General features: G+C 65.2%; 56 protein-coding genes and 1 riboswitch (1 of these 57 only partly in view). Of the genes, 25 read left to right on the top strand and 31 right to left on the bottom strand.

Translation table 11 applies throughout. The features are described 5' to 3' along the window. The first annotated feature begins 812 nt into the window (after positions 1-812). Positions 813-2,876, top strand: coding sequence for a M23 family metallopeptidase (locus ACVIYL_RS13985; protein ID WP_456778862.1), 2,064 nt, complete (start codon positions 813-815; stop codon positions 2,874-2,876). Positions 2,877-2,970: 94 nt separating this feature from the next. Beyond that, positions 2,971-3,228: a hypothetical protein gene (locus tag ACVIYL_RS13980; RefSeq protein ID WP_225645335.1), complete on the top strand. Its 258-nt coding sequence runs from the start codon at positions 2,971-2,973 to the stop codon at positions 3,226-3,228. Between the two features lie 14 nt (positions 3,229-3,242). Here ACVIYL_RS13980 and ACVIYL_RS13975 read toward each other — a convergent pair whose 3' ends face one another. The 3 genes from ACVIYL_RS13975 to ACVIYL_RS13965 all read right to left on the bottom strand — a co-directional run bounded on the left by ACVIYL_RS13975 (position 3,243) and on the right by ACVIYL_RS13965 (position 7,352). Then, positions 3,243-3,653 (bottom strand): hypothetical protein, encoded by a 411-nt coding sequence (locus ACVIYL_RS13975; protein ID WP_092080634.1) that lies wholly within the window; start codon positions 3,651-3,653, stop codon positions 3,243-3,245. Between the two features lie 291 nt (positions 3,654-3,944). Further along, positions 3,945-6,596: an ATP-dependent chaperone ClpB gene (gene clpB / locus ACVIYL_RS13970; protein WP_456778861.1), complete on the bottom strand. Its 2,652-nt coding sequence runs from the start codon at positions 6,594-6,596 to the stop codon at positions 3,945-3,947. A 192-nt stretch (positions 6,597-6,788) separates the two neighbouring features. Continuing rightward, positions 6,789-7,352 (bottom strand): helix-turn-helix domain-containing protein, encoded by a 564-nt coding sequence (locus ACVIYL_RS13965; protein WP_168858416.1) that lies wholly within the window; start codon positions 7,350-7,352, stop codon positions 6,789-6,791. A gap of 57 nt (positions 7,353-7,409) precedes the next feature. Here ACVIYL_RS13965 and ACVIYL_RS13960 point away from each other — a divergent pair, with 57 nt between their 5' ends. Together ACVIYL_RS13960 and ACVIYL_RS13955 are read left to right on the top strand one after the other, a co-directional pair. Further along, complete coding sequence (locus ACVIYL_RS13960) at positions 7,410-7,925, top strand: N-acetyltransferase family protein (protein ID WP_456778860.1); 516 nt, start codon at positions 7,410-7,412, stop codon at positions 7,923-7,925. A gap of 55 nt (positions 7,926-7,980) precedes the next feature. Beyond that, positions 7,981-8,772, top strand: a complete 792-nt coding sequence (locus tag ACVIYL_RS13955) for an MOSC domain-containing protein (protein WP_253606691.1) — start codon at positions 7,981-7,983, stop codon at positions 8,770-8,772. A 42-nt stretch (positions 8,773-8,814) separates the two neighbouring features. Here the strand turns inward: ACVIYL_RS13955 and ACVIYL_RS13950 are convergent, their stop codons facing one another. Then, a complete protein-coding gene (locus ACVIYL_RS13950; RefSeq protein WP_456778859.1) occupies positions 8,815-9,480 on the bottom strand; it encodes a TIGR02594 family protein in 666 nt (221 codons plus the stop codon). 243 nt (positions 9,481-9,723) lie between these two features. Here ACVIYL_RS13950 and ACVIYL_RS13945 point away from each other — a divergent pair, with 243 nt between their 5' ends. After that, positions 9,724-10,596 (top strand): alpha/beta fold hydrolase, encoded by an 873-nt coding sequence (locus tag ACVIYL_RS13945; protein WP_456778858.1) that lies wholly within the window; start codon positions 9,724-9,726, stop codon positions 10,594-10,596. Between the two features lie 91 nt (positions 10,597-10,687). Here the strand turns inward: ACVIYL_RS13945 and metW are convergent, their stop codons facing one another. Together metW and metX are read right to left on the bottom strand one after the other, a co-directional pair. Next, positions 10,688-11,353 carry a methionine biosynthesis protein MetW gene (gene metW, locus ACVIYL_RS13940; protein WP_057017864.1) on the bottom strand — a complete coding sequence of 222 codons (666 nt, stop codon included), beginning with the start codon at positions 11,351-11,353 and terminating at the stop codon, positions 10,688-10,690. Then, positions 11,350-12,555 (bottom strand): homoserine O-acetyltransferase MetX, encoded by a 1,206-nt coding sequence (metX, locus tag ACVIYL_RS13935; RefSeq protein WP_456778857.1) that lies wholly within the window; start codon positions 12,553-12,555, stop codon positions 11,350-11,352. Before metX ends, metW begins: the two co-directional genes overlap by 4 nt. A gap of 85 nt (positions 12,556-12,640) precedes the next feature. Further along, positions 12,641-12,720, bottom strand: a riboswitch (SAM riboswitch). Positions 12,721-12,894: 174 nt separating this feature from the next. Here metX and ACVIYL_RS13930 point away from each other — a divergent pair. From ACVIYL_RS13930 to ACVIYL_RS13910, 5 genes are all read left to right on the top strand, one after another. Continuing rightward, a complete protein-coding gene (locus ACVIYL_RS13930) occupies positions 12,895-13,743 on the top strand; it encodes a chorismate mutase (protein ID WP_225645326.1) in 849 nt (282 codons plus the stop codon). A gap of 99 nt (positions 13,744-13,842) precedes the next feature. After that, positions 13,843-14,940: a histidinol-phosphate transaminase gene (gene hisC / locus ACVIYL_RS13925; RefSeq protein ID WP_456778856.1), complete on the top strand. Its 1,098-nt coding sequence runs from the start codon at positions 13,843-13,845 to the stop codon at positions 14,938-14,940. 4 nt (positions 14,941-14,944) lie between these two features. Next, positions 14,945-15,877 carry a prephenate/arogenate dehydrogenase family protein gene (locus ACVIYL_RS13920; protein ID WP_310881274.1) on the top strand — a complete coding sequence of 311 codons (933 nt, stop codon included), beginning with the start codon at positions 14,945-14,947 and terminating at the stop codon, positions 15,875-15,877. Between the two features lie 298 nt (positions 15,878-16,175). Continuing rightward, entirely contained in the window at positions 16,176-16,628 is a 453-nt protein-coding gene (locus ACVIYL_RS13915) for a VOC family protein (protein WP_456781823.1), read from the top strand. A 246-nt stretch (positions 16,629-16,874) separates the two neighbouring features. Beyond that, positions 16,875-17,726 carry a hypothetical protein gene (locus tag ACVIYL_RS13910; protein WP_456778855.1) on the top strand — a complete coding sequence of 284 codons (852 nt, stop codon included), beginning with the start codon at positions 16,875-16,877 and terminating at the stop codon, positions 17,724-17,726. Between the two features lie 35 nt (positions 17,727-17,761). Here the strand turns inward: ACVIYL_RS13910 and ACVIYL_RS13905 are convergent, their stop codons facing one another. The 3 genes from ACVIYL_RS13905 to ACVIYL_RS13895 form a co-directional block, all read right to left on the bottom strand. Then, positions 17,762-18,751, bottom strand: a complete 990-nt coding sequence (locus ACVIYL_RS13905) for a Bug family tripartite tricarboxylate transporter substrate binding protein (protein ID WP_456778854.1) — start codon at positions 18,749-18,751, stop codon at positions 17,762-17,764. A 299-nt stretch (positions 18,752-19,050) separates the two neighbouring features. After that, positions 19,051-19,560 (bottom strand): hypothetical protein, encoded by a 510-nt coding sequence (locus tag ACVIYL_RS13900; RefSeq protein ID WP_310881271.1) that lies wholly within the window; start codon positions 19,558-19,560, stop codon positions 19,051-19,053. A gap of 127 nt (positions 19,561-19,687) precedes the next feature. Beyond that, positions 19,688-21,256, bottom strand: a complete 1,569-nt coding sequence (locus tag ACVIYL_RS13895) for a hypothetical protein (RefSeq protein ID WP_456778853.1) — start codon at positions 21,254-21,256, stop codon at positions 19,688-19,690. Between the two features lie 254 nt (positions 21,257-21,510). Between ACVIYL_RS13895 and ACVIYL_RS13890 the strand changes: the two genes are divergently transcribed. Beyond that, entirely contained in the window at positions 21,511-21,828 is a 318-nt protein-coding gene (locus ACVIYL_RS13890) for an antibiotic biosynthesis monooxygenase family protein (protein WP_456778852.1), read from the top strand. A 41-nt stretch (positions 21,829-21,869) separates the two neighbouring features. Here the strand turns inward: ACVIYL_RS13890 and ACVIYL_RS13885 are convergent, their stop codons facing one another. Then, a complete protein-coding gene (locus ACVIYL_RS13885) occupies positions 21,870-23,057 on the bottom strand; it encodes a DUF2125 domain-containing protein (protein ID WP_456778851.1) in 1,188 nt (395 codons plus the stop codon). Between the two features lie 153 nt (positions 23,058-23,210). Between ACVIYL_RS13885 and ACVIYL_RS13880 the strand changes: the two genes are divergently transcribed. Continuing rightward, entirely contained in the window at positions 23,211-23,807 is a 597-nt protein-coding gene (locus ACVIYL_RS13880) for a gamma-glutamylcyclotransferase (RefSeq protein WP_057017872.1), read from the top strand. 17 nt (positions 23,808-23,824) lie between these two features. On the opposite strand, the gene ACVIYL_RS13875 is transcribed toward ACVIYL_RS13880, so the two are convergent. Then, on the bottom strand, positions 23,825-24,118 hold the full coding sequence (locus ACVIYL_RS13875) for a hypothetical protein (protein ID WP_168857839.1): 294 nt from the start codon (positions 24,116-24,118) through the stop codon (positions 23,825-23,827). Between the two features lie 5 nt (positions 24,119-24,123). Between ACVIYL_RS13875 and ACVIYL_RS13870 the strand changes: the two genes are divergently transcribed. The 4 genes from ACVIYL_RS13870 to ACVIYL_RS13855 all read left to right on the top strand — a co-directional run bounded on the left by ACVIYL_RS13870 (position 24,124) and on the right by ACVIYL_RS13855 (position 30,928). Continuing rightward, positions 24,124-27,426, top strand: a complete 3,303-nt coding sequence (locus ACVIYL_RS13870; RefSeq protein WP_456778850.1) for an efflux RND transporter permease subunit — start codon at positions 24,124-24,126, stop codon at positions 27,424-27,426. Positions 27,427-27,483: 57 nt separating this feature from the next. Then, positions 27,484-27,954, top strand: coding sequence for a peroxiredoxin family protein (locus tag ACVIYL_RS13865; protein ID WP_456778849.1), 471 nt, complete (start codon positions 27,484-27,486; stop codon positions 27,952-27,954). 107 nt (positions 27,955-28,061) lie between these two features. Further along, positions 28,062-29,543: an aldehyde dehydrogenase gene (locus ACVIYL_RS13860; protein WP_456778848.1), complete on the top strand. Its 1,482-nt coding sequence runs from the start codon at positions 28,062-28,064 to the stop codon at positions 29,541-29,543. 161 nt (positions 29,544-29,704) lie between these two features. Next, positions 29,705-30,928 (top strand): ABC transporter substrate-binding protein, encoded by a 1,224-nt coding sequence (locus ACVIYL_RS13855; protein ID WP_456778847.1) that lies wholly within the window; start codon positions 29,705-29,707, stop codon positions 30,926-30,928. Positions 30,929-31,161: 233 nt separating this feature from the next. On the opposite strand, the gene ACVIYL_RS13850 is transcribed toward ACVIYL_RS13855, so the two are convergent. The 4 genes from ACVIYL_RS13850 to ftsE all read right to left on the bottom strand — a co-directional run bounded on the left by ACVIYL_RS13850 (position 31,162) and on the right by ftsE (position 34,545). Beyond that, a complete protein-coding gene (locus ACVIYL_RS13850; RefSeq protein WP_456778846.1) occupies positions 31,162-31,929 on the bottom strand; it encodes a lysophospholipid acyltransferase family protein in 768 nt (255 codons plus the stop codon). Between the two features lie 118 nt (positions 31,930-32,047). Further along, positions 32,048-32,758 (bottom strand): YdcF family protein, encoded by a 711-nt coding sequence (locus ACVIYL_RS13845; RefSeq protein ID WP_456778845.1) that lies wholly within the window; start codon positions 32,756-32,758, stop codon positions 32,048-32,050. Between the two features lie 163 nt (positions 32,759-32,921). Continuing rightward, complete coding sequence (locus ACVIYL_RS13840) at positions 32,922-33,893, bottom strand: cell division protein FtsX (protein WP_456778844.1); 972 nt, start codon at positions 33,891-33,893, stop codon at positions 32,922-32,924. Beyond that, the gene (gene ftsE, locus ACVIYL_RS13835) at positions 33,886-34,545 is read right to left on the bottom strand and encodes a cell division ATP-binding protein FtsE (protein ID WP_076865300.1); all 660 of its coding nucleotides are present in this window, start codon (positions 34,543-34,545) and stop codon (positions 33,886-33,888) included. Before ftsE ends, ACVIYL_RS13840 begins: the two co-directional genes overlap by 8 nt. Positions 34,546-34,726: 181 nt before the next feature. Here ftsE and ACVIYL_RS13830 point away from each other — a divergent pair, with 181 nt between their 5' ends. Together ACVIYL_RS13830 and ACVIYL_RS13825 are read left to right on the top strand one after the other, a co-directional pair. Beyond that, positions 34,727-35,593 (top strand): MJ0042-type zinc finger domain-containing protein, encoded by an 867-nt coding sequence (locus ACVIYL_RS13830; protein WP_456778843.1) that lies wholly within the window; start codon positions 34,727-34,729, stop codon positions 35,591-35,593. 37 nt (positions 35,594-35,630) lie between these two features. Next, positions 35,631-36,008, top strand: a complete 378-nt coding sequence (locus tag ACVIYL_RS13825; RefSeq protein ID WP_016845302.1) for a response regulator — start codon at positions 35,631-35,633, stop codon at positions 36,006-36,008. A gap of 171 nt (positions 36,009-36,179) precedes the next feature. Here the strand turns inward: ACVIYL_RS13825 and ACVIYL_RS13820 are convergent, their stop codons facing one another. The 4 genes from ACVIYL_RS13820 to ACVIYL_RS13805 all read right to left on the bottom strand — a co-directional run bounded on the left by ACVIYL_RS13820 (position 36,180) and on the right by ACVIYL_RS13805 (position 41,320). After that, entirely contained in the window at positions 36,180-36,557 is a 378-nt protein-coding gene (locus tag ACVIYL_RS13820) for a TadE/TadG family type IV pilus assembly protein (protein ID WP_225164603.1), read from the bottom strand. Next, entirely contained in the window at positions 36,554-37,003 is a 450-nt protein-coding gene (locus ACVIYL_RS13815) for a TadE/TadG family type IV pilus assembly protein (RefSeq protein ID WP_456778842.1), read from the bottom strand. Before ACVIYL_RS13815 ends, ACVIYL_RS13820 begins: the two co-directional genes overlap by 4 nt. Positions 37,004-37,068: 65 nt before the next feature. Next, positions 37,069-38,382, bottom strand: coding sequence for a pilus assembly protein TadG-related protein (locus ACVIYL_RS13810; protein WP_456778841.1), 1,314 nt, complete (start codon positions 38,380-38,382; stop codon positions 37,069-37,071). 319 nt (positions 38,383-38,701) lie between these two features. Beyond that, positions 38,702-41,320, bottom strand: coding sequence for a TIGR02302 family protein (locus tag ACVIYL_RS13805; RefSeq protein ID WP_168857835.1), 2,619 nt, complete (start codon positions 41,318-41,320; stop codon positions 38,702-38,704). Between the two features lie 172 nt (positions 41,321-41,492). Here ACVIYL_RS13805 and ACVIYL_RS13800 point away from each other — a divergent pair, with 172 nt between their 5' ends. Both ACVIYL_RS13800 and ACVIYL_RS13795 read left to right on the top strand, forming a co-directional pair. Then, positions 41,493-41,876 carry a carboxymuconolactone decarboxylase family protein gene (locus ACVIYL_RS13800; protein WP_018268955.1) on the top strand — a complete coding sequence of 128 codons (384 nt, stop codon included), beginning with the start codon at positions 41,493-41,495 and terminating at the stop codon, positions 41,874-41,876. Between the two features lie 197 nt (positions 41,877-42,073). Further along, on the top strand, positions 42,074-42,985 hold the full coding sequence (locus ACVIYL_RS13795; RefSeq protein ID WP_456778840.1) for an NAD(P)-dependent oxidoreductase: 912 nt from the start codon (positions 42,074-42,076) through the stop codon (positions 42,983-42,985). A 236-nt stretch (positions 42,986-43,221) separates the two neighbouring features. Here ACVIYL_RS13795 and lysA read toward each other — a convergent pair whose 3' ends face one another. The 3 genes from lysA to argH form a co-directional block, all read right to left on the bottom strand. Next, positions 43,222-44,487 carry a diaminopimelate decarboxylase gene (gene lysA / locus ACVIYL_RS13790; RefSeq protein ID WP_253606645.1) on the bottom strand — a complete coding sequence of 422 codons (1,266 nt, stop codon included), beginning with the start codon at positions 44,485-44,487 and terminating at the stop codon, positions 43,222-43,224. A 16-nt stretch (positions 44,488-44,503) separates the two neighbouring features. Beyond that, the gene (gene lptM / locus ACVIYL_RS13785; protein WP_057017758.1) at positions 44,504-44,773 is read right to left on the bottom strand and encodes an LPS translocon maturation chaperone LptM; all 270 of its coding nucleotides are present in this window, start codon (positions 44,771-44,773) and stop codon (positions 44,504-44,506) included. 92 nt (positions 44,774-44,865) lie between these two features. After that, positions 44,866-46,263 carry an argininosuccinate lyase gene (gene argH / locus ACVIYL_RS13780; RefSeq protein WP_456778839.1) on the bottom strand — a complete coding sequence of 466 codons (1,398 nt, stop codon included), beginning with the start codon at positions 46,261-46,263 and terminating at the stop codon, positions 44,866-44,868. 126 nt (positions 46,264-46,389) lie between these two features. On the opposite strand from argH, the gene tlpA reads away from it, so the two are divergent. Continuing rightward, entirely contained in the window at positions 46,390-47,070 is a 681-nt protein-coding gene (gene tlpA / locus ACVIYL_RS13775; protein ID WP_225162776.1) for a thiol:disulfide interchange protein TlpA, read from the top strand. Here tlpA and ACVIYL_RS13770 read toward each other — a convergent pair whose 3' ends face one another. The 3 genes from ACVIYL_RS13770 to ACVIYL_RS13760 form a co-directional block, all read right to left on the bottom strand. Continuing rightward, the gene (locus ACVIYL_RS13770; RefSeq protein WP_069280209.1) at positions 47,071-47,259 is read right to left on the bottom strand and encodes a putative motility protein; all 189 of its coding nucleotides are present in this window, start codon (positions 47,257-47,259) and stop codon (positions 47,071-47,073) included. A 70-nt stretch (positions 47,260-47,329) separates the two neighbouring features. Further along, a complete protein-coding gene (locus tag ACVIYL_RS13765; protein WP_057017783.1) occupies positions 47,330-47,548 on the bottom strand; it encodes a helix-turn-helix domain-containing protein in 219 nt (72 codons plus the stop codon). A 10-nt stretch (positions 47,549-47,558) separates the two neighbouring features. Then, the gene (locus tag ACVIYL_RS13760; RefSeq protein WP_456778838.1) at positions 47,559-48,134 is read right to left on the bottom strand and encodes a DUF2975 domain-containing protein; all 576 of its coding nucleotides are present in this window, start codon (positions 48,132-48,134) and stop codon (positions 47,559-47,561) included. Between the two features lie 196 nt (positions 48,135-48,330). Here ACVIYL_RS13760 and ACVIYL_RS13755 point away from each other — a divergent pair, with 196 nt between their 5' ends. Continuing rightward, positions 48,331-48,588, top strand: coding sequence for a hypothetical protein (locus ACVIYL_RS13755; RefSeq protein ID WP_456778837.1), 258 nt, complete (start codon positions 48,331-48,333; stop codon positions 48,586-48,588). An 8-nt stretch (positions 48,589-48,596) separates the two neighbouring features. Here the strand turns inward: ACVIYL_RS13755 and ACVIYL_RS13750 are convergent, their stop codons facing one another. Continuing rightward, positions 48,597-49,448 (bottom strand): LysR substrate-binding domain-containing protein, encoded by an 852-nt coding sequence (locus tag ACVIYL_RS13750; protein WP_456778836.1) that lies wholly within the window; start codon positions 49,446-49,448, stop codon positions 48,597-48,599. A 110-nt stretch (positions 49,449-49,558) separates the two neighbouring features. Here ACVIYL_RS13750 and ACVIYL_RS13745 point away from each other — a divergent pair, with 110 nt between their 5' ends. Together ACVIYL_RS13745 and ACVIYL_RS13740 are read left to right on the top strand one after the other, a co-directional pair. After that, positions 49,559-49,942 (top strand): tautomerase family protein, encoded by a 384-nt coding sequence (locus tag ACVIYL_RS13745; RefSeq protein WP_438075198.1) that lies wholly within the window; start codon positions 49,559-49,561, stop codon positions 49,940-49,942. After that, on the top strand, positions 49,939-51,150 hold the full coding sequence (locus ACVIYL_RS13740) for an aminotransferase class I/II-fold pyridoxal phosphate-dependent enzyme (protein WP_456778835.1): 1,212 nt from the start codon (positions 49,939-49,941) through the stop codon (positions 51,148-51,150). Before ACVIYL_RS13745 ends, ACVIYL_RS13740 begins: the two co-directional genes overlap by 4 nt. Before the next feature lie 133 nt (positions 51,151-51,283). Here the strand turns inward: ACVIYL_RS13740 and ACVIYL_RS13735 are convergent, their stop codons facing one another. The 5 genes from ACVIYL_RS13735 to ACVIYL_RS13715 all read right to left on the bottom strand — a co-directional run bounded on the left by ACVIYL_RS13735 (position 51,284) and on the right by ACVIYL_RS13715 (position 55,083). After that, on the bottom strand, positions 51,284-52,165 hold the full coding sequence (locus ACVIYL_RS13735; RefSeq protein WP_076827506.1) for a 3-hydroxybutyryl-CoA dehydrogenase: 882 nt from the start codon (positions 52,163-52,165) through the stop codon (positions 51,284-51,286). A gap of 247 nt (positions 52,166-52,412) precedes the next feature. Then, entirely contained in the window at positions 52,413-53,363 is a 951-nt protein-coding gene (locus ACVIYL_RS13730; protein WP_057017750.1) for an electron transfer flavoprotein subunit alpha/FixB family protein, read from the bottom strand. Further along, a complete protein-coding gene (locus tag ACVIYL_RS13725) occupies positions 53,363-54,112 on the bottom strand; it encodes an electron transfer flavoprotein subunit beta/FixA family protein (RefSeq protein ID WP_016845285.1) in 750 nt (249 codons plus the stop codon). Before ACVIYL_RS13725 ends, ACVIYL_RS13730 begins: the two co-directional genes overlap by 1 nt. Positions 54,113-54,229: 117 nt before the next feature. After that, positions 54,230-54,802, bottom strand: coding sequence for a cob(I)yrinic acid a,c-diamide adenosyltransferase (locus ACVIYL_RS13720; protein WP_456778834.1), 573 nt, complete (start codon positions 54,800-54,802; stop codon positions 54,230-54,232). 86 nt (positions 54,803-54,888) lie between these two features. Further along, positions 54,889-55,083, bottom strand: a complete 195-nt coding sequence (locus tag ACVIYL_RS13715) for a twin transmembrane helix small protein (RefSeq protein WP_456778833.1) — start codon at positions 55,081-55,083, stop codon at positions 54,889-54,891. A gap of 166 nt (positions 55,084-55,249) precedes the next feature. On the opposite strand from ACVIYL_RS13715, the gene ACVIYL_RS13710 reads away from it, so the two are divergent. Further along, positions 55,250-55,475: the 5' end (the start) of a YihY/virulence factor BrkB family protein gene (locus ACVIYL_RS13710; protein WP_456781822.1), read on the top strand. The gene runs 635 nt beyond the window's last position; the window shows 226 of its 861 coding nt (coding positions 1-226); its start codon is at positions 55,250-55,252; the stop codon falls past the right edge of the window.

Here is a 55,475-nt window from a genome sequence, read left to right as displayed (position 1 = left end):
GACTCCGCCGTCCACGTTTCTCTTTCTTCATCTTCACTTGTCAAACAGCCCGGGATCCGATGACCCCACACCCTTAGAGGGTGGCTCTACCCTTCACCGGCCGACGGTGAACTTCAACCGATTTATGTCGGCTGTTGTGTCACTCATCGAAGTGAGGAGCATCAGTGGCGCGTTTGCTCGCCTTGGTCAGTGACCCGGCGGCGCCGCGCTCAGTGGTTGGTTTATAGTCCGCACCCCTCGGGATTGTCAACGGCCATTGTCAACAAATCGTCGCACGCCCAAATCGCTTGGGCAGTGCGAAGAAATTCTCGTGCTTTCCGTGGCTTAGGTCGGAGGTAAAAATTCGCCACCCAGCCCTCGCGGCAAAAAACTTTAAAAAAAGTTCGTCGCCGGGGAGCCCGTGAGGCCCTCCAAAACGGGTTCCGACCGCCCCGGGGCCGGGCGGCGGGCATCGACCTGCTTTCAGGGAAGCTTTTCCACCTCAAATGCCGCACTTGAGCCACAATCCTGCGACGTTCTGGCTATAACGAATGCATTGAACCGCTCGTAACCTGTGGGGGCTGGGGCGGTTTTTCTGGGGGACCAGGCGATTTTCTCCAAGAATCCGTCGCCTCTTCCCTTCGCGGCCGAGCAACATCGAGAGATCTGCACACCATTGACGTTCGAGAGTGCGGCTAGCTAATGGCCATCGGCTTCTCGAATTCGATGCGTGTGGCTCGCCACACTGCCGAGATTCCTCTTCGGGGGATCAAGGTGGGGACGAGGACGAGCTGAGGTCGATCGCAGTTGCTGGAATTTGGGGGGATATCGGGTTGAGCCAACGGGCGTCACGCGGAAGCGGCATTGGGCGCGAGACCGGGATGATCGATCTCGGTCACGAACCGCCGCTTTCAGTCGACGGCACCGAGGCCGCGGTGATCGACCGCCGCCGTGTCTCCGTTCAATGGTTTAGCGGCACCATTCTGACTGGACTATGTGGCGCGGCCCTGATCGGCGGCGCCGTTTTTGCGTCGCTCGACGGCGAGATGACCTTCGCCAAGGTGCCGGAGCGCGTTGAAGGCGCGCTCCGCGGCGCGTTCACCGGCAACGATCGCGTCGTCAGCCTGCACAAGGGCGACCGCCTGCCGCCGCCCAGCGAATCCTCCGCCTCCCGCAGTCTGGTGCGCGTGTCGACCGTGACCCGCGTCGGCAATCGCGACGTGATGCGGGTGCGGCCCTTCATCCGAATTTCCGGCAATCTCTCGATGACCACGAGCGATCTGTCGGCAAAAATCCCTGCGTTCAATGCGCAGCGTCTGCTGACCGATGTCGGCTCCGACACGCCGGCGGCGGCCGAGGATCCGAATGCCGCGGCCGAGCCCGACGCCGAGGTCTCGTTCGTCACCAAGGATCTCGGCTCAGTGCTGCCGAAGGCCAAGCTCGCCGCCGTCGTCGCGCTCGACGACGTGCTGATGCGGGTCCGCGACGCAGCCAACTGGCGCGGCTCCGGCGGCTCGGTGCGCTACGCTTCACTCGCCAATGCCGCGGCTGACGCGAGCGGCGCCGGCCCCGACATGAGGATGGCCTACGCCACCGAGGGCAACACCTCCGATCCCTATGCCGGCTTCGAGACGCGCGTAGTGCCTGAGAACGTCACCCTGCTGCCGAAGACCAAAGAGCAGGTCACCGGCGGCAATCCGGTCGGCGAACGGGTTCATGTCGTCAGGAAGGGCGACAGCATCACCTCGATCCTGCGCGATCAGGGCGCGACACCCGACGAGGCGAAGGCGATCGCCGCAACGCTCGGCCCGCGCGGCCGCGACGGCGGCCTGAAGGAGGGCCAGAAGGTACGAATCCTGATGGCGCCGGCGGCGCCCGGACCGAATGTCAGGCTGCAGCCCTATCGCGTGATCGTCGCCAACGAATCCGTCATCGAAGCCGTCGCCGCGCTGTCCGATCTCGGCAAATACGTCGCCGTCGACGTGCAGAGCATGAACACTGTCACCGAGACCGCCGACAATTCCAGCGACGATGATGAGGATGATGGCAGCGGCGTGCGGCTCTACCAGAGCATTTACGAGACCGCGCTGCGCAACAAGGTGCCGCCGACCGTCATCGAAGACATGGTCAAGATCTACTCCTACGACGTCGATTTCCAGCGCAAGGTCCAGCCGGGCGACTCGTTCGACGTGTTCTTTGCCGGCGAGGACGAGGGCGTCACCAGCACCGAAAAGACCGAAGTGCTCTACGCCGCGCTGACCGTGGGCGGCGAAACCAAGAAATACTACCGATTCCAGAGCTCGGACGACGGCCTCGTCGACTACTATGACGAGACCGGCAAGAGCGCGAAGAAGTTCCTGGTGCGCAAGCCGGTCAACAACGCGATCATGCGTTCGGGCTTCGGCGGCCGCCGCCACCCGATCCTCGGCTATGTGAAGATGCACACCGGCGTCGACTGGGCCACCGCCTACGGCACGCCGATCTTCGCTTCCGGCAACGGCGTGCTCGAGAAGGTCGGATACGAGGGCGGTTACGGCAAATATATCCGCATGAAGCATGCCAATGGCTACGAGACCGCCTACGGCCACATGTCGGCCTTCGCCAAGGGCATGGAGATCGGCAAGAAGGTGCGGCAGGGCCAGGTGATCGGCTTCGTCGGCTCGACCGGCCAGTCGACCGGCCCGCACGTCCACTACGAAATCCTGGTCAACGGCCGATTCGTCGACCCGATGCGCGTGAAGCTGCCGCGCGGCCGTTCGCTCGAGGGCCCGATGCTGGCGAACTTCGAGAAGGAGCGCGACCGGATCGAGGCCCAGATGTCCAGCCGCGGCAGCTCGCGAATCGTCTCGGACGCCACCAGTTCCACGTCGCAGACGCGCTCCACCACCAACCGCTGACGGCGGAAACCTCGCTCAGGAAGCCGTTCCATCCGGAACCATCCGCACCGGTCAAGCTTTGTCCGCTTGGGCAAACCTTGCAGAGGAGGCGCGCATGGCAAGCCTCACCCGCGACGACGTGCTGAAAGCCGTCGGCTCCGCCGACGACGTCACGATCGCGAGGATTATCGCGTCCGGGGCGACGATCACCGAGCTTGCCGAGGCGCAGGCCTGGCTCGCCAATGACGAGCCGCTGATCAATGCCGGCAAGCCGCTGGCCACCGGCCGCGCCCGCGAGCTGGTCGATATCCTGTCCGAACTCGAGCCCGGCGAGGACGACGAGCCGTCACCGCCCATCGCCCCGCAGGAATGACGGGTCGGCAAGATTTACGGCGCGAGGCTGGCGCAGATCAGGAACACGATTCCGATCGCGGTCAGCCCGAATGCCACGGACGCGAGCGGGAGCAGCATGTCGATGGTGGCATGGGTGCTGTTGATCGTGCTGCCCCAGACCGCGAATTCGCCGGTCCGCCACTCCCGGAAGGGAATCGACCGCTGATGCAGGTCGTGCCGATCGTCGTATTTCCGCCAGATCAGCGATAGCACCCACGGCAACAGCACCGCGACGAACAGCAATACGCTGACGAACATCAGCGACAGCTCGACGTCGTCCTGGCGGTCGAACAATATCCATGCCGCCACCGCGAACCACGCGACGAGGCCGGCGGCTACGCCGTAGACGCGGGGATGAAGATCGTCATAGACGGGCCGGTTATGGGCAATGAGGTCTCTACTCATACAATTCGCCTTCTGCTGAGGGCGACCGGCGGCGTGGCTTTTGCAGGATGATGCGAGGCGGCGCGCGAATCAGCGATGTGATTCGAGCCGAATACTTCCCTTTGGAGCTGCGCGGGACGTTTGCCACGCCAGCCGATCATTCAGGATGAAAACGAACGCCGTCCCGAGGCGGTTTCATTAATTCGGGCCCACAAAACGGGCCGCCAGACAGGAACTCCGTCACGGGCGGCCCGTCGATTGTCGCGGATGCGGCCTGTCGCCAGGCCGCATCCAGTTTCGCTATCGAAACGCTCAGTTCAGCTTGCGCTTCGAGACCGGGGCCTCGAACTGCACGATCTCGGCGGTTTTGGGCACCTGACCGTTGAAGGTCAGCACGTTGCCCTTCTCCGAGATCACCACGTGATCGCCGTCCTTGACCTCGCCGGCGAGGATCATCTCGGCCAGCGGATCCTGCACGCTGCGCTGGATCACCCGCTTCAGCGGGCGGGCGCCGTAAGCCGGATCCCAGCCCTTCTCGGCGAGCCAGTCCCGCGCCTTGGCGTCCAGCGTGAGCTCGATCTTGCGATCCTCGAGCAGCTTGGTCAGCCGCGCGAACTGGATCTCGACGATGCGGCCCATCTCGCTCTTCTGCAGGCGGTGGAACAGGATGATCTCGTCGATGCGGTTCAGGAATTCCGGCCTGAAATGCGCCCGCACGACGCCCATCACCTGATCGCGGACCGCCGCGGTGTCCTCGCCCTCCGGCTGATTCACCAGGGATTCCGAACCGAGGTTCGAGGTCATGATGATCAACGTGTTGCGGAAGTCGACGGTGCGGCCCTGACCATCGGTCAGGCGGCCGTCGTCGAGCACCTGCAACAGCACGTTGAAGACGTCGGGATGCGCCTTCTCGATCTCGTCGAACAGCACCACTTGATAAGGCCGGCGCCGCACGGCTTCGGTCAGGGCACCGCCCTCGTCGTAGCCGACATAGCCGGGAGGCGCGCCGATCAGCCGCGAGACCGAGTGCTTCTCCATGAATTCGGACATGTCGAGGCGGACCATCGCGGTCTCGTCGTTGAACAGGTCAGCGGCGAGCGCCTTGGTCAGCTCGGTCTTGCCGACGCCGGTGGGGCCCAAGAACATGAACGAGCCGGTCGGCCGGTTCGGATCCTGCAGGCCCGCGCGGGCACGGCGCACGGCGGTTGCCACCGCACGCACGGCTTCAGCCTGGCCGACGACGCGCTTGGCGAGACTGTCCTCCATTTTCAGGAGCTTGTCCTTTTCGCCCTCGAGCATCTTGTCGACCGGCACGCCGGTCCAGCGCGAGACGACCTGCGCGATGTGGTTGGCGGTGACCGCCTCCTCCATCATCTCGCCGCCGTTCGGCCTGCTGTTCGCTTGCGCCTCTATGTCGGCGAGCTTCTTTTCCAGCTCGGGAATCCGGCCATAGGCCAGTTCGCCCGCCTTCTGGAATTCGCCGCGACGCTGCGCATTGGCCAACTCGACGCGGAGCGCATCGAGCTCGCTCTTCAGCTTCTGGGCATTGGAGAGCTTGTTCTTCTCCGCGCTCCAGCGTGCCGTCAGCGCCGTCGATCGCTCCTCCAGCCCTGCGAGCTCCTTCTCCAGGGTCTGCAAGCGGCTCTTGGAGCCGGCATCGTTCTCCTTCTTCAGCGCCTCCTGCTCGATCTTCAGCCGGATGATGTCGCGATCCAGCGAATCGAGCTCTTCCGGCTTCGAATCGACCTGCATCTTCAGCCGCGCCGCCGCCTCGTCCATCAGGTCGATGGCCTTGTCCGGCAGGAAGCGGTCGGTGATATAGCGGTTCGACAGCGTGGTCGCGGCCACCAGCGCGGAATCGGTGATGCGCACGCCGTGATGCTGCTCGTACTTGTCCTTCAGGCCGCGCAGGATCGAGATGGTGTCCTCGACCGTCGGCTCGCTGACATAGATCGGCTGGAACCGGCGGGCCAGCGCCGCATCCTTCTCGACATGCTTGCGGTACTCGTCGAGCGTGGTCGCGCCGATACAGTGCAGCTCGCCGCGCGCGAGCGCAGGCTTCAACAGGTTGGACGCGTCCATCGCGCCGTCGGTCTTGCCGGCGCCGATCAGCGTGTGCATCTCGTCGATGAACAGGATGATGCCGCTCTCGGCGGTCGAGACCTCCTGCAGGACCGACTTCAGCCGCTCCTCGAACTCGCCGCGATATTTCGCGCCGGCGATCAGGGCGCCCATGTCGAGCGACAGCAGCTTCTTGTCCTTCAGGCTCTCCGGCACGTCGCCGTTGAGGATGCGCAGCGCCAGGCCCTCGACGATGGCGGTCTTGCCGACGCCGGGTTCACCGATCAGGACGGGATTGTTCTTGGTCCGCCGCGACAGAACTTGAATCGTGCGGCGGATCTCCTCGTCGCGGCCGATCACCGGGTCGAGCTTGCCGTCGCGCGCAGCCTGGGTCAGGTCGCGGGCATATTTCTTCAGCGCGTCGTAAGCGTTCTCGGCGGTCGCACTGTCGGCGGTGCGGCCCTTGCGCAGCGCTTCGATCGCCGCATTCAGGTTCTGCGCCGTCACGCCGCCCTTGTTCAGGATGGAGGCCGCCTCGCTGCCCTTCTCGAGCGTGAGCCCGAGCAGCAGCCGCTCGACGGTGACAAAACTGTCGCCGGCCTTGTCGGCGGCCTTTTCCGCCGCATCGAAGGCGCGCGCCAGCTCCGGCGACAGGTAGACCTGCCCGGCACCATTGCCCGAGACCTTCGGCAGCTTGTTCAGCGCCTCTTCGGTCGCTTTCAGGATTGCTCTGGAATTGCCGCCCGCACGGTCGATCAGACCGCCCGCGAGTCCCTCATTGTCGTCCAGCAGCACCTTCAACAGATGCAACGGCGAGAACTGCTGGTGACCGTCGCGCATTGCGAGCGACTGGGCAGACTGGATGAATCCGCGCGAGCGCTCGGTGTACTTCTCAATGTTCATTCGTTTTCCCTCGGCCTGCCATCGTCACCCATTCAGGCATGACAACGGCATCTTCATTGGGTTTTCCGCGGGCCGCGTTGACGTTCCTCAACCAGCCTCTGGTCGTCGCCATCATTTTTCAGGCTTGCCGCAGATGTGGGCACTTGGTTCCAAAACGGAAGAGCCACGGTCTGCGATTTCGCCCGATGAAGCTCAGCGCCGCACGATGGCGACAAGGTAGCGGCAGGGCTGAGCCGTTTCGTTACGGAAGACGATGTCCGACGGCGGACCGAGCTCGACGCGGTCGCCCGCAGCGAGCTCATGGCGCTCCGCCCCTTCCATCAAGGTGAGGCGGCCGCTGATCACCCAGACCACCTGGCGGACCAGGTGATAGGCGCTGGCGGGGAAGCCGGCTTCCTGCCTCGCAGGCAGCTCGATCTCCACCAGCTCCAGCGGATTGGCCGGATGCAGGAACACCTGCCGCCGCAGATAGGCCGCCTTCGGATCGCGCCACACCGGCTGATCCTTGGCCCGCTGCAGGCGGGAATTGTGTGAGGCAACCTCGAACAACGCGGCCATGGTCAGACCGTAGGCCGTGGCGATCCGCGACAGCGTCGCCGCCGTCGGGCTTGCCTCCGCCCGCTCGATCTTGCTCAGCATGGCCTTGGACACGCCGGCCCGCCCGGCGAGGTCCGCCAGCGACCAGCCGCGGCCCTCCCGTTCGGCGCGAACCCGCCGCCCGAGAGCCTCATCGGCCTTGTCCTCTATAATTGACATATTGTCTTATATAGTAGACGATGGGGTCCATTCAAGAGGCGCGTCAAGGAACCAGCGATGATTATCCGCCCCGCCACCGAGCAGGACATCCCTGCGATTACCGCGATCTTCAACGAGGCGGTCGCCAACTCGAACGCGATCTGGACGGAGAAGCAGGATTCCGAGGCCGAGAGGCTGGCCTGGATGACGGCCCGGCAGGCTCTGGGCTATCCCGTGCTAGTAGCCGTCGAGGGAGCGACGGTGCTCGGCTATGGCACATTCGGCGACTTCCGGGCCTTCCCGGGTTACCGCTACAGCGTCGAGCACAGCGTCTATATGCATGCCGATCATCGCGGCCGCGGCCTCGGCCGGATCGTCGTCGACGAGCTGATCGCCGCGGCCACCGCGCTCGGCAAGCACGTCATGATCGCCGGCATCGACGGCGGCAATCCCGCCTCGCTCCGGCTGCACGCGCAGGCCGGCTTCGTCGAGGTCGCCCGGATGCCGGAGGTCGGACGCAAGTTCGGCCGCTGGCTCGATCTCGTGTTCATGCAGCGCCTGCTGGACGCTCCTGGAGCGGCGCGCGCCGACTAGTACCTTCCCGCGGGTGGCAGTTCTCCTCGCACGCCAAACAGGCTAGAGCGGGCGAATGGACAACACGCACGCTTCCTCTGCCCGGATCGCCGGCATCTATCGCTATCCCGTCAAGGGTCTCACGCCCGAGCCGCTGCCGCACGCAGAGCTCAAGGCCGGCGAGACGCTCCGCTCCGATCGCCGCTATGCGATCGAGAACGGCCCGAGCGGTTTCGATCCCTCGGTGCCGAAATGGCTGCCGAAGCCGCATTTCCTGATGCTGCAGCGGGACGAGTGGCTGGCGCCGCTGCGCGCCCATTTCGACGATGACAGCCACGTGCTGACGCTGCGTCGGGATGGCGCGATGGTGGCCCAGGGCGACCTCGAGACCGCGGAAGGCCGCGCGGCGATCGAACGCTATTTCGCTGACCGTCATACCGGCCAGATCAAGGGCCCGCCCAAGGTGCTGGTCAGCCCCGGGCACAGCTTCTCCGACGTGCCGCGCAAGGTGGTCTCGATCATCAATCTGGCCAGCCTGCGGGCGATCGAGCAGATGGTGCAGGCGCCGGTCCATCCGCTGCGCTTCCGCGCCAACCTCTATGTCGAAGGCTGGCCGGCCTGGCATGAAGCCAGCCTGCTCGACCAGACCATCGCGATCGGCAGCGCCCGGGCCAGGGTGGTGAAGCGCATCACCCGCTGCGCCGCGGTCAATGTCGATCCCGATACCGGCGCGCGCGACCTCTCGGTGCCGAACACGCTGATGCAGCGTTTCGGCAACAATGAGTGCGGCATCTATGCCGAGATCATCAGCGATGGCGGCGCCGCCGTCGGCGACACGATTGCCGCTGAGGGACCTGTAGCGTCGTAGGCCGGGCAAGGCGCGTGCGCGCCCTGCCCCGCTTTCGAGCGATCAGTTGGTCGGCATCACATAGGCGTAGATGCGGCCGCGCGAGACCCGCGTCTCGCGGACGCGGTGGCCGCTGTTGCCCGAGATCATGATCGGATTGCCCTTGGCATCGACGCCGGTGATGATGCCGACATGGCCGCCGCCGCGGCGGCTCATCACGGCGATGGCGCCGACCTGCGGTCCCGAAACGCGCGTGCCGTATTTGGCGAACGAGCTCGCCATGTCGGAGCCGGTGCCGCGATGGCCGGTGTGCTGCAGCACCATGTTCATGAAGCGGGCGCACCACAGGCTGGAGCGGCCGGTCGGATTGCCGCCGAGATAGCGGCGCGCCTCGGCCACGATGCCGGACGAGCCGAAGCCGTTTGCCGCAATCACGCCGCCCGTGTTGGGCACGGGGTCAGCGCTGCCGGGCAACGGCGCTGCGTTGGTTTCGATGATCCCGCCCGGCTGCGCGAGTGCGCGGCGCTCGGCGCGCGACAGCCGCGCTGCGGGCCGATAGTGATGACGGGCATAATGACGCGCGTGATGGCCGGCATGGGCCGAATGCGCGTGACGTGAATGATGCGGACGGGCGGATGCCGGTGCGGCGGAGATCACGGCGAGAGTGAGCGAACACAGAGCCAGCGCCAAAACACGAAGCGACCGGCGACACGCAAGCAACTGAACCATACTTCACTAGATCCTCTGTAACACCCCCCAATTCCCCGTCGCGTTCCCAAGGAAACACTCAAGGGAACACGGCGGTGGTTTTGAAAATCGGGATGGCGCGAGGAAGATTTCATGCGGCACTGCGGGAACAATTTCTGGGTCATTCCGCGATGATTCGATGACGAGAAAGGAACCGGAACTGCCGCATTGCGGCCTTGAAAATTAACTGCAAATCTGGGGGCGGCCAACGAGAGGAGAATTTCAATGCCCTACGCCACGACGAAAGATCATGTCCGCCTCCATTTCGAAGAGGCCGGCAGCGGAACCCCGATCATCTTCCTGCACGAGTTCGCCGCGGATCACACCAATTGGGAGCCGCAGATGCGCTATTTCGCGCGCGGCCACCGCTGCATCGCCTATTCGGCGCGCGGCTACACGCCGTCCGACGTGCCTGCGAGTGCCGACGTCTACACCTACCAGCACTTCTATACCGACGCGCTCGCCGTGCTCGACCATCTCGGCATCGCCAGGGCGCATTTCGTCGGACTCTCGATGGGCTCCTATTCGTCGCTGCAGGTCGCCCTCAACGCGCCGGAGCGCGCGCTGTCGATGACGCTGGCCGCGGTCGGCTCCGGCTCGAGCCTCGAGAATCTCGATGCCTTCCGCGCGCAGTGCCGCGCCAATGCCGCGCAATACGAGAGCATCGGCGCGGTTGAGGTCGCCAAGGTGACGCGCGAAGCGCCGAGCCGGATTCCGTTCCTGGTCAAGGATCCGCGCGGCCACGCCGATTTCTACGCCGCGCTCGCCCGCCACGACGCCAGAGGCTCAGCCAACACGATGCGCAGCTTCCAGGGCGGTCGGCCCTCGATCTACACCATGACCGACGCCATCAAGCGCGCCGCGACGCCGGCGCTGATTCTGTGCGGCGACGAGGACGACAATTGCATTGCGCCCAGCATGTTTCTGAAGCAGCATCTGCCGGCGGCCGGCCTCTCGTTCTTCCCGAAGTCGGGTCACGTGCTCAACCTCGAGGAGCCGGCGCTGTTCAACGAGATGGTCGGGCGCTTCATCGCGCTGGTCGAGGCCGGCCGCTGGCCGGTGCGCGATCCGAGGTCGCTGGTGGCGGCGCCGGTGTAGTCCTGTCATTCCGGGGCGATGCGCAGCATCGAACCCGGAATCTCGAGATTCCGGGTTCACGCTTCGCGTGCCCCGGAATGACGCCATGACGTCACTTCCCCTGCCCACCCCTGCTGAGCAGGAACACACCCTGCTCGCCGAACATGTTCCACACCCACCACGGCAGGTTGAGCGGCACCGGACGGCCGTAGAGATCGAGCGCCACCGCGCGCTCCATCTTGACGTTGATCTCCTCGCAGAGCTGCACGAAATCCTTGATGGTGCAGAAGTGGATGTTCGAGGTGTCGTACCAGCTCGCCGGCAAATTCTCGGTGCGCGGCATGTGGCCCCCGATCAACAGCTGCAGCCGCATCTTCCAGAACCCGAAATTCGGGAACGAGACGATGGCGCGCTGGCCGATGCGCAGCAGATTTTCCAGCACCACCTTGGGCTGTCGCGTCGCCTGCAAGGTCTGCGACAGGATCACGTAGTCGAACGCATCGTCGGGATAGTTGACGAGATCGGTGTCGGCATCGCCCTGCACCACGGCGAGCCCCTTGGCGACGCAGCCATTGACGCCCTCGCGTGACAGCTCGATGCCGCGGCCGTCGATGCCGCGGCTTTCCAGCAGCTGCAACAACTCGCCGTCGCCGCAGCCGACATCGAGCACGCGCGAGCCCGGCCGCACCATGTCGGCGACCAGCAGATGATCGGTGCGATAGCCGCCGGTCCGCTCCGGCGCGATACCCGGCAAGGGCAATGTCTGCTGCATGCTCATGACCGGCCGCCGTCCTTCAGGCCGCGCGCCTTGCCTGCGGCCAGCAGGAAGGCACGGGAGATCTCGAGGAATTCCGGCACATCGAGCAGGAAGGCGTCGTGGCCCTTGTCGGTCTCGATCTCGGCGAACGACACCCGTGCGCTCGACGCGTTCAGCGCATGCACCAGCGCGCGCGATTCCGAGGTCGGAAACAGCCAGTCGCTGGTGAAGGACACCACGCAGAACCGGGTCTGGATGCCAGCGAACGCCTTCGCCAGCACACCGTTGTGGTCGGCGGCGATGTCGAAATAGTCCATCGCGCGGGTCAAATAGAGATAGGAGTTGGCGTCGAAGCGCTCGACAAAGGACGAGCCCTGATAGCGCAGGTAGCTCTCGACCTGGAAGTCCGCATCGAACGAGAAGGTCGGCAGCTCGCGGTCCTGCATCCGCCGTCCGAACTTGCGGTGCAGCGCGGCGTCCGAGAGATAGGTGATGTGCGCGGCCATCCGCGCCACCGCCAATCCACGGTGCGGATGGGTGTCCTCGTCGACATAGCGGCCGCCGCGCCAGTCCGGATCAGCCATCACGGCCTGGCGGCCGAGCTCGTGGAACGCGATGTTCTGCGCCGAGTGGCGCGTCGAGCAGGCGATCGCGAGCGTCGAGAATACGCGCTCCGGATAGGCCGCGGTCCATTGCAGCACCTGCATGCCGCCCATCGAACCGCCGACCACGCAGAACAGCGTATTGATGCCGAGGCGATCGATCAGCATCGCCTGCGCGCGCACCATGTCGGGGATGGTGATGATCGGGAAATCGAGTCCCCACACCTTGCCGGTCGCGGGGTTCAACGACGCGGGGCCGGTCGAGCCCATGCAGCCGCCGATCACATTGGAGCAAATGATGAAGTATTTTTCGGGATCGATCGGCCGACCGGCGCCGACCATGGTCTCCCACCAGCCGGGCTTGCCGGTGACGGGATGGATGTTGTTGACATGCTGATCGCCGGTCAGCGCGTGGCAGACCAGGATCGCGTTGGAGCGGTCGGCATTGAGCTCGCCATAGGTCTGGTAGGCGATCTGGAATGGTGCGAGATCGACGCCGCAATCGAGCTTGAGCGGCTGGTCCATCCCGAACTTCGCCACCAATGACGACGGATGGTCGGCCTCATGGGCGCGATCATCGCTCGGGGTTTGTGGGCTCGGTATCGGACGCACGTTGCTCATCTAGGCGACCCTGCCTCCGCGCGGGAGGGCTCGACGGACCTCAGGCCAATAAAAAACCCGGCCTGAACAAAGGTTCGGCCGGGAGCTGATAAGGTCCCCGGCCTGTTTAGCGAGTTGTTTAACGTGGCTGCAAGCCGGCCGGCTCAAATGACCACGGGACGCAGGGAACGTAGTCCCCACGCCCCCCGCCGTCAAGACAGCCCTGCCCACGGCCAATTGGTTAACCGAATGCGCAAGGCACGCCTGCGACGTTTCTCTTTGCTTTCGCTGCCCGTCTTTCCTAATCAGGGACCCTGTCCGACGCGGCACCGGGCCGCCCCGACGACAAGGTTTGAGAGCATGTCCAACCCACCCCCGTCGCCGCCCTCGCTGCAGGATCTGCGCAAGGAGATCGATGCGATCGACGAGCAGGTTCACCGCCTGTTGATGGCGCGCGGCGACATCATCGACCGCCTGATCCAGGTCAAGAAGACCCAGGAGGTCGGCTCGGCATTCCGCCCGGCGCGCGAGGCCAGCATGATGCGCGAGCTGGTGCGGCGTCATCGCGGCATCCTGCCGCTCGACACCATCGAGAGCATCTGGCGCGTCATCATCTCGACCTTCACCTATGTGCAGGCGCCATTCGCGGTGCATGCCGATGTTTCCGTCGGCGAATCGGCCATGCGCGACTCGGCGCGGTTTCACTTCGGCTTCGTGGTGCCCTACGTGTCGCATTTCAGCGCGCAGGCCGCGGTCGAGGCGGTGGCGAAATCGAAGGGCGACCTCGCGCTGGTCTCCGCGATCGCGAGCCGCACGCCGTGGTGGAATGCGCTCGAGGCCGATGGCGCGCCGAAGATCATCGCGCGGCTGCCGTTCCTCGAACGCGCCGACCATCCCGCCGCGCTGCCGGTGTTCGTGATCTCGCGGGTCGCCGACGACGCCATGGTCACCGAAGTGCAGACCTGGAGCGTGCGCGTCTCCGGCTGGAACGCCGATGTCGCCCGGGCGCTTGCGCCGCTCGCCGAGATCGTCGCGGTCCCCGACACCGCTTTCGACGGCGCGGCGCTCCTGATCTCGGTCACCGGCCACGATTTCGAGGCCATCAAGCTCGCCCTGATCAAGGCCGGCGCCTCGGTTCGCTCGTCGGCCCTCGTCGGCAGCCACGCAACGCGCTATACGGTGCCCTCTAACGGATCGGCCAGGACCTGAAGCAAGAGCCAGCCGCCCGTCCAGACTTTTGTTTTGACGCGTTTTCTTCACGCGAACCGGTATCCACTTCGCTCGAAAACGCTCTGTTCGGAGTTGATGATGTCCCGCCCCGTGCCGAACCCCGGCATCCTCGATATTGCGCCCTACACGCCCGGCAAGAGCCCGGTGCCGGAACCGGGCCGCAAGGTGTTCAAGCTGTCCGCCAACGAGACGCCGTTCGGGCCATCTCCGAAGGCGATCGCGGCCTACAAGGCCGCGGCTGACCATCTCGAGGACTATCCGGAGGGCACCTCGCGCGTGCTGCGCGAGGCGATCGGCCGCGCCTACGGGCTTGATCCCGACCGCATCATCTGCGGCGCCGGCTCCGACGAAATCCTCAACCTGCTGGCGCACACCTATCTCGCCCCCGGCGACGAGGCGATCTCGACCACCCACGGCTTCCTGGTCTACCCGATCGCCACCATGGCGAACGGCGCCAGGAACGTGATCGCGGCCGAGACCAACTTTACCGCCGACGTCGACGCCATTCTCAAGGTGGTGACGCCGAAGACCAAGCTGGTGTGGCTCGCCAACCCGAACAATCCGACCGGCACCTATATCCCGTTCGACGAGGTCAAGCGGCTGCGCGCCGCGCTGCCCTCGCATGTGCTGCTGGTGCTCGATGCCGCCTATGCCGACTATGTCTCGCGCAACGACTACGAGCTCGGCATCGAGCTGGTCGCGACCACAGACAACACGGTGGTGACGCACACCTTCTCGAAGATCCACGGCCTTGCGGCGCTGCGGATCGGCTGGATGTTCGGGCCGGCGCATATCGTCGATGCCTGCAACCGCATCCGCGGTCCGTTCAACGTCACGACGCCGGCGATGCTGGCGGCGGTGGCGGCGATCGAGGACACCGCGCATGTGCAGAAGTCGCGGACCCACACCGAACAATGGCGCAACTGGCTGACCGAGGAGATCGGCAAGCTCGGGCTGAAGGTGACGCCGAGCGTCGCCAATTTCGTGCTCATCCATTTCCCGACCGACACGGGCAAGACCGCGGCGGAAGCCGACGCCTATCTCACGCGGCGCGGCCTCGTGCTGCGCGCACTCAACAATTACAAGCTGCCGCATGCGCTGCGCATGACCATTGGCACCGAGGAGGCCAACCGCCTCGTGGTCGAGGGGCTGCGCGACTTCCTGGCCGGAAAGTGACATCGTGACCACCGCTCCGCTCTTCAAACGCATCGCGCTGATCGGCTTCGGTCTGATCGGCGGCTCGATCGCGCGCGGCGCGCGCGCGCAGGGGCTGGTCGGCGAGATCGTGACCACCGCGCGCTCGGAGAAGACGCGTGCGCGCGTCGCCGAGCTCGGGATCGTCGATCGCGTCGTCGAGACCAACATCGAGGCGGTGAAGGACGCCGACCTCGTCATCCTTTGCATCCCGGTCGGCGCCTGCGGTCCGGTCGCCGCCGAGATCGCCCCGCATCTGAAGCCCGGCGCCATCATCTCCGACGTCGGCTCGGTGAAGGGCGCCGTCGTCAAGGACATGGCGCCGCATCTGCCTGACGGCGTCCACTTCGTCCCGGCGCATCCGGTGGCCGGCACCGAGCATTCGGGGCCGGATTCCGGCTTCGCCGAGCTGTTCATCAACCGCTGGTGCATCCTCACCCCGCCCGAAGGCACCGATCCCGCGGCGACCGACCGATTGCGCACGTTCTGGGCCGCGCTCGGCGCCAAGGTCGAGATCATGACGCCCGACCATCATGACCTCGTGCTCGCGATCACCAGCCATCTGCCGCATCTGATCGCCTACACCATCGTCGGCACCGCCGACGAGCTGGCGCAGGTGACGGAATCCGAGGTCATCAAATTCTCCGCCGGCGGCTTCCGCGACTTCACCCGCATCGCTGCCTCGGACCCGACGATGTGGCGCGACGTGTTCCTCGCCAACAAGGACGCCGTGCTCGAGATGCTCGGCACCTTCAACGAGGATCTGTCGAAGCTGACCCGCGCGATCCGGCGCGGCGACGGCGAAGCGCTGTTCGACCACTTCACCCGCACCCGGGCCATCCGCCGCGGCATCGTCGAGACCGGCCAGGACTCCGCCGCACCCGACTTCGGCCGGCCGCATGCGAATTTGAAGACGTAAGCGGGACGACTTCTCTCCATTCGTCGTCCCGGCGAAAGCCGGGACCCATACTCCGCGGCGGGTGTGGTTGACGGGACTCGTCGTCCCAGCATCGCGCAACAATGACCAGCTGTGGTTATGGGTCCCGGCTTTCGCCGGGACGACACCGAGTGTGTTGCGCTGCTTGTGGGTCACACGTCCGCATTCTCGCGACATGAATCGCTGATTGCCCGTCGGATTGTGTCGCCGCAGGGCCGACCCACCTACCGGCGGACGGAGCGAGCTGATAGCCTCCAGCAGGAAAGCCGGCGCGGCGCTGATGACAGGGAGCGATCAGATGATACTCAGTCCGGATCATGTGACTATCGCAGTGGCAGATGCCGGCCCGGCGATCGAATTCTTCGCACTGCTCGGCTTCAAGAAGACTCACGTCGCGACCATCGACGGCGGCGTTCCCGCCCGGTACATGGGCATGCCGGCCATGAAGGCGCAGCACATCACCCTCGCACTCGAGGGAGCGGATTTCGAAATCCAGCTGCTTCAGTTCGACCCGCCCCCGGGGACCGATCCGGGGGTGCACTCGACCAATCTGCGAAAGCTGGGCTTCAATCACCTCGCCTTCCGCGTCGACGACATCGAGGCAGCCACCGCGCACCTGGCGGCCAACGGTGTCACCATGCTAAGCGAGGAGATGGACTACATCAGCCGGAAGCTCCGGCTGTTCGAGGGCCCAGAGGGCATCACCTTCGAGTTGGTCCAGCGGGACGCCTGAGAATACGCTGGCCAGGGCCGTTTGCATTGCCCCAAGCGGCGCGGAATGATGTCGGCTTTTGACCCGAGCGGACCCGATCTTCGGCTAGCCCGGGCCAATATCCCGCCCCATTATCACGAGACCTCGGGCGCGCTATCATCCGGCCATTCTTTAGACAAGACTGAAGGGAGTGCTGGAGGCTGATCGCCCCTGACGGATAGCCGAGTCGGCACTCTTGGGTGACATTGGACGGAAAGGGAAACGTCAATGAACTCCACGCCCACTCCGAACCCAGTTGGATCGAACGATAGCCCGAGCGCGCGCGCCGACGAAAGACTCGCGGAAGCCCAAAAGCAGATTGCGCGCGCCGATGAAGAACTCACGCGCTTGAGTGAACAGCTCGCGAGAATGGAGCGCGATGCCGCGTCTCCCCCTTCGGCGCAGCCAAACCCGCCCTCGGTCGGACCTAACCCTGCTTCTTCCGGGCCGAGCCCTGCTTCTTCCGTACCTGGCTCGCAATCGCCGCCCGGAAGACCGGTATTCCGAGCGCTCACCGCCTTGTCGGTGGCAGCATGTATCGTGGTCGCTGCCCTGGCTTTGCAATCGTCATATGGCGGGGAAGCCAAGCTGCTTGTCGCTCGTTGGGCGCCGCAGCTCGTTTCAACTCCATCATCGCCGCCCGATGATCCGCAGCTTCCGGCGCAGTCCGCTCCACCTGCCGTTCAGGTCGCCGCGGCAGACGCCGCTCCGCCCCAAGCGACGCCGTCGGCTCAGACCGCACCACCGCAGGACGCCGCGCCGACAGCCAACACAGCCCTGCCCGATCAGACGCAGCTGTTGCAAACGATCGCGCGCGACCTCGCGAATGTTGAGCGAAATATTGAGCAACTAAAGGCGAACCAGCAACAGATGGCCCGCGAGAGCTCCAAGGCCATTGAGGAACTCAAGGCGAGCCAGGAAGAAATGAAACGGGCGCTCGCGAAGGTTTCCGAGCCGAAGGCGTCACCGCCTCCGGCACAGCCGGCTCCGGCCGCGCGCAAGCCCGAGCGGACGTCTATCCCGCCCTACGCAAGAGCGCGGCCTCGAATTCCGAGGGAGTGGTTCTACGACGAATGGTGACCGCCGATCCAGCCATCCTTCAGTTCCGGATCGCTTCAAGCCGGCGGCAGGCCGAGTGACTGCGCGGCCTCCATCCAGACCGGCAATTCGCGCTGATACAGCGCATTGCTGTCCTTGAAGCCGATCGCGGGCTCCAGCACGAAGGTCGCGAGCACCTCCTTCACCTTCGGATCGCTATTGGCGGCGACGCAAATCTCCGACAGCCGATCGACGATCGGCTGCGGCGTCGCCTTCGGCAGCGCCCAGCCCGAGAAGCCGCTCACGGTGAAGAACTTCGACGTCGCGCCCTGCTCGGGCAGCGTCGTGATCTCGGGAATCGCGTCGACCTTCTTCGAATGCACGGCGAACGCGACACCCCGGTTGCTCTGCAGGACGGTTTGCGCGGCGGTGTAGCTGCCCATCGCGACATCGAGCGTGCCTTCCGCGAGCCCGGTCCACATCGGTGCCTCGCCGCGATAGTGGATCGGCTCGATGGTGAGGCCATACTGCTTGTTGAGCTCGTTGATCGTCATGTGCGGCGCGGAGCCCGCGCTGTAGGTGCCGAAATTCACCTTGCCGCTACTGCGCGCATAGGCGACGAATTCCGCCAGTGTCTTGACGCCCAATTTCGGGCTCGCGACCAGCAGCAGCCCGGCGCCCGGGATCACGCTGACCAGCGTCAGATCCTTGTCCATGTCGTAGCCGGGGTTCTTCATCATCGCGCGGTTCATCACGTAAGTGGTCGAGATCGAGCACAGGATGGTGTGACCGTCAGGCGCGGCGCGCGCCACCTCGGCGGCGCCGATCGAGCCCGAGGCACCCGCCTTGTTCTCGATGACGACGGTTTGCCCGACTTGCCTTGCGATGAATTCGCCGAAGGCCCGCGCCAAAAGATCGGTCTGCCCGCCGGCGGGATAGCTGCAGATCATGCGGATTTGCCGCGAGGGCCAGGCGGCTTGCGCCGAGGCGCCGCGCGGCAGGAAGGGCATCGCGGCGGCCGCCGCTCCGGCAGCGATGACGTGACGGCGACTGAATTTCGCTGGCATTGAAGTCCCTCCCCGATTTTTTGGTGAGGGTATCGCATCGGCCGATCGCAGCTACGGGACAGATTGGCGCAGCGGGGAAATGTGGCAGCGGAAGGCTGCGACGCATTGATCGAGGCAAGGCGCGCAATGGTGTCAGCCCCGTCATCCTAAGGTGCGAGCACAGCGGCGCAACTTCGCCGCTACGCGAGCCTCGAAGGATGCACGGCCGCAGCCGGGCCGCCGCCCTTCGAGGGCCGCCGAAGAGGCGGCCACCTCAGGGTGACGGAGTGAGAGGGCGATCGTTCGAATCGCGACGGCGCTCACCGCCGCAGCCGTTGATCCCGGATCGGCCCCGCCGATAGCGCGGCGGCCTTCTGCGCCGGCCGCTGACGGCCGACGAGGCCGGCGGTCGCCAGCATGACGCCGCCGCCGAACCACCACGAGCCGATCACGAACTCCCAGGCGCGCGGCGGAATCTCGTCGAACACGATGCCGTAGACCGACACCAGCGCAGCCAGCGCGGCGAGGAAGATGCCGCCCGCGCTCATCAGTTCGACGGCATCGATGCGACCCGTGCCGCGCATCGCGGGCTTGGGAATATCGATTCCGAGATAGAAGCCGGCGGCGCCGATCACGATCGTCGTAGCGATGAAGATCAGCGTGCCGAAGACAGCGACATGGCCCTTGGCGAGCTGGGCGGCGACGAAGGTGCCGGCCATGGCACCGGCCATCGCGAGGCCAGTTCGCTGCAGCACATGCGCGGCGCGGCTGACCATCATCAATTCGCGCGCGATCACGGCCCTCTGCTTCGGTCTGGTCACGATCCTCATCTGACCTCTCCTTCATCACTGGTGATGAATCTAGACTGAGACGGCACCGCGAACTCGATTCACCTCTCCCCACCGGGGAGAGGTGAACTGCCGTTGTCGCTCCAGCTCAACCTGATCTCGTCGCGCCCTAGAACGGGTAGTAGCGGATCTGGGTCATGACGATGTGGTCGTCGGTCTTCGGCGCGCCGCCGACACCCTGGAAGGCGAAGCGCTGGGTGTAGGAATATTGCGCGCCGGCCTTGATGGTGCCGTAGGAGCCCTTGAAGATCGTGTCGTAGAAGCCCGCGGTGTACTGCCTCACCTCCGAAGTGTTGCCGTTGCAGGTCGCGGCCGGCGAGTTCTCGATGTTGCAGCCGAGGTTGTTGTAGAGCGGATTGCCGTAGCCGAACGGCACCGTGCCGACATTGGAGAAGGTCGCCGTGGTCTTTTCGAGCCCGGCATAGGCGTAGAGATCGAGCGACGGCGTCGTGTGCCAGACCGAGCCGACCAGGAAGGCCGTGATCGGCAGCGGCTGGATCGATCCGTCCTGGCGCACGGTTGCATCCGGGAATGGCGTTGCGGTGAAGCGGCCCAGCGCACCGTAGGAGGCGGAGGCCTGCACCTCGAGCAGCTTCGGCACGATCTCGGCCGAGAGGTGGCCGCCGAAGCTGACCGTGTTGACGTCGTGATTGGCGAAGTTGAAGCGATCATAGAAGTCGCGGTAGAGCGCCCACGCCTCGACATGCAGCTTGTAGGGCCCGAGCCGCGGATCCCACGCGCCCTTCACGGTGAAATCCGGAACGTGGTTGAGGCTGACATTGTTCAGGCTGTTGAAGAAGCTGCCGCCCGGACCGGTGAGATTGACCAGCAGATTCGGATTGAGCACGCCCTGCGGGCCAACCGCCGGCGTGCCGACCAGCGGGTTGTTGCCGCCGAAAAAGGATGTCTGCGGGTTCTCCGCCGAGACCGCGAGCTTGAACTCCGGCCCGATGTCCTGCCAGACCCGGACGCCCGGTTGACGCGCGCCGAGGAAGCCCGGCACCAGTTCGAAATCGATCACGCCCGGCGTATCGGCGCCTCGCGGATCGATGCCCGCCTTGCTCGGCGTGTTCAGCGACCATGATTGGCCGGCGAGGACATGCAAGCCGAGATCGCTGCGGTCGATCTCGATGCTGGCCTGCCGCAGCCGCGGATTGAACGAATTGGTCGCGACCGAATTGGCGGTCTGCGCCGCGCCCTCGAAATCGAGCTCGCCATAGCCGGCGACGTGAATGTTCTCCGTGGCGTTGGCTTCGGCGAGCACCGAGAAGCGGGTCTGGCGCGCGGTGAAGCGCGACTCGCCGGTGTTGTAGTTCTTGCTCTGCGGGAACGGGATGAAGTTGTAGACCGAGCCCGAATCGGAGGCGAGGTTGCGGCTGCGATAGATGCCGGTGAGATCGACCCAGCCGCCGAAGGTGAAGGTGACGCCCTTGTAGCAGAGCTTGCCCGATGCGCAGGGATCGAACGGCACCGGCGCCTTCGCCGTCATCTGCGCGTTCTGAATTGCGTTCTGTCTTGCGGCCAGCGCCTCCTCCTTGCGCGCCTGCGTCTCCATTTTCTGCTCGAGCTGCTTGAGCCGTGCCTTCAGCGCACGCAGCTCGGACGCATCGTCCTCCGCCAACGCCGGACCTGCCGACAGCAGCATGCTGCCGAGCAGAATTCCCCCGAGAATTCGCATCGCTTCTCCTCCACACGAGGTTGCTTCCTCAGGCGAGAGAGAGCGGTACTCGGGGAGTGATATTCGCGCCGGGGCGCATTATTCCGGTCACGTTTTTCTCATCGCGGCGGCGGGAATAGATTGCCGCGACGGACGATATCGCGCGCGAGGAACGCCCTGGGTGGAGGCGTAACAACACCGGCCGCGATTTCGAATTGTGTTCGGGCGATGGTTTTCAACCTGCCACGGACATTGGATCGACGGAGGACTGCAACATGATCGGTGAAGTCATTGTCGTTGGAGACTTGAAGTTACGGGAGAACGCCCCGCTCGACGAATACAACCGGCTCGGCGAACGCATGTACGACATTGTCAGCCGCCTTCCGGGATTCCTGTCGGTGAAATCATTCAGGGCGGCGGATGGCGAGGAGCTCACCCTGTTTCGCTTTGCTTCGGAGGAGGCGCTCGAAGCCTGGCGCAATCATCCCGACCATGTTGAAACCATGAGGCGAGGACATGCCGAGTTCTACGCCAGCGGCTTCCTGCAGATCTGCAAGGTGATCCGCGAGATCGGCCCGTTTGAGCACGCCTGACAGTACGTGGGCGAGCTCGCGCCAGCGCAATCCGCCGCGGCTCAGAACAGCGGCGGAATCTGCGCGACTTTCAGCGGCCCCAAGAACACCGCGCCGTCGGCGAAGCGCAGCGGGAAGCTGCGCGCCTTCTTGCCTTCGAGGATAGCCTCAGTGCCGAGCGAATTGATACCGGCGGAAATGCCGGCATTGGCGTTCTGCTTGATCACCTTGCCGAGGCCGGGGATGGCGCGATCCAGCGCGCCGAAGAGATTGCTGAGGTCCTGGCTCTTCACGCCGGGCGCGACGCGATCAAGCGTTGACTGCGGCACGCCCTCCTCCAGCATCTTGTCGATGCCGAGCGCGGGGATGACGCGCTCGAGGCCGGCGACCGTCATCTGCAATTCGCCCTCGATGCGCCCCTGCGCGTTGAGGCGCAGCGTGCCGGCCGCGACCGACAGCACATCGCCCTGCTCGATCCGCGACTGCTGGATCTCGACGCTGCCGCCGGCGGCCTGGATCTCGCGGAAGCGATCCGGCCAGGGTTTCGGCGAGAAATCCTTCAGGCCATTGAGCCGCGCATGGATGTCGGCGTTGAACGGCTGGGCGAGCAGCGGATGCACCTCCTGCAAGGTGCCGCCGGCAATCTGCAGCACGGCCTCGATCGCCGGACTGTCCGGCGCCGAGCCATCGACCTGCCTGCCGTGCAGCTCGATGTGATTGACCCGCGCCAGCGGCGCCGGCGCCGCGCCGCCGGTGCGGTCGATGGCGAGATCGTCGAACACCAGCGAGGCGCGCTGCGGCGGCGCCGGCAGGCCGACCACGCTGCTGCGTGCCTTGCTCCAGCTCACCGACAGCGTCGGCTGCGCGCCGCGCTCGGCGATCGTGGCCGGTCCCTTGAACTCCGCGATCACGAGCTTGGGATCGTAGACCTGCGCCACGACCAGGATCTCGGCGAGCCGCGCCACGAACGCCATCTGCGGCGCGGCGGTCTGCGAGACCAGCATCACGCTCGGATCGGTGCAGCGGACTTCGAACCGGAACGGGTAGCCCGCCACCGAACGGTCGCCGCAATCGTAGACCCGTCCGGCCTTCGCCTCCTGCGCGCGCCAGGCATCGGCCTGCACGCCGACCTGCGAGGCGGCGAAGAACCAGAAGCCGCTCCATGCGACCGCGGCGATCAGGACCGCGACGGGGACGGCATAAAGGCCGAAGCGCGAGCGGCGGCGGGGGGCGGAGGTCTGATCCGACATGCAGGTCCTTTGGCGGGCGAATTTGTCAAAATCTAAGCGGCCGCGGGCCTTGAACAAGCCCCGAGCAACCTTTGAGCGAGCCTTCAGCAAGCCTTGGAAACATCACGGAATCCGCTTCGCTTCGACGGCCCGTTCTGCTAGCCCATCAGCGCGATGTCAGCAAATCCTCCCCATTCCGAAACCGACGGCGACCTCTGGGTGTTCGGCTATGGCTCACTGATGTGGAAGCCGGGCTTCGAGTTCCTGGAACAGGTGCCGGCGCGGCTGATCGGCGAGCATCGCGCGCTCTGCGTTTATTCGTTCGACCACCGCGGCACGCCGGAGAAGCCGGGCCTGGTGCTCGGGCTCGACCGCGGCGGCGCCTGCCGCGGCATCGCGTTCCGCGTCGCCGCCCGCCTGCGCCACGACACCATCGCCTATTTGCGCGGACGCGAGCAGACCACCAACGTCTATCGCGAGGTGATGCGCTCGGTGTGGCTGGAGAATGCGGCGCGCGAGCGCGTCTCTGCGCTGGCCTATGTGGTCGATCGCGGCCATGTGCAATATGCCGGGCGGCTGTCGCTCGCCGAGCAGCAGCGGCTGGTGCTGCAGGGCCACGGCCGCTCCGGCAACAACCGCGACTATGTGCTCTCGACAGTGGCCTCGATCGAGAAGCAGGGCTTTCGCGACACGCAGCTGCACCAGCTAGCGACGATGCTGCATGATGCCCACGCGGCGCGTCACCCGCTGCAGGATGCCCGGGATGCGTAAGGCTGCGTCGCGAGGCTCTACTTAGTTCGCTTGGCCAGCCGTCGTTTAACGACCTCGCCGAGCGGACTATCCGGCGACTTGCGGAATGCCTTGAGCTTCTTCATTTGGCCTTTGCGCAGTGCTTGCGACTGCGCTTCGCCACCATCATCGATCAGCCTTTGTAAACGGGTTGTTGCCAGATCCGCGTTTTTCGGTGTGCGGCGCGGTGCATCCGGCAAATCGCGGCGGCGGTATGGCGGCGCCCTGTGACATTTAGGCTTTTGCATCGCGGCGCGGACGGATAGAAGCTGATCCGCAAACAGCGCTCGCAAATTCGATGAACCTCTCCGCCCCCTTTGTCCGACGGCCGGTCGGCACCACGCTGCTGTCGCTTGGCCTCGTGGTGGCGGGCATCATTGCGTTCTTCAAGCTGCCGGTGTCGCCGCTGCCCGACGTCGACATCCCGACCATCATGGTGCAGGCGACGCTGCCCGGCGCCAGCCCGGCCGACGTCGCCTCCACGGTGGCAAGCCCGCTCGAGCGCCATCTCGGCCAGATCGCCAGCGTCACCGAAATGACGTCGGTGTCCTCGCTCGGCTCCGCGCGCATCACGCTGCAGTTCGACATCGACCGCGACATCAACGGCGCCGCGCGCGACGTACAGGCGGCGATCAACGCGGCGCGCGCCGACCTGCCGACCAATCTGCGCGCCAATCCGACCTACCGCAAGTTCAACCCGGCCTCGGCGCCGATCCTGATCTACACCTTGACCTCGGACACGTTGACGCCGGCCGAGCTCTATGACGCCGCCTCCACCGTGCTGGCGCAGAAGCTGTCGCAGGTCGAAGGCGTCGGCGAAGTCTCGGTCGGCGGCGGCTCGCTGCCGGCGGTGCGCGTCGAGCTGATCCCGCCGGCGCTGTACAAATACGGCATCGGGCTCGAGGACGTCCGCGCCGCGCTCAGTAGCGCCAATGCGCACAGCCCGAAGGGCGGCATCGACGTCGGCAACCAGCGCTACCAGATCTACGCCAACGACCAGGCCCGCAAGGCGGCCGACTACAGGCCGCTGGTCGTCGCCTACCGCAACGGCGCGGCGGTGCGCCTGACCGATGTCGGCGACGTGATCGATTCCGTCGAGAATGTGCGCACGCTCGGCCTTTCCAACGGCAAGCCGGCCGTCGTGATGATCGTGTACCGGCAGCCGGGCGCCAACATCATCAAGATGGTCGACACCGTGAAAGGGCTGATGCCGCAGCTGAAGGCCTCGGTCTCGCCCGCGGTCGACATCACCCTCGCGATGGACCGCTCGAAGACGATCCGGGCCTCGCTGCACGACGTCGAGATCACGCTGTTGATCGCGGTGGCCCTGGTGATCCTGGTGGTGTTCGCCTTCCTGCGCAATGCGCGGGCGACGCTGGTCCCGGTGGTGGCGGTCGGCGTGTCGCTGATCGCGACCTTCGCCGTGATGTATTTGCTCGGCTACACGCTCGACATCTTCTCGCTGATGGCGCTGACGGTGGCGACCGGCTTCGTGGTCGACGACGCCATCGTGGTGCTGGAGAACATCACCCGCCACATGGACGCCGGGCTGTCGCGGCTCGAGGCCACGCTGGTCGGCACCCGCGAGGTCGGCTTCACGGTGCTGTCGATGAGCGTGTCGCTGATCGCGGTGTTCGTGCCGATCCTGCTGATGGGCGGGCTGGTCGGCCGCCTGTTCCGCGAATTCGCCATGACCATCACGATCGCGATCGTGATCTCGCTGGTGGTCTCGCTGACCACGACGCCGATGATGTGCGCGGTGCTGCTGCGCAAGGAGGAGGGCCGGCCGCACGGCCGGATCTACCGGATCAGCGAGCGCATCTTCGAGCTGATGCTGAACGGCTACCGCGCGACGCTCGGACTCGCGCTGCGCCATCCGCTCCTGGTGATGCTGATCCTCGGCTCGACGCTCTATTTGAACTTCCATCTCTACAAGGTGGTGCCCAAGGGCTTCGTGCCGCAGCAGGACACCGGATTGCTGGTCGGCTCGATCCAGGCCGACCAGAGCACCTCGTTCCAGCTGATGCAGCAGAAGCTGACCCAGTTCATCGACATCGTGAAGTCGGATCCGGCGGTCGACACCGCGGTCGGCTTCACCGGCGGCGGCGGCGTCGGTCCCGGCGGCACCAACACCGGCACCGTGTTCGCCTCGCTGAAGCCGATGGACGAGCGCCGGCTGCGCGCCGACAAGGTGATCGAGCGGCTGCGCGGACCGCTGGCAAGCGTCGCGGGCGCCACGCTGTTCCTGCAATCGATCGGCGACCTCGGCGCCGGCGGGCGCTCGGGCAACGCGGCGTACCAGTACACGCTGAAGGGCTCGACCTTCGAGGAGCTGAACGAGTGGACGCCAAAGCTCGTCGCGGCATTGCAGAAGGAGCCGACGCTCGCCGACGTCAACAGCGACCAGCAGAACAAGGCGCTGCAAGCCAATCTGATCATCGATCGCGACGCCGCCTCCCGGCTCGGCATCACGGTCAGCCAGCTCGACAACACGCTCTATGACGCGTTCGGGCAGCGCCAGGTCTCGACCATCTTCGTCGCGCGCAACCAGTATCATGTGATCATGGAGGTCGCGCCGCGCTTCTCGCAGGACCCGCAAACCCTGAAGGAGGTCTATATCTCGACCTCGGGCGGCTCGGCGAGCGGCACGCAGAGCACCAATGCGGTGGCTGGCACGGTGGCCTCGTCCTCGCAAAAAAGCTCGGTCAGCGCGGTCGCCGCCAATGTGGTGCGCAACCAGGCCACCAATTCGATCGGTGCCACCGGCAAGGGCGTCGCCTCGACCGGTACCGCGGTCTCCACCAGCGCGGAGACCATGATCCCGCTGTCGAGCGTCGCGCGCTTCGAGCACGGCGAGACGCCGCTCTCCGTCAATCATCAGGATCTCCTGGTCTCCAGCACCATCTCGTTCAACCTGCCGCCGGGCGTCTCGCTGAGCACGGCCACCACCACGATCGAGAACGCGATGCACGCGCTCGGCATGCCCGCGGGCATTTCCGGCGGGTTTGCGGGCTCCGCGAAAATCTTCCAGCAGGCGCTGGCGAACGAGCTGTTCCTGATCCTCGCCGCGCTGGCGACGATCTACATCTCGCTCGGCATGCTCTACGAGAGCTACATCCACCCGCTGACCATCCTCTCCACTTTGCCCTCGGCAGGCGTCGGCGCGGTGGCGGCCTTGATGCTGTCGCACACCGATTTCGACGTCATCGGCATGATCGGGGTGATCCTCTTGGTCGGCATCGTGAAGAAGAACGCCATCATGATGATCGACTTCGCGCTCGATGCCGAGCGCCAGCGCGGGCTGTCGTCGCGCGATGCGATCTACGAAGCCTGCCTGATGCGGTTCCGCCCGATCATGATGACGACCCTCGCCGCCTTGTTCGGCGCGGTGCCGCTGATGATCGGTCTCGGCGAAGGCAGCGAGCTGCGTCAGCCGCTTGGCATCGCGATCTTCGGCGGGTTGATCCTGAGCCAGATCCTGACGCTCTACACGACGCCGGTGGTCTATCTCTATCTCGACCGCGCGAGGCTGTGGACCCAGCGCCGCCGCGCCGCGCGCCGCGCACGCCGGGCAGCGGCATCAAGCGCCGCCGGTCGTTGACAGACCGGTATCGATGTTGCCAACCTTGCGCCGTGAGCGGACGCAAGGAACCGATCTGTGACTCTCGCACCTGATATCGCCGCGTCGCGCTGGTTCAACACCAGCGAGTCGCTGACCCTGGCTGGGCTGCGCGGCCGGCCGGTCCTGCTGCACGCGTTCCAGATGCTGTGCCCCGGCTGCGTCGCGCACGGCACGCCGCAGACCCAGCGCGCGTTCGAGCTGTTCAAGCATTCCGACCTGCAGGTGATCGGGCTGCACACCGTATTCGAGCACCACGCGGCGATGACGGAGGTGTCGCTGGAAGCCTTCATCCACGAGTACCGGCTGACCTTCCCGATCGGCGTCGACGAGGCCGGCGAAGGCACGCCGATCCCGGTCACCATGCAGCGCTACGGCATGCAGGGAACGCCGACCAGCATCCTGATCGGCCGCGACGGCAACATCGTGCATCATGGCTTCGGACAGCAGAGCGACATGGCGCTCGGCGCGATCATCGCGGCCGAGCTTGCCGCGCCGCATGGCCGATAGCGGCCCGCCCCGGCTGCAACCCGGCTCACGCGACTGCGTTATGACGGCGTCGCGCAATGCGTGATAGCGTTCCGCCAACCAGAACCATCGCCTTGCGGGAGGATGTCATGAAAACCTATCAGCTTTACATCAACGGCCAGTATGTCGACCCCGCCAATGGCGAATGGTTCGACAGCATCGATCCCTATCGCGGCGAGGCCTGGGCAAAGATTCCGCGCGGCACCGCCGCCGACGCCGACAAGGCGGTGAAGGCCGCCAATGAGGCGATGTGGCGCGGCCCCTGGGCGAAGATGACGGCCTCCGCGCGCGGCAAGGTGATGCGCAAGCTCGGCGACCTCGTCGCGGCCAATGCCGAGCGCCTTGCCGAGATCGAGGTGCGCGACAACGGCAAGCTGATGGCCGAGATGCTCGGCCAGCTGCGCTACCATCCGGAGTGGTGGTGGTATTTCGGCGGGCTCGTCGACAAGCTCGAGGGCGGCCTGGTGCCGATCGACAAGGCGGAGACCTTCGCCTACACGACCCATGAGCCGGTCGGCGTCGTCGCGGCGCTGACCGCCTGGAATTCGCCGCTGCTGTTCGTCGCCTGGAAATGCGCCGCCGCGCTCGCCGCCGGTTGCGCCGTGGTCGTCAAGCCGTCGGAATTCACCTCGGCCAGCACGCTGGAATTCGCCGCGCTGACCAAGGAGGCCGGAATTCCCGACGGCATCTTCAACGTGGTGACCGGCTTCGGTCCCGAGGCCGGCTCCGCGCTGATCGCCCATCCGGGCGTCGCCAAGATCACCTTCACCGGATCGGACACGACCGGCGCAAAGGTCTACGAGACCGCGGCCAAGAGCCTGAAGCGCGTCTCGCTCGAGCTCGGCGGCAAGTCGCCCAACATCGTGTTCGAGGACGCCGACCTCACCGCCGCCGCGGCCGGCGCGATCTCCGGCATCTTCGCCGCCACGGGGCAGACCTGCATCGCTGGATCGCGCCTTCTGGTGCAGAGCTCGATCAAGGAGAAGTTCGTCGCGCGGGTGCTGGAGCTGGCAAAGTCCGCCAAGATCGGCGATCCCATGCAGTCAGACACCAATGTCGGCCCGATCACGACGCCGGCGCAGTACAAGAAGGTGCTCGACTATATCGACATCGCGAAAGCCGAGGGCGCGCGCTGCCTGCTCGGCGGCAAGCCGGCCTCCGGCGACGGCATCAAGGGCGGCCAGTTCGTCGAGCCGACCATCTTCACCGACGTCGACAACACCATGCGGATCGCGCGCGAGGAGGTGTTCGGGCCGGTGCTGTCGATCATCTCCTTCGACACCGAGGAGGATGCCATCCGGATCGCCAACGACACGATCTACGGCCTTGCCGCCGGGATCTGGACCAAGGATCTCGCGCGCGCCATCCGCGTGCCGAAGCAACTGCGCGCCGGCACCGTGTGGGTGAACACCTACCGGGCCATCAGCTACATGATGCCGTTCGGCGGCATGAAGCACTCCGGCGTCGGCCGCGAAAGCGGCATCGACGCGGTCCGCGAATATCAGGAGACCAAGAGCGTCTGGATCTCGACCGCGACGGACGTGCCGGCCAATCCGTTCGTGATGCGGTGAGTTTTCCGCACTGACATCGCTTGCTTCACCGCTCCCGGACGGACAGCGGTACGACGGCACCCGCGCGCCGAGCTGTCGCACTTGACGTGCAGGGTGGAGCAGCGATCATCAGCCCCACGGCACACGCCGAAGAGCGTGGCCGATACTTGGGGAGATTCGCCATGACGTTTCGTTACTCACGCGCAGTGTTCTGCGCGCTGATGCTCGCCACCGCCCAACCTGCCCTCGCCGACAAGAAATACGGCCCCGGTGTCACCGATACCGAGGTGAAGATCGGCCAGACCATGCCCTATAGCGGCCCGGCGTCCGCCTACGGCACCCAGGGGCGTCTCGAAGAGGCCTACTACGCGATGATCAACGCGAAGGGCGGCGTGAACGGCCAAAAGATCAAGCTGATTTCACTGGACGACGCCTATTCGCCGCCGAAGACCGTGGAGCAGACGCGACGCCTCGTCGAACAGGACGAGGTGCTGGCAATCATCGGTACCATCGGCACACCGACCAATTCAGCGATCCAGAAGTATCTGAACCAGAAGAAGGTCCCGCAGATCTTCATTTCGACGGGCGCGGCAAAATGGGACGACCCGAAGAACTTCCCGTGGACCACCCAGCTTTATCCACCCTACCAGATGGAGGGCATGATCTTCGCCAAATATCTGTTGAAGAACAAGCCCGACGCGAAGCTCGGCGTGTTCTCCCAGAACGATGATGCCGGAAAGGATTACGTCAAGGGGCTGAAGGATGGCCTCGGCGACAAGGCGAAGACGATGATCGTGAAGGAAGTGACCTACGAGGTTTCCGATCCGACGGTCGATTCGCAGATCGTCTCCCTGAAAGCCTCCGGCGCCGACACGCTGTTCACGATGGCGACGCCCAAGTTCGGCGCGCAGGCGATACGCAAGGTCTACGAGCTCGGATGGAAACCGCTGAACTACGTGGTCAGCGTCTCCTCATCGATCAAGGGCGTCATGGAGCCGGCCGGCATCGAAGCTTCGAAGGGATTGTTGACCGCGCTCGCGTTCAAGACGCCGACCGATCCCACCTGGGAGAGCGCGGCCGACGTGAAGGAGTTCAAGGAGTTCCTGGCAAAGTGGTACCCGCAAGGCGACATCGCCGACGGCAGCAACGTCACCGGCTACATCTCGGCCTATATGACGGTGAAGGTCATCGAGATGTGCGGCGATGATCTGACGCGCGAGAATTTGCTGAAGCAGGCAACCAACCTCAACAAGGTGGTTGCGCCGTTGCTGCTGCCCGGCATCGCTATCTCGACGCGGCCGGACCGCTATGCGCCGTTCACGCAGATGCAGATCGCAACGTTCGACGGCAAGAGTTGGGTGCCGCAAGGCGAGACCTTCAACACCGACGCGGCGGCCGGTCAGTGATGGCGACGCCTTTCGCGATACGGTAACTCTCCGCATCGTCATGAGCCGGGCAGCCGCCCGAAGGACGGCATCGCTTCGGCTTGCCTGTGCCCGGCCATCCACCGTCTTGCTTCAGGCCGAACCAAAAACGTGGATGCCCGGGACAAGCCCGGGCATGACGATTTCTGAAGGGACCGACGAAACCGCGGGCACGAAATTCCCGGCAGCAACCGCACCAGGGCTTGTGCTGCGCCCTACCCTTTCGCCGCGTTCGGCACACCGCCGAACAATTTCGCCTGCTCGGCGCGGCCGGCCTCGACGATGCGGGTGGTGGCGGTTTCGATCTGGTCGCGCAGGCGAGCCATGAACTCGTCGCGCGGCAATCCCGGCGGCAGCGGATCGAGGAATTCGACCACCAGCGTCCCCGGATAGCGCATGAAGGTGCGGCGCGGCCAGAACAGCCCGGAATTGAGCGCGATCGGCAGGCACGGCACGCCGCTCTCGGCATAGATCTGCGCGACGCCGGCCTTGTAGTTCGGCGCGGCACCGGGCGCGGTGCGGGTGCCCTCGGGAAAGATCACAAGTTGGCGGCCGAGCTTCACCTCGGCCGCTGCGCGCTTCAGCGTCTTGATCAGCGAGCGCGGGCCGCCGCCGCGCTCGACCGAGATCATGCCGACCTTCTTGAGGTACCAGCCGAACACCGGGATCATCATCAGCTCGCGCTTCAGGATGAACAGCGGATGCTCGAAGAAGCGCACCAGCGCGAAGGTCTCCCAGAACGACTGGTGCTTCGAGGCGACCACCAGCGGCCCGCTCGGAATCTTCTCGATCCCGCGAAACTCGATCCTGATGTTGCAGATCACGCGCATCAGGAACAGGCTGATGTTGGCCCACGCGGCTTCAAGCGCCATCAACGCCCCCCGCGGCAGCAGCAGCGCCGGCAGCGCGATGATGCAGATCGCCACCAGCACGAGATAGAACAGCACGTTGAAGATCAGCGAGCGCAGGAAGATCGAAGTCATGCTCAACGACTATCCTCTGTGAAATCATCAGTCATTCCGGGGCGCGAAGCGAACCCGGAATCTCGAGATTCCGGATATGGTGCTGGCGCACCATTCCGGAATGACGGTGCCTGATACATCAATTCGCCAGCGCCGTCGCCGGGCGGGGCGGCGCGGCAGCCGGCTCGGCGAGATCGGAGGTCAGGTCGAGGCCGAGACCGGCCAGCCGCACCCGCATCTCCGCGGCGACATATTTGGCGTATTCCGATAGCAAGAGACGGAACGTCGCGCCACTCGTCCACCACGGCTCGTCGCGCCATTTGTCGCCGACCACGGCGAACGGGATCAGCGTCACGTCGGGCATCGCATGTGACAGTTCCACGATCGCCCGCGGCATATGGTAGTTCGAGGTCACGACGATCAGCGACTTGAAGCCGCGCTCGCGCGCCCAGCGCCGCGTCTCCGCCGCGTTGCTGCGGGTGTTCAGCGCCGAGCGGTCGAGATCGACGCAGCAGCTCATCAGCCCCTTGCTGTCCGGCACAGAGCGGGAAATGTCGCTGGCGTCGTTGGTCGGATGCACGCCCGAGATCAGCAAACGCTTGCCGTAGCCGGCAGCCAACAGTTCCATGGCGTCGGACACCCGCGACGAGCCGCCGGTCAGCACCACGATGCCGTCGGCATTTTGTGGCGGGTCGGTCTCGACGCCGCGCAATTGCGAGAGGAAGCCGACAAAGCCGACCGCCGCGGCGACGAAGGCAAGCGCCAGCGGCGCGACGATGACGGCGCGCAGCCAGCCGCGCGGGCGCGCGGCAAAGCCATTCGGCGACGTATCGTCGGACTGCAAACTCATGTGATGCGGTTATCCTTCCCCCCGGGCGATTTTAAAGCATGATCCGGAAAAGTGGAAACCGGTTTTCCCCGGGACCAGGGCCGCGTGCATGCGCGCGAATTCACACTTGGGCGACGAAATGCAATCACGAGGCGGCGCCGTGATTTCGAGTTTCGCGGCGCCGTCAGTCGATGTCATCGAGCGTGGCAAACAGGGTGCGGCGCGATGCCCACGCGGTGATCGCCGCGATCAGCACTGCCTGCATCGCCAGCACCAGATAGCCGGACGGGCGCAGCGAGAACGTGCCGAGCAGGGCCGCGAACTGGTCGCCTACCGGCGTGCCGGAGAACCAGTTGGCGATCGACTCGGAGAAGCCGAACGCCAACATCGCCGCACCGCCGCCGATCAGCCCGCCTTCGAGGCCGAGCCGAAGGAAATGCCGCAGGAAGCGGTTGGCGATGAAGCTGTCGCCGGCGCCGACGAAATGCAGCACCTCGACGATCGGGCGGTTGGCGGCCATCGCGCCGCGGGTCGCGAACGACACCGAGATGATGGTTGCGATGATCACGAGGATGAGGATGCCGACGCCGGCGAACGTCGTGGCGCCGGTCATCGAGCGCATGCGCTCGATCCAGGCGCGGTGATCGTCGACGCTTGCGGTCGGCGCCGCCTGCGTCACCCGCGCGCGTAAGCCGGCGAGATCGAGCGTGGTGCCGGGCTGCACCCGCGCCACGATGACGCGCGGCACCGGCAGTTCGTCGATCGAGAGCCCGCTGCCGAGCCACGGCTCCAGCAGCTTGGCGGATTCCTCCCTGCTGAACGGACGGACCTCGAGAATGCCGGGCTGCGCCCGCATCGCGTCCACCGCGGCCTGCGCGTCGCGATCGAGGTCGCGGCCCGGCGAGGGGCGCACCTGGATGGTGATCTCGCTCGATACTTCCGACTGCCATTCGGCGGCTGACGCGCTGACCAGCAGCACGGTGCCTGTCGTCAGCGAGGCGAGGAAGGTCATGATCGCGACGACCGCGACCAGCGCACGGCCCGAGATCGAGGCACGCGGCACAATCGGCGACATGTTGCGCGCGGTGGCCGGGACCTGCGGGCGTTCGCGCCCGAGATCGACCAACGATACTTTCTCGTCGCCGCCTCTATTCATAGATGTGCAGCCGTCCCTGATGCAGCACCAGCCGCCTCGCCTCGTATTGATCCATCAGCGTGATGTCGTGGGTCGCTATGATGACCGCGGTGCCGGATTTGTTGAGCTCGATGAACAGCCGCAGCAGGCGGCGCCCGAGCGTCGGATCGACGCTGCCGGTCGGCTCGTCCGCCAACAGCAGTTGCGGCCGCGAGATCACCGCGCGCGCGATCGCGGCGCGCTGCTTCTCGCCGCCCGACAGGATCGGCGGCAGCGCATCCATGCGCTCGCCGAGGCCGACCCATTTCAAGAGATCGATCACCTCGCGGCGATAGCTCGATTCCTCGCGGCCCATCACGCGGAACGGCAGCGCGACGTTCTCATAGGTGGTCATGTGATCGAGCAGGCGAAAATCCTGCAGCACGATGCCGATCCGCTTGCGCAGGTCCGCGATCTGATCCTTGCTCAGCAGCGAGACGTCCTTGCCGAACAGATTGACCAGCCCGCGGGTCGGCCGCAACGACAGGAACAACAGCCGCAGCAGCGAGGTCTTGCCCGCGCCCGACGGCCCGGTGAGGAACTGGAACGAGTGCGCCGGGATCATGAACGAGAGGTCGCGCAAAATCTCCGGGCCGAGCCCGTAGCGCAGACCGACATTTTCGAACCGAACCAATGCGCTAGCTCCGTTCGAGAGGGCCGATGGCCCAATACCCCACACCGACGGCGAAGACGGCCCGAACCCCGGCCGAGCGCCCGCGAACCGCACAGAAAGCTTGTGCTTCGGTTATGGTTTCCGATTCGTTAACGGTCGCTAAGTAGCATCCGGGCATCCACACGGTGGAGATTCGGCCTCCATGCATATTGTTTGCCCGCATTGTACAACATCCTACGCCATCAATCCGGCCACCCTTGGCGAGGCCGGACGTACTGTCCGTTGTTCCCGCTGCCGGGAGGTCTGGCTGGCCCGGCCGGAGGACGCCATCGGGGCGACCGCGCCCACTCTGGCCTATCAGTCCGCCGGATCCGACCTCGCCGCCGAATGGGAGGCCATGGGCCGGGAGGAGGCTGACGCGACCCCGATGGTCGAGAGCCCCTCGATTTCGGCCGATTTGCCCGCCGAGGGCAGCGACGCCGCCACGGAATGGCCGGCGCTGGCCGAGGCGGATGCCGCGGCCCATGCCGACGCCGGGGACGCGGGAACCAGGGGCCGCTTCCGCCTGCCCCGGTTTCCCCGCCTATTCCGCCTGCCCGCCCTGCCCCGAATTCCGTTCATGCCGGTGATCGGCGCCCTGCCGACCACCTGCGGCGCCATGGCCGCGCTGATCATCGCGCTGTTCGTCTGGCGCAACGATGTGGTGCGGCTGCTGCCGCAGACCGCGCTGTTCTACAAGATGGCCGGGCTCGACGTGAATTTGCGCGGGCTCGCCTTCAAGGATCTCAAGATCACCAACGAGACCGTGGACGGCAAGCCGGTGCTGGTGATCGAGGGCATGATCGTCGGCCAGACCAGGAAGCCGGTCGAATTGCCTCGGCTGCGCTTCTCGGTCCGCGACGCCCAGGGCGCCGAAATCTATGCCTGGAACGCCGTGCTGGAGCAGCCGGTGCTCAATCCCGGCGAGCGGGCCTTCTTCAAGTCGCGCCTCGCCTCGCCGCCGCCCGAAGGCCGCAATATCGACGTACGCTTCTTCAACAAGCGTGATCTCACCGGCGGCCGCGCGTGAGCCGCCGGCCAACTCCATCGGGAACCGACCAATCACCATGACGCGTGTTCTGATCGCCGACGACGAAGACTCGATGCGCTCGCTGGTGGCGCGCGCCATCGCCATGGACGGCCACGAAACCGTGACCGCGCAGGACGGCGCCGAGGCGCTGGAGGTGCTGACGCGCGACGAAGGCGCGTTCGACCTTCTGCTCACCGACATCCAGATGCCCGTGATGGATGGCATCGCGCTGGCGCTGACCGCGGCGCGCGACTTCCCTGCGCTGAAGATCCTGCTGATGACCGGCTTCGCCCATCAGCGCGAACGCGCCTCCGGCCTCGAGGCGATCGTGCATGACGTGGTGACGAAACCGTTCTCGGTGGCCGATATCCGCACCGCAGTCGCGGACGCGCTGGCGGCGCGGAAGGCCGGCTAGTGTGCTGAATGCGAAGTTCGTGCGATTTCGCGGCAGCCACTTTCACGAACTTCGCATTCATAAAGCACACTAGAATCATAAGTTTGCTAGTGTCCTTATCGAATCCGAAGTTCGCCCCGAAGGTGCGGCCAATGATGCAAACTTCGGATTCGGGAAACTAGGGTTACGAGCTCAACTCGGAAAGCATGCCCGGGCGGTCAGCGTCACCGGGGACAGATTGAGAAATTGCGCAAATTGAAATGCATAACTCGCGCTGACCACGTTGCCGCAGGCTGACGTGGAATAGGTGAATGTCTGCGCCGGGAGCGTGAGGCCGAACGCCTGCTGCGCGGCGTAATTCGTGATGGCGCTGCCGCTTGGACAGAGCGTGCTGTTGACGGTCGCGCAACGCGCCGCCATTTCGGTGCCGTGCTGCAGCCCGAGCTGAGTCCAGAACAGCAGTCCGAATTCGATGATGCCAAATATGAACAGGAAGAACACGGGAGCGGTCAGGGCGAATTCCAGCGCGGAGGCTCCTCGATTGTCCCGCCATAGCGGTGTGAGTTTCACTGCAGCCTCGCAGTGGACTGGGCGCTATAGGTGTAGGTGGCCGCCACAATCTGATAATTGATCAGCGTGTAGTAGGTCCCTTGCGCCGAAACCATGGCATATGTTCCGGCCTGCGCGCCGCTGGGGCAGACCGCACCGCAACTGACGGTGCTGACCCCCGAACTGGTCGGGCACCCGCAAAACTGGTACGGCTTGGGCGAAGCATTGATGGCTGTGGAATTCGTGGCGGCTGTTACGGCGCTGGTGACGCCAGTCTCGTCAAAGCCGCGCACGATGGCGTATTGCGCTCCCGCCTGCGCGGCATTCTCGACCTGCATCTTGCGATAGAGCGCGAGTCCGATGTCGGTTACCGAGACGACCATCAGGGACAGCAACGGGATCATGATGCCGAATTCGATGGCCGCGACGCCGCCCCTGTCGTGAACGGCGGTGCGCACAAGCTGCATCAGAGAGAAAACCAATCGACCACGGCTGTTGGATGAGGATCTCTGGATTTGCATCGGGGCCAACCTCACTCGATGAGTTGCGCGGTTTGCGTGCCTATCGTCGCGGTGCCGAGCGCCGAACAATTGACCTGAAGGTTCGACGTGCCGCTGAACGTCAGCGTGTCCGCGATGATCTTGGTGCATGATGTGCTTGTGCCGTTACCACCGCCGAAGCTGAGGTCGGCCTTCGGCAGGTAGATGGCGCCGCCGAAGTTCTGGGTGGCACCACCCGTGAGATTAAAGGTAGTCCCGGCCGGCATGTTGCGGTCGCCATACATGACGATGCCCTTCGTGGAGCCGGAGGTCGGCGCCGTCAGATCGACGATGGCGTTGCTGCCGATCGAAGCCGTGCCCCACTTGCTTCCCGAGCCCGTAAAGACCAGGGTCACGCCGCTGCCCGTGATGGTGGCGTTGCCCGCGACGCTCAAGTTCGAGCCGTCCAGGTAATAGATGCCCGGATCGAGGTTCAGCGTTGCGCCGGCGTTCACCGTAATGCTGCCCGAGTAGCAGCCGGGGCTGAGAGAATTCGTCTTTCCGTTGGAATTGACCGTAATCTTGGCGTTCGTGCAGCTCGGCTTCGACGGCGGAGAGACGTTCGCATACGGGTCAGCCATTGGCTTCACATGCGTCTTGACGCCGTTGGTGGCGGTGATGTTGCTGGTGCCGGAGACGTCGCCGACGACGCCGACCTGATTGGCGGCGACCGTCGCGCTGCCGGCCACGTTGAGCGATGGGCTTGCACCCGAGTTGCTGTAAAGGTTGCACTTGATCAGGTTGAGCTGGTTGCCGCCGCTCACGTTGACCGCGGGACTGGCGCTGGCGTTGAGCGCAAGCACGCAGCCCGTCCCGGAATTCGGCAGGGCGACCGCGCGCGCGGTGACCGGCACCGGGGCCGAGCCGAACAAGGCTGATAGCAACCGCTGTTGCGGTTGGCTCACGATGACTTCGACCGCCTGCAGGTTCGACGTCTGACTGCCGGTCTTCGGCGGTTGATTCACCGTGACCGTGACGTTGTTCGCCCCGTTCGCGTAACCGTAGTTTGCCGTGACCGCATTGGCTTCGGACAAAAGGTCGGCGCCTGCACTTGCCGCCGTTGCGGCGCTCACCGCGCCGGAGTCGGCGGCACTCTGCATGTTCTTATGTTTGTAGTACCACCATCCCACTTCGGTACCGAGCCCTGCCGTGCCGACCAGGACCGGCATGAGCAGCGCTGAAATGATCACATAGCTGCCCGACTGGTCTCGAACGAATTGTCGAACCAAGCTGGTCTGATGTTGGTGCCGGCGAGTAATACCCAATGGCCGGTATGACGATGCAATGAATAAACGGCTGTGCCTCATGTGCTCTCCTGAGACGCTTGCCAATTTTCCGAAGTAAGGTGACGCAAGCGACTTAAATGCGCACCAACGGGAACCCGACAATTTTAGGAAAATTGTGCGAAACGGGCGGACGACACCCGGTCCCGATCGCACCCGATTGGAACGCGGGGCGCGTAGCCCGCAGAAGCTGACGTCTGCAGGCTTACGACCGTCGTGCATATTCCGCGTCATTCCAGTGGAAGCGCGGCATACAGGTCGCCGTGGCCGTTCGATTCAAGCGCCGATGTCTCGTGAGTAGGCACGAGCTTTCACGGATGACGACAGTCGAAGGACGAGGCGCTCAATAATCCTTCAGCAGCCGCTCGATGTAGTCGAGCTCGATCTGCGGCCGCGACGGATCGGCGAGGCGGCGGCGCAGCTCTTCGAGGATGCGGCGGACGCGCTGCACGTCGATCTCGCCGGGGATCTTCACCGTGTAGTCGTCGCCGAATTCCCGGCCGTGCAACGGGCGGCCGAGCGGATCGGTCTGGTTGCCGCCGCTCTGCTGGCGGCCGGCGCGGTTGCCGGGGCTGTCGCCCGGCTGGTCGCCATCGCCCTGCTGCATCGCGTCGGCGAGGCTCTGGGCGCCCTTGCGCAGCGCATCCAGCGCACGGCCCTGCGAATCCACCGCGCCGTCGGCATTGCCCTCGCCGAGCCGCCCGGAGGCATCGCCCATCGCGGAATCGGCCTGGTCGAGCCCGTCATCGCCGTCATCGCCCTGGTCGCCGCCTTGATCGCCCGGCTGCGCCTGGTCGCCCTTCTGACCCTGGCCTTTCTGGCCCTTCTGGCCGCGCTGGTCCGGTCCCATGCCGCGCTTGGCGAGCTCTTCCTGCAGCTTCTTCAGGCGATCGCGCAGCGCCTGCTGGTCCTGCTGCAGGTCGCCCATCGACTGCTCGCCCTGCTTGCCGCGCATGCGGTCGCGGCGGGAATCCTGGCCCTGCTTGAAGGTCTTGTCGCGCAATTGCTGCTGCTTGCGGATCATGTCGCCGAGCTCGTTGAGCGACTGCTGCATGTCGTCGTCGCCCTGATTGGGCTGCGCCATTTGCAGGTTTTCCAGCATCTGCTGCATCTGCTCGAGCAGCTGCCGCGCCGCATCCTTGTCGCCGGAGCGTGACAGCCGCTCCATGCGATCGAGCATGTTCTTGAGATCCTGCTGGCTCAGCACCTTGGCATTGGGATCGAGCGGCCGGGCGAGCTGCTGCGGATTGTTGCGGAACTGCTCGACCATCTGGCGGAGGAAATTGTCCAGCGCGGCGCGCAGATTGTCGGTGAGCTTCTTGATCTCCTCGTCGGTCGCGCCGCGCTCGAGCGCCTGCTTGAGCGCGTCCTGCGCCGCACGCAGCGCCTTGTCGACGTCCGAGATGTTGCCGTCCTCGATGGTGACGGCGAGCGACCACAGGCTGGCGACCACCTCGCGCAATTGGTCGTCGGTGCGCGCCGCCTCGAGCTGCCGGCTCACGGTGTGCAGGCCAAGGTAATAGCCGGTCTCCGGCATGAACATTTCGGGCGCGATCATCAGCGCCTCGAGCGCGGCGAACACCTGGCCGTTCTGATTGGCGTCGAGCGCCAGGATACGGCGCTGCTCGATCAGCGCGCGCGCCAGCGGCTTGGTGAACAGGCGCTCCGGCAGCCGCATGTTGAACGGCTCGCTCTTGCCCTCATTGCCGGCCTCGTCCTTGGCCGTCAGCGTCAAGGTCACGTCGGCGCCGGCATAGGGATCCTCACTGAGGTCCTTCACGGTCTGGCCGACGCCGTTGCGGGTGCGCGCATTCGGCAGCACCAGCGCGAATTGCGGCGGCTCGAACAGCGGTCGCGGCTGCGCCGCCTTGCCGTCGGCATCCTTCTTGCCGTCGGCCTCCTTCGGCGCATCGGTCGGCCGCACCGCGAATTGCGCGCGCGCTTCGCTGACGCCGTAATCGTCCTCGAGCCGGTAGGACATCTGCAGCGCGCCGCGCGCCTGCCGCTCCGGATCCTTGGCGAGCGCAATCGACGGCGGGCGGTCCGGCGTCGCGGTGAATTTCCACTGCGGCTGGCCGGCCGGCGCACGGACATGCGCGGTGCCGTCGCCGGTGATCTTGAAATGCCGCTCGTTGGTGCCCTTGGGCGCCTGCCCGTCCGGCGCGACCTCGGTAACACCGCCACCGACGACGACGTCGATGCTGCCGCCGCTGGAGCGCACCAGGAGCGTGCTGCCGGCCGGAACCGCGAGCGGGGTGGTGTCCGCCGCGTTGGCGTCCTTGTTGGCGTTGGACAGAATGATCGGCGGCTTGCCGGTGTAGTTGGGCGGCGTCACCCAGGCATCGACCCGGACATTGGCCGGCGCCATGATGCCGTTCCAGTCGAATGCGGAGGCGACCCGCAGGCCGCGCTCGTCGCCGGCGGCGACATAGCTCGCGACCAGCATCACGATGACCAGCGCGCGCAGCGCCCAGGGATCATGCAGCGACACGCGCGGCCGCGGCAGCCCGGCGCGGATGCGCTTGATCGAGGCCAGCGTGCGCTCGCGCTGCGCCTGCCACAGCGCCAGCGCAAACGGGTCCTTGTTGGTGAGCGTGTCGGAGAGCGTGGTCGCCGGACGATGGCGAATGCCGGCGCCGCGGTCGAGCCGGCTCAGGCCCTCCTCGCGGCTCGGCCAGCGGAAGCGCACCAGCGGCGACAGCGCCGCGAGCGCGGCAATCGCGAACAGGCCGGCGCCGGCCACGCGTGCGACAAACGGCAGCACCAGCCACAGCCCGGCCCAGGACGCGACCAAGAACAATCCTGCGACCGTCAGGAACCGGGCCAGATGCGGCCAGGCCCGTTCCCACCCAATCGCGAACCTTGCCCGCTGCAGAGCCTCTGTCAGTTTCAGCCGCGCGATCGCATCGCTGTCGCGGACGGCGCGTGACGGGTCAGAGGGGTCGATGTTGGCTCCGCTCAATAAAATCTCCGGGGTAGCCGGCAGGTCAGCCTAGCACGGCGGCGACTTTGAGGCACCCGTTCCAGGCAGTAACCCACACCGGGAAATACGCATAACACGAAGGCGTGACTGCGGCGGTTCGACCCCGTAACGTCCCGGCCGAACCATCGCATTAACGCATGAGGAACGCGATATGGACCAAAAAACGCACGACAAGGGGCTCGAAATCCGCAAGGCGGTGCTGGGCGAAGCCTATGTCAACAATGCGCTGAAGAATTCGGACAGCTTCAACAAGCCATTCCAGGAACTCGTCACCGAATATTGCTGGGGCGCGGTCTGGGGCCGCGAGGAACTGCCGCGCAAGACCCGCAGCATGCTCAACCTCGCCATGATCTCGATCCTGAACCGGCCGCACGAATTGAAGGCCCACATCAAGGGCGCGCTGACCAACGGCGTATCCCGCGACGAAATCCGCGAGATCTTCATGCAGGTCTCGATCTATGCCGGCATCCCCGCCGGCGTCGACAGCTTCCGCATCGCGCGCGAGGTGTTCGCCGAACTCGACAACAAGGCGTGAGACGCTGCTGCCTCACACGCAATGTCGTCCTGGCGAAAGCCAGGACCCATAACCACAGGCCTTCGTGGTGGGAACACGCTGGGGCTCCAGCGGAGCACAGCAATCAACCGCGGTCGTAATGGGTCCCGGCCTTCGCCGGGACGACAGCGAATGTGGGGTGCGCGGCTCCGCACATAACGACATAGAGGAAACGACTCATGGAAATCGGATTCATCGGCCTCGGGAAGATGGGCTTCCCGATGGCGCGCCGGCTGATCGAGGCCGGCCACAAGCTCACCGTGTTCGACACCAGCAAGGACGCGCTCGACAGGCTGGTCGCACTCGGCGCGGTGGCCGCAACCTCGCCCAAGGACATCGCCGACCGCGTCGAGACCGTGATGGCGAGCCTGCCCTCGCTGCAGGCCTCACTCGAGGTCGCGACCGGCGCGGGCGGCGTGATCGAGGGCACGCGCGTCAAACGCTTCATCGACCTCTCCACCGTCGGCTCGCGGATGGCGGTGAAGATCCACGAGCTGTTGGCCAAGAAGAACATCGTGCAGATCGACAGCCCGGTCTCCGGCGGCGTCGCCGGCGCCGAGAAGGGCACGCTGGCAGTGATGGTGTCGGGCCCGCGCGCCGATTTCGAACTGGTGAAGGGCGCGCTCGACGTCATCGGCAAGGTGTTCTTCATCGGCACCAAGCCGGGCTCCGGCCAGACCATGAAGCTCGCCAACAACTTCCTGTCGGCGACCGCGATGGTGGCGACCTCGGAGGCTGTTGTGATGGGCGTCAAGTCCGGGCTCGATCCGGCCGTGATGATCGACGTCATCAATGCCGGCTCCGGGCTGAACACCGCGAGCCGCGACAAGTTTCCGCGCTCGGTCTTGCCGCGCAGCTTCGACTTCGGCTTCGCTACCGGTCTGATGGTGAAGGACGTGCGGCTTGCGGTCGAGGAAATGCGCGCGCTCGGGCTGTCGATGGAAGTCGCCGAAGCGGTCGGCCGGCTCTGGGAAGTCATCATCCGCGACGAGGGACCGGAGTCGGACTTCACCGCGGCGATCAAGCCGATCGAGAAGGCCGCGGGCGTGATCGTCGGCGGCGGTAAAGGCGGCAGTCACGCCGCGAAGTAACGCTCTCGCCGAAATAAACGCTGTCGTCCCGGGCAAGCCAACGGGTCGGCGCGAAGCGCCGCCCGATGACAGGCTCCGCGCGACCCGGGACCCATCACCACAGGACTTCGTGGTTTAGCTGAGCTGCGGCCCCGGCTCAGGACAACAATCAAGAGCGGTGGTTAGGGGTCCCTGCTCCCGTGCGCAATTGCGCACTAGGCAGGGACGACACCGTTAGTGAGGCGCGACACCGGCCATCACAGCCACGGCGCGGGCCTGTCCATCGCGATCAGGGCGTCGACGTCGATGCGCGGGCGGACCACGGCGTACTGGTCGTCCTTGACCAGCACTTCGGGCACCAGAGGCCGCGTGTTGTAGGTGCCGGACTGCACCGCGCCGTAGGCGCCGGCGGTCATGATCGCCAGCAGATCGCCGGCCTTCGGCTGCGGCAGCGAGCGGTCGAGCGCGAGATAGTCGCCGGTCTCGCAGACCGGGCCGACCACATCCGCGACCATGGTCGGGGTGCCGGGCGCAGGCTGGCGCACCGGCAGAATGTCGTGATGCGCTTCATACAGGGTCGGCCGGATCAGGTCGTTCATCGCGGCGTCGATGATAACGAAGTTCTTGGCATCGCCCGGCTTCACATGGATCACGCGGGTGACGAGGATGCCGGCATTGCCGACGATCATGCGGCCCGGCTCGAACATCAGCGTGCAGCCGAGATTGTGCGTGACGCGCTTGACCATCGCCGCATAGGCATCCGGCGCCGGCGGCGCGGCGCGATCCATGTAATAGGGGATGCCGAGGCCGCCGCCGAAATCGATATGCGAGATGTCGTGGCCGTCGGCGCGCAGCGTCTGCACGAATTCGGCGAGCAGCCGGAAAGCGACCTCCAGCGGGCCGAGATCGGTGATCTGGCTGCCGATATGCACGTCGGTACCAGTGACCTTGACGCCCGGCAGCTTTGCCGCGCGGGCATAGACCTCGCGGGCGCGAGCGATCGGAATGCCGAACTTGTTCTCCGACTTGCCGGTCGAGATCTTGGCGTGGGTGCCGGCATCGACATCGGGATTGACCCGCACCGAGATGCGGGCCGTCTTCTTCATTTCGACCGCGAGACGCGACAGCATCTCGAGCTCCGGCTCCGACTCGATATTGATGCAGAGGATGTCCGTGGCAAGCGCGGCACGCAGCTCGCCCTCGGTCTTGCCGACCCCGGAGAACACGATCTTCGAGGGCGGAATCCCGGCCGCCAGAGCCCGCTTCAACTCGCCGCCGGACACCACGTCGGCGCCTGCGCCGAGCTTGGCCAGCGTGCGCAGCACCGACTGGTTGGAGTTCGCCTTCATGGCGTAGCAGACCAGCGCCTTCTCGCCGGCGAAGGCTTCGGTGAAGACGCGGTAGTGGCGCTCCAGCGTCGCGGTCGAATAGCAATAGAACGGCGTGCCGACGGCCTCCGCCAGCTCAATGAGATTGACCGCCTCGGCATGCAGCACGCCGTTGCGATAGTCGAAATGGTTCATGACACGCTTTTAAATACTAATTGCCGAGCAGCGGATCGAGGAGGAAGGGCCGTTTATTGCCTCGCGGCGCGGCCGGCGCGGCCTCCGAGCCGTAGGTCGGATTGAACACGCTGGGCTGCGCTGCCCGCTCGCTCTCGGTGTCGCTCGGTGCCGCGCCCGGCGCGACGTTCGCGGTCGGCGGCAGGTCGAGCGGTCCCTTGCGGCCGCAGCCGCCGAGCGCCAGCGCTGATACGCCCAGCACAATGATGGCCCATCCCGAGGGGGTCAGGCGGTTCTTGCTAATCACGACGAATTCCCCAATTCGGGCGGCACCATACAAACATTGGCGTGCTCTGGCGAGAGGCGGAGCGCCATGAAATCACGGCCAAATTTTCCGGTTCAGCCCAATTTTCGCTCTTTTTCCAGCCGCTTGGCCCAGGCCTTGGCCTGCGCCATCACATTCTTCGGCGCCGTGCCGCCAAACGAGGTCCGGCTCTGCACAGAGGATTCGACGCTGAGCACCCTCAGCGCGTCGGCCGTGATCTTCGGCTCGACCTCCTGCATGGCCTTGAGCGACAGCTCGTGCAGCGCCACACCCTGCTTCGATGCCAGGCCGACGATGCGCCCGGTAACGTGGTGGGCGTCACGGAACGGCATTTTCAGGGTGCGCACCAGCCAGTCGGCAAGATCGGTGGCGGTGGCGTAGCCCTCGCCGGCGGCGGCCTTCATCTTTGCTTCGTCCGGCACCAGGTCCTCGACCATGCCTGTCATGGCGCGAATTGCCAGTGACAGCGCCTCGAAAGCCTCCATCGCGCCCTGCTTGTCCTCCTGCATGTCCTTTTGATAGGCGAGCGGCAGGCCCTTCATCACGATCAGCAGCGCGGTGAGCGCGCCGATCACGCGGCCGGTCTTGGCACGGACCAGCTCGGCCGCGTCCGGATTGCGCTTCTGCGGCATGATCGACGAGCCGGTGGTGAACTTGTCGCTGAGCTTGACGAGGCCGACCAAGGGCGAGGTCCAGATCACGATCTCCTCGGCGAAGCGCGACATATGCACTGCGCAGATCGCGGCCGCCGACAGCGTCTCCAGCACGAAATCGCGGTCGGATACCGCGTCGAGCGAATTGGCCATCGGACGGTCGAAGCCGAGCGCCTTTGCGGTCGCGGCGCGGTCGATCGGAAACGAGGTCCCGGCGAGCGCGGCCGCGCCCAGCGGCGATTCGTTCAACCGCTTGCGCGCGTCGGCGAAGCGGCCGCGGTCGCGGCTGGCCATCTCGACATAGGCTAGGAGATGATGACCGAAGGTCACGGGCTGCGCGGTCTGCAGATGGGTGAAGCCCGGCATCACCGTGCCGGCATGCTCCAGCGCGCGGGCGACCAGCGCCTGCTGGAACGCGGCCAGCGCCGCATTGGTCTCATCGATGGTGTCGCGGACATAAAGCCGGAAATCGGTCGCGACCTGGTCGTTGCGGGAGCGCGCGGTGTGCAGCCGGCCCGCCGCGGGCCCGATCAATTCGGACAACCGCGACTCGACATTCATATGAATGTCCTCGAGCGCGCGCTTGAAATCGAAATCGCCCTTGCCGATCTCTGACAAAATCGTGTCTAGACCTTTGCCGATATTTTTCGCATCAGCGGACGTGATGATGCCCTGCGCGGCGAGCATCGCGGCATGGGCCTTGGACGCGGCAATGTCCTGGGCATAAAGGTGACGATCGACGTCGATGGAGACGTTGATTTCCTCCATGATCGCGTCGGGACGTTCCGAGAACCGGCCGCCCCACATCTTGTTGCTCATGACATCTCGCTCACGAATTCGTATTTCAGCCTTGCGGTTTCATGGCCGGAGGCGGCGAAACAGCACCGCAGTTCCGGTCGTATTCCCGGCACTGCTTAGCCACATCGACCCAGGATGACAAACGATATGCCCGAGACGACCCCATCCAATCCGACCGCCAGGCCGACCGCCAAGTGGCGTATCCCGCTGGTGATCGGCGCCGTGCTGGCCGGGGCCGTGATCGGCTATGTCGGGGTCTCCAGCCTCAAGCATCCCGCGGGCGGCGATATCGCCTGCAACAGCGCGGTGGCTCTGGCGAAGAAGATCGCCCCGCTCGCCCATGGCGAGGTCGCGGCGCTGACCATGGCAACCACTCCCTTGATGTTGCCCGACCTGACCTTCGAGGACGCCAACGGCCAGCCGAAGAAGCTCTCGGACTGGCGCGGCAAGACCGTGCTGGTCAATTTGTGGGCGACCTGGTGCGTGCCCTGCCGCAAGGAAATGCCAGCGCTCGACAGCCTGCAGACCAAGCTCGGCGGCAAGGATTTCGAGGTGGTCGCGATCAACATCGACACCCGCGACCCGGACAAGCCGAAAAACTTCCTGAAAGAGGCCAATCTGACCAATCTCGGCTATTTTTCGGATCAGAAAGCCAAGGTTTTTCAAGATCTTAAGAACATAGGCAAGGCGCTGGGCATGCCGACCTCGGTGCTGGTCGACGGCAAGGGCTGCGAAATCGCCAATATCGCCGGTCCCGCCGAATGGGCGAGCGACGACGCGATCAAGCTGGTGAAGGCCGCGCTGCAGCCAGCCGCAGCCGGGTTCTGATCAGGCGACGGCGTTGAGGTTGTCGCCGATGCCAGGCGACAAATTCGCGGTGGAGGGCGTGCCGAGCAGGGTCTGAACCGCGAACTTCTCGGCGTCGAGGTTCTGCTTGGTCACGCGGGTCGCGATCTCACCCTGCAGATTGCCCTGCTGCATCGACAGGATGCTGGTGACCATGCTCATCATGTCCATACGCGGCACTCCCAAAACTGGGGTTTGAGGTAACGCGCGAAAGTTAATGCTTGGGTAATCGATGGCCGCGTCAGGCTGACGCATCGTCCGCTTCATGGCGCAAGAGGTCGCCGGGCTGGCACTTCAGGTAAGTGCAGATCCGCTCCAGCGTATCGAAGCGGACACCCTTCACCTTGCCCTGCTTGAGCAGGGACAGGTTGGCCTCGGTGATCCCGACATATTCGGCAAGCTCCTTCGATTTCACGTTGCGCTCGGCGAGCATCACATTCAGCCTGACCCGGATCGGCATCGCGAATGCCTCAGACGAATTGCCCGTGCTCATCGGCGATCGCATTGGCCTCGGCCATCACCCAGGCCGTGACCGCGACCAGGCCGGCGAACAGCAACGCGAGCAGCGTGTCGGACCCGAACGCGACGACGATGGATTTGCCCTGCGCGTAGGTTTGCCAGCTCAGCAGGATCGAGAGCAGCGCGCCGATCAACGGCTTGAGCAAGGTCGAAACCAGCATCGCGATCGCAAGGTCGCGCAACCTCGCCACGTTGTCGGCCGTGAAGAAGCGCCCCTGCGCGAACGCATTGAAGCAGCCGCGCACGCGCGACAATCCCCAGATCAGACCGGCGAGCGGCAACGCCGAGACCGCGAGGCCCATCAGCCGCACCAGCCAGCCGACAGGATGGAACGCGATGCCGGTCAGCCCGGCGTCGCGCAGGATCGCTTGATCCGGGCTCGCCACCCAATAGGCCAGCAATCCAACAGCAAGCAGGAGCGAAATGCCGATGCAGGCGTAGGCGAGCACGCGGCTGACCGCGCGGATGCGTTCGAGGTGCGTTGGCCGTGCGGATCGGGAAAGCTCTGACGAGAGGGACGCGGACATGCTCGACCTTGATGGTTGTTGACCTGATATTATTGTTTTACGATAATTAATATCTGCAAGTCAACATATATCGAAAGGCCAATTCATGCTGAACCGCCCGAGCCGCGCCATCTGCGCCCTCCTCCTGTTGACGACAGCCGCGCACGCTCAACCCTCGACATCGCGTGGGCAAATCTCCGTCGCGCAAGTCAGGGCCATGCTGAATCAGGCCGCCACCAATCCGACCGCGCGGCAGGCCCTGACGGCCTATCTGGCCGGCGCCGGCGAAACCACCGGCTGGCTGCTCGATGCAGCGCACGGCGTGCCACCCTGCGCCCGACGGCTGACGCTCGACGCCCAGCAGGCCCGTGACGCGATCGCCGGCGCGGCAACCACCGCAGCGACCGAGACACCGGCAACGCCGCTGATCATCCGCGACATGCTCAAGCGCGCCGGCTGCCGTCTGACAGAATGAACAGCCGCTCAGGCCGTGTTCGCCGCGAAGGCCGCGCCGAGGGTGCGCAGCGCTTGCCGTGTCCGCGCATCGGACAGTTTTGAGTGAAGCATGACGTCGCGAGACGGCAGTGGCGGCAGGCCAAGCTTTGGCCCGAGGTCGACGGTATCCGCGGGCGCGACGCGGCGCGCCAGCGCTGCGACCGCAAGGCCTGCGGAGATCGCAGCTCCGATCGTCGACAACCCGCCGCCGACGAATGCCTCGGTCCAGGCGATGCCGGCGGCGTCGAGCGCTTCGACCGCCATGGCACGCACGCTGCACGGCTCGGCTTGCGTCGCGAGGCGCAACGGCTCGCCCGGTCGATGGTGAAAATCGGGTGCGGCCATCCAGCCGAACGGCTCTTCGAACAGCACGTCGCCATCGCGGCGCTTGGCGTCGTGGCGGAGCACGATCGCAGCATCGAGCCTGCCGTCGTCGAATGCGCTAAGCACCGAACGCGACGTGTCGACGTGCAGCTGGATCACCAGCCCGGGATCGGTGCTGTTCATCCGCTTCAGCAGCGAGGCGAGTTCCGAGCCGACGATGTGGTGGCTGATGCCGACGACCAGCCGCCGATGCTCGACGGCAAACGAGTTGATCGCCGATTGATGCGCGGCCACCAGATTGCGCGCGGCGCCGAGGAAGGCGGCACCTTCAGCTGACAGCCGAACCAGCCGCGGCGTTCGCTCCAGCAACCGCCGGCCGAGGCCGTCTTCCAGACGCCTGATCTTCAGGCTGACCGCGGACTGTGTGGTCTCCATCGCCTGCGCCGCGCGCGTGAAGCTGCTGAGATCGGCTACCAGGACGAACGCCTGGACCGCCTCGAGGTCGAGCGCCTTCATGGTCATTCATTTAAATATGAAATCATTGAAATGCTTTATCATACCGTTTTTCAATGAACAAGGAGCCCCTAGGATCGGCGGCCCGTGACGCCACCAGGAGAGCCACCATCATGCCGCTGACCCGCGTTTCATTGCGACGGGGCAAGCCCGCCGCCTACCGCAAGGCCGTTCTCGAAAGCCTTTATCGCGCCATGCGCGAGACCTTCGACGTGCCGGAAGGCGATCGTTTCATGACGATCTCCGAGCACGACGACGGCGATTTCATCTATGGCGCCGACTATCTCGGCATCAGGCGCAGCGCTGACCTGATCATCATTCAGATCACGGTCAGCAACACCCGCCCGGTGGCGCAGAAGCAGAAGCTCTATCGACGGATCGCCGAACGGCTGACCGAAAGCCCCGGCCTGCGCGCCGAGGACATCTTCATCAACCTGGTCGAGGTGCTCCCCGAGAACTGGTCGTTCGGCAACGGCGAGGCGCAGTACGTCCGATGACCGCTGCACCGACCCTCTCGCCGCGCATGAGCGGCATCACGGCATCGCCCGCATCAGTGCTGCGCCGCCGCGCCCGCGAACTGCGAGCTGCCGGGCGCGACATCATCGAGCTGTCGTCGGGCAATCTGGACTTCCCGACACCGGACCATGTGATCGCGGCGGCGCATGCAGCGGCATTGCGCGGCGAGACCCGTTACACCGATGTCGACGGCACGCCGGAACTGAAGCGGGCGGTGCGGGCCGCGCTGCTGCGCGACCATCATCTCGACTATGGTCTGGACGAGATCGTCATCACCAACGGCTCGACGCAGGCGCTGTTCAACGCGCTGCTGGCGACCCTGGCGCTCGACGACGAGGTGATCATCCCCGCGCCGTATTGGGCGCCCTATCTCGATCAGGTGCGGCTGGCCGGCGCGGCGCCGGTGGTGGTGCCGTGTGCGCAGAACAACGGCTTCAAGCTGCGCGCGGAGGATTTGCAGGCGGCGATCTCGGCGCGAACCCGCTGGATCATCGTCAACAATCCGGTCAACCCATCCGGCGCGCTGTATTCGCGTGATGATCTGTCCGAGATCGCCACGGTCCTGCTGCGGCATCCGGACATCCGGGTGCTGGCCGACGGGCTCTACGAGCACATCGTGTTCAATGGCGCACCCGCGCCGACGCTTGCGGAAATCGAGCCGCGCCTGAAGCCGCGGACGCTGACCGTCAGTGGCCTCGCCAAGAGCTACGCCATGATGGGATGGCGCATCGGCTATGCCGCCGGACCCGCGGCGCTGATCCGCGCGATGATCACGATCCAGTCGCAGACCACGTCCGGCGCGTCGTCGATCAGCCAGGCCGCGGCAATTGCCGCGCTCGACGGCGCGCAGGATGTGCTGCTTGCGCGTGCCGCCATCCTGCGCGCCAAGCGTGACCGCTTTGCCGAACTCGTGAACGAATGCGCCGGGCTGTCCTGCACACCGCCGGAAGGCACGTTCTATCTGCTGGTCGCCTGCGCCGGCATAATCGGCAAGCGCGCGCCCGACGGCAGAGTGATCCGGACCGACCGCGATTTCTCGGCCTATCTGCTCGAGGCGGCCGACGTGGCAGTGTTTCCCGGCGAGGATCTCGGGCTGTCGCCCTATATCCGCCTCAGCTTCGCCAACCCGTCATCGACCATCGAGGAGGCCGCAAGGCGGCTGAAGTGCGCCTGCGCGGCACTGCAATGACGCCTCACGGACGGAGCCCGCGCCTCGCGCTGACAGCACATCTGCTCGGACTTGGAACGGGTGTGACGATGATTGTCGGTCTGGTGCCCGCGACGCTTGCACTGCTGCGGGCACTGATCTGACGCGATGCGGATTACCGCGTCGGGATCGGCTTGTCGCCGCGATAGTCGTAGAACCCACGCTGGCTCTTGCGTCCGAGCCAGCCGGCCTCGACATACTTCACCAGCAGCGGACACGGCCGGTACTTGGAGTCGGCCAGCCCCTCGTGCAGCACCTGCATGATCGACAGGCAGGTGTCGAGGCCGATGAAATCGGCGAGCTCGAGCGGGCCCATCGGATGGTGCGCGCCGAGCTTCATCGCGGCATCGATCGCCTCGACGTTACCGACGCCTTCATACAGCGTGTAGATCGCCTCGTTGATCATCGGCAACAGGATGCGGTTGACGATGAAGGCGGGGAAATCTTCCGACACCGCGACCTGTTTGCCGAGCTTGGCGACGAACGCCTTGGCGGTGTCGAAGGTCATGTCGTCGGTGGCGATGCCGCGGATCAACTCGACCAGTTCCATCGCCGGCACCGGATTCATGAAATGAATGCCGATGAACTTCTCCGGGCGGTCGGTCGAGGCGGCGAGCCTTGTGATCGAGATCGACGACGAGTTGGTCGCGACGATCGCCTCCGGCTTCAGTACCGCACAGACCTCGTGGAAGATCTTGCGCTTGGTCTCTTCCTTCTCGATCGCGGTCTCGATCACGAGATCGCAATCGGCGAGCGCGTCGAGCGACTCGGCGGAGGCGATGCGGTCGAGCGCCTGCTTGCGGTCGCTCTCGCTGATCGCCTTCTTCGCGACCTGCCGGGTCAGATTGCCGTTGATGGTCGCCAGCGCCGACTTCAGCCGGTCGCCGGACACGTCATTGAGCACCACGTCGAAGCCGGCCAGCGCCGCCACATGGGCAATGCCATTGCCCATCTGACCCGAACCGATCACGCCGACCTTTTTGATTGCCACCGTCATCTTGTCATCCACCGGAACGGCGCGTACATCGCGCCTGCCCAATTCCAACGATACCCGAAGTAAAGCCTTCCGGGTTGCCCAATCCGCCGGAAAACGTTTCCCGGGACCATGATGTGATGACAGGTCATCACATCCGGGTCCCATTTCCCCTGTCGAGCATGATCCTTTCGGAAAAACGTTTCCGGATCATTGCCTCGAAAATAATAACACCGGCCGGAGCTTACCCATCCGGCCGGTGTCTTGTCGCTTACTTTCCGAGCTTGCCGAGCGCTTCGGTTAGCTCCGGAACCGCCTGGTAGAGGTCGGCGACCAGGCCGTAATCGGCGACCTGGAAGATCGGCGCGTCCTCATCCTTGTTGATGGCGACGATCACCTTGGAGTCCTTCATGCCGGCCAGATGCTGGATCGCGCCGGAGATGCCGACCGCGACATAAAGTTCCGGAGCCACCACCTTGCCGGTCTGGCCGACCTGCCAGTCGTTCGGCGCATAGCCGGCATCGACCGCGGCGCGCGAGGCGCCGACGCCGGCGCCGAGCTTGTCGGCGAGCGGCTCGATGTACTTGGCGAAGTTCTCGCGGCTCTGCATGGCGCGGCCGCCCGAGACGATGATCTTGGCCGAGGTCAGCTCGGGACGGTCGCTCTTGGCGACTTCCTCGCCGACGAACGTCGACAGGCCGGGATCGGCGGCCGCAGCGGCGTTATCGATCGCAGCGCTGCCGCCTTCGCCGGCGGCGGCGAAGGTCGAGGTGCGCACCGTAATCACCTTCTTGGCGTCCTTCGACTTCACGGTCTGGATCGCGTTGCCGGCATAGATCGGCCGCTCGAAGGTGTCGGGGGCGACGACCTTGATGATCTCGGAGACCTGCATGACGTCCAGCAAGGCCGCGACGCGCGGCATCACATTCTTGAAGCGCGAGGTCGCGGGCGCGACGAACGCGTCATAGCCAGGAGCCAGCGCGACGATCAGCGCAGCCAGCGGCTCGGCAAGGTCGTGCTCATAGGCGGGGCCTTCGGCCACCAGCACCTTGGTGACGCCGGCAAGCTTGGCGGCTGCTTCCGCCGCCGCCTTGGTGCCCTGGCCGCCACCGGCAACCAGCACATGGACATCGCCGCCGAGCTGGCTCGCCGCGGTCAGCGCCTTGTTGGTCGCGTCCTTCAGCGTCTCGTGGTCGTGTTCAGCAATCAACAGCGTCGTCATCAGAGAACCCCGGCTTCGGTCTTGAGCTTGTTCACGAGTTCGGCGACGTCCTTGACCTTGACGCCCGCCTTGCGGCCTGCCGGTTCCGCGGTCTTCAGCACTTCCAGACGCGGCGTCACATCGACGCCGTAGTCAGCGACGCTCTTGTCGTCGATCGGCTTCTTCTTCGCCTTCATGATGTTGGGCAGCGACGCATAGCGCGGCTCGTTCAGGCGCAGGTCGGTGGTGACGATCGCCGGGCCCTTGAGCTTGATGGTCTGCAGTCCGCCGTCGACTTCGCGGGTGACCTTGAAGTCGGATCCTTCGACCTCGAGCTTGGAGGCGAAGGTCGCCTGCGACCAGCCGAGCAGCGCGGCCAGCATCTGGCCGGTCTGGTTCGAGTCGTCGTCGATCGCCTGCTTGCCGAGAATGACGAGGCCGGGCTGCTCCGCCTCGACCACCGCCTTCAGGATCTTGGCAACCGCGAGCGGTTCGACATTGCCTTCGGCCTTGACCAGGATGCCGCGGTCGGCGCCCATCGCCAGTCCGGTGCGAATGGTCTCGGAGGCCTGCGCGGGTCCGATCGACACCACCACCACTTCGGTCGCCTTGCCGGCTTCCTTCAGCCGCAGCGCTTCCTCGACGGCGATTTCGTCGAACGGGTTCATCGACATCTTGACGTTGGCGAGCTCCACGCCCGTCCCGTCACTCTTGACGCGGACCTTGACGTTGTAGTCGACGACCCGCTTTACCGGCACAAGAACCTTCATCGATCCTCTTTCGCTTTGATTTTATGGGTTTCGGTTGGCTGGCGCGGAACCTAAAGGTCCCGTTTCTCCCGGTCAACGCGCCAAAGCCAAAAAACCGTCCCCCGGTTTTGAACCAGTTTAGCGGTTCTGGCCCGGCACCCACAACACGTCTCCCGCTCCCTTACTGTTCTGGAAGCGGCTGGCAACGAACAGGAAATCCGACAGGCGGTTCATATACTGGATGCCAGCCTGATTGACCGGCTCGTCGGGTTGGGCGGCGAGTTCCACCATCATCCGTTCCGCGCGGCGACATATCGTCCGGGCGAGATGCAGATAGGCAGAGGCAGGCGTGCCGCCGGGCAGCACGAACGAGGTCAGCGGCGCGAGCTGGTCGTTCAGGCTGTCGATATCGCGCTCGAGCCGCTCGACCTGGCTTGCCAGCATCCGCAGACGTTCGGCCTTGCCCTCGCGCTCGGGCACCGCGAGGTCGGCGCCGAGATCGAACAGATCGTTCTGGATCCGGCCGAGCATCGCATCGACCTCGGGGCTGCCGGCAAGATGCAGCCGCACCACGCCGATCGCGGCATTGGTCTCGTCGACCGTGCCATAGGCGGCAATGCGCAGATCGTATTTCGGCCGCCGCTCGCCGGAGCCGAGCGCGGTGGTGCCGTCATCGCCGGTGCGCGTGTAGATCCGATTGAGAACAACCATGGCAGGCTCCGGTGTTCGATGTTCGATGTTCGAGTCCACCACTCCGATCGGGAGAGGTGGAGAATAGCCCGACAAATCTACCTCACCTAACGCCCCATCGCCCAGACCGCGAGCATTGCGATGACGATGGCGACGAACTGCAGCAGCACGCGCAGCCGCATCAGCTTCTGCGACGTGTTCGGCGGGCCGCCCTTCATCATGTTGATGAGGCCGAGCAGGAGCACCAGCGCGACGGCGCCGACGGCGATGGGAAGAATGATCGTGCTGAGGAGAGATGTCATTTGCGGTACATAACACCGCAGGACGCGGACTTCCACACAGCCCGGCCATGCAACCAACTGGCTTTTCAGCGCGTAATATCAGATGCTGGGTCCGTTCTCGGGCCGAGCGGTTTTCGACAATGCCGGGTGGAATGTGAAGCAGCTTCGTTACGTCACCCACGTCGTGATGGATGCGTTTTACACGTTCCTCGCCGACGACGGCTGGGCGATCGCGAGCCACATCGCGCTGTCGACGCTGATGGCACTGTTTCCGTTCCTGATCGTGCTGACCTCGGTGGCCGGCTTCTTCGGCTCCAAGCAACTCGCCGACCAGGCGGTCGGGCTGATGCTGCAGGTCTGGCCGCAGCAGGTCGCCGAGGCGCTGTCCGGCCAGATCCACGACGTGCTGACCA

The sequence above is a fragment of the Bradyrhizobium sp. USDA 3315 genome (assembly GCF_054056795.1).
This window is presented reverse-complemented; position numbering and strand designations above follow the sequence as displayed.

Bases quoted from the DNA above. Each gene is read 5' to 3' on its own strand.
- argH (WP_456778839.1), bottom strand. From the start codon at position 46,263: ATGAGCAACAAGATGTGGGGCGGCCGGTTCTCGGAACGTCCCGACGCG.
- ACVIYL_RS13910 (WP_456778855.1), top strand. From the start codon at position 16,875: ATGAACTCCACGCCCACTCCGAACCCAGTTGGATCGAACGATAGCCCG.
- ACVIYL_RS13725 (WP_016845285.1), bottom strand. From the start codon at position 54,112: ATGAAGGTTCTTGTGCCGGTAAAGCGGGTCGTCGACTACAACGTCAAG.
- ACVIYL_RS13930 (WP_225645326.1), top strand. From the start codon at position 12,895: ATGTCCAACCCACCCCCGTCGCCGCCCTCGCTGCAGGATCTGCGCAAG.
- ACVIYL_RS13850 (WP_456778846.1), bottom strand. From the start codon at position 31,929: ATGACTTCGATCTTCCTGCGCTCGCTGATCTTCAACGTGCTGTTCTAT.
- ACVIYL_RS13730 (WP_057017750.1), bottom strand. From the start codon at position 53,363: ATGACGACGCTGTTGATTGCTGAACACGACCACGAGACGCTGAAGGAC.
- ACVIYL_RS13915 (WP_456781823.1), top strand. From the start codon at position 16,176: ATGACAGGGAGCGATCAGATGATACTCAGTCCGGATCATGTGACTATC.
- ACVIYL_RS13735 (WP_076827506.1), bottom strand. From the start codon at position 52,165: ATGACGGTGGCAATCAAAAAGGTCGGCGTGATCGGTTCGGGTCAGATG.
- ACVIYL_RS13950 (WP_456778859.1), bottom strand. From the start codon at position 9,480: ATGGTTCAGTTGCTTGCGTGTCGCCGGTCGCTTCGTGTTTTGGCGCTG.
- metX (WP_456778857.1), bottom strand. From the start codon at position 12,555: ATGAGCAACGTGCGTCCGATACCGAGCCCACAAACCCCGAGCGATGAT.
- ACVIYL_RS13885 (WP_456778851.1), bottom strand. From the start codon at position 23,057: ATGTCGGATCAGACCTCCGCCCCCCGCCGCCGCTCGCGCTTCGGCCTT.
- ACVIYL_RS13800 (WP_018268955.1), top strand. From the start codon at position 41,493: ATGGACCAAAAAACGCACGACAAGGGGCTCGAAATCCGCAAGGCGGTG.
- ACVIYL_RS13890 (WP_456778852.1), top strand. From the start codon at position 21,511: ATGATCGGTGAAGTCATTGTCGTTGGAGACTTGAAGTTACGGGAGAAC.
- ACVIYL_RS13830 (WP_456778843.1), top strand. From the start codon at position 34,727: ATGCATATTGTTTGCCCGCATTGTACAACATCCTACGCCATCAATCCG.
- ACVIYL_RS13870 (WP_456778850.1), top strand. From the start codon at position 24,124: ATGAACCTCTCCGCCCCCTTTGTCCGACGGCCGGTCGGCACCACGCTG.
- ACVIYL_RS13760 (WP_456778838.1), bottom strand. From the start codon at position 48,134: ATGTCCGCGTCCCTCTCGTCAGAGCTTTCCCGATCCGCACGGCCAACG.
- ACVIYL_RS13960 (WP_456778860.1), top strand. From the start codon at position 7,410: ATGATTATCCGCCCCGCCACCGAGCAGGACATCCCTGCGATTACCGCG.
- ACVIYL_RS13860 (WP_456778848.1), top strand. From the start codon at position 28,062: ATGAAAACCTATCAGCTTTACATCAACGGCCAGTATGTCGACCCCGCC.
- ACVIYL_RS13825 (WP_016845302.1), top strand. From the start codon at position 35,631: ATGACGCGTGTTCTGATCGCCGACGACGAAGACTCGATGCGCTCGCTG.
- ACVIYL_RS13965 (WP_168858416.1), bottom strand. From the start codon at position 7,352: ATGTCAATTATAGAGGACAAGGCCGATGAGGCTCTCGGGCGGCGGGTT.
- ACVIYL_RS13715 (WP_456778833.1), bottom strand. From the start codon at position 55,083: ATGACATCTCTCCTCAGCACGATCATTCTTCCCATCGCCGTCGGCGCC.
- ACVIYL_RS13895 (WP_456778853.1), bottom strand. From the start codon at position 21,256: ATGCGAATTCTCGGGGGAATTCTGCTCGGCAGCATGCTGCTGTCGGCA.
- ACVIYL_RS13720 (WP_456778834.1), bottom strand. From the start codon at position 54,802: ATGGTTGTTCTCAATCGGATCTACACGCGCACCGGCGATGACGGCACC.
- ACVIYL_RS13840 (WP_456778844.1), bottom strand. From the start codon at position 33,893: ATGAATAGAGGCGGCGACGAGAAAGTATCGTTGGTCGATCTCGGGCGC.
- ACVIYL_RS13745 (WP_438075198.1), top strand. From the start codon at position 49,559: ATGCCGCTGACCCGCGTTTCATTGCGACGGGGCAAGCCCGCCGCCTAC.
- ACVIYL_RS13975 (WP_092080634.1), bottom strand. From the start codon at position 3,653: ATGAGTAGAGACCTCATTGCCCATAACCGGCCCGTCTATGACGATCTT.
- ACVIYL_RS13905 (WP_456778854.1), bottom strand. From the start codon at position 18,751: ATGCCAGCGAAATTCAGTCGCCGTCACGTCATCGCTGCCGGAGCGGCG.
- ACVIYL_RS13750 (WP_456778836.1), bottom strand. From the start codon at position 49,448: ATGAAGGCGCTCGACCTCGAGGCGGTCCAGGCGTTCGTCCTGGTAGCC.
- ACVIYL_RS13845 (WP_456778845.1), bottom strand. From the start codon at position 32,758: ATGAGTTTGCAGTCCGACGATACGTCGCCGAATGGCTTTGCCGCGCGC.
- ACVIYL_RS13770 (WP_069280209.1), bottom strand. From the start codon at position 47,259: ATGGACATGATGAGCATGGTCACCAGCATCCTGTCGATGCAGCAGGGC.
- hisC (WP_456778856.1), top strand. From the start codon at position 13,843: ATGTCCCGCCCCGTGCCGAACCCCGGCATCCTCGATATTGCGCCCTAC.
- ACVIYL_RS13855 (WP_456778847.1), top strand. From the start codon at position 29,705: ATGACGTTTCGTTACTCACGCGCAGTGTTCTGCGCGCTGATGCTCGCC.
- ACVIYL_RS13815 (WP_456778842.1), bottom strand. From the start codon at position 37,003: ATGCAGCTTGTGCGCACCGCCGTTCACGACAGGGGCGGCGTCGCGGCC.
- metW (WP_057017864.1), bottom strand. From the start codon at position 11,353: ATGAGCATGCAGCAGACATTGCCCTTGCCGGGTATCGCGCCGGAGCGG.
- ACVIYL_RS13880 (WP_057017872.1), top strand. From the start codon at position 23,211: ATGTCAGCAAATCCTCCCCATTCCGAAACCGACGGCGACCTCTGGGTG.
- clpB (WP_456778861.1), bottom strand. From the start codon at position 6,596: ATGAACATTGAGAAGTACACCGAGCGCTCGCGCGGATTCATCCAGTCT.
- ACVIYL_RS13945 (WP_456778858.1), top strand. From the start codon at position 9,724: ATGCCCTACGCCACGACGAAAGATCATGTCCGCCTCCATTTCGAAGAG.
- ACVIYL_RS13900 (WP_310881271.1), bottom strand. From the start codon at position 19,560: ATGAGGATCGTGACCAGACCGAAGCAGAGGGCCGTGATCGCGCGCGAA.
- ACVIYL_RS13765 (WP_057017783.1), bottom strand. From the start codon at position 47,548: ATGCCGATCCGGGTCAGGCTGAATGTGATGCTCGCCGAGCGCAACGTG.
- ACVIYL_RS13740 (WP_456778835.1), top strand. From the start codon at position 49,939: ATGACCGCTGCACCGACCCTCTCGCCGCGCATGAGCGGCATCACGGCA.
- lysA (WP_253606645.1), bottom strand. From the start codon at position 44,487: ATGAACCATTTCGACTATCGCAACGGCGTGCTGCATGCCGAGGCGGTC.
- ACVIYL_RS13810 (WP_456778841.1), bottom strand. From the start codon at position 38,382: ATGAGGCACAGCCGTTTATTCATTGCATCGTCATACCGGCCATTGGGT.
- ACVIYL_RS13795 (WP_456778840.1), top strand. From the start codon at position 42,074: ATGGAAATCGGATTCATCGGCCTCGGGAAGATGGGCTTCCCGATGGCG.
- tlpA (WP_225162776.1), top strand. From the start codon at position 46,390: ATGCCCGAGACGACCCCATCCAATCCGACCGCCAGGCCGACCGCCAAG.
- ACVIYL_RS13980 (WP_225645335.1), top strand. From the start codon at position 2,971: ATGGCAAGCCTCACCCGCGACGACGTGCTGAAAGCCGTCGGCTCCGCC.
- ACVIYL_RS13755 (WP_456778837.1), top strand. From the start codon at position 48,331: ATGCTGAATCAGGCCGCCACCAATCCGACCGCGCGGCAGGCCCTGACG.
- ACVIYL_RS13955 (WP_253606691.1), top strand. From the start codon at position 7,981: ATGGACAACACGCACGCTTCCTCTGCCCGGATCGCCGGCATCTATCGC.